Source organism: Streptomyces griseosporeus, from assembly GCF_014656055.1.
Classification (GTDB): Bacteria; Actinomycetota; Actinomycetes; order Streptomycetales; family Streptomycetaceae; genus Streptomyces; species Streptomyces griseosporeus.
In genome coordinates, this window is the sequence record NZ_BNBR01000006.1 from 455,911 (window position 1) to 509,834 (window position 53,924).

The following is a 53,924-nucleotide window of genomic DNA, read 5'->3' on the forward strand; positions in this document are numbered from 1 at the left end:
CGTGCAGGACCACTGCGCGGCCCGCCTGGAGCCGTACAAGGTGCCCCTGATCGTGCAGGTCTCGCAGGCCGACCAGCACTCCGACCGCTTCAAGAAGCTCAGGAGCGCGGCGTGAGCGACACGACGGCCGGTGTCGCCCTCGTCAGCGGCGGCAGCCGGGGCCTCGGGCAGACCCTGGTGACGCGGCTGCTGGCGGAGGGCTGGCAGGTCGCCACCTTCAGCCGCACCGCCGGCGACTTCGTCGAGCAGACCCTGAAGGCCGAGCCCGACCGGTTCTTCTGGACCGAGGCCGACCTGCTGCGGCCCGAGACCGTGCGGGCGGCGGGCAAGGCCGCGATCGACCGGTTCGGCCGGATCGACCTGCTCGTCAACAACGCGGGCGTGCTGGAGCAGGGCCTGTTCGTGACGATGCCGCCGCGGCGGGCGGAGGACCTCGTCACCGCCAACCTGACCTCGCCGGTGGTGCTGGCGCAGGTGGCCGCCCGGTCCATGGTGGCCTCCGGCGGCGGCCAGATCATCAACATCTCCTCGGTCAACGCCGTGCGCGGCTACCGGGGTGTGGCCGCCTACAGCGCGGCCAAGGCGGGCCTGGACGGGCTGACCCACAGCCTCGCCCGCGAACTGGGCCCGGCCGGCATCCGCGTCAACACGGTCGTGCCCGGCTTCTTCGACTCGGACATGACCGAGGGCGTCGGCCCGGAGTACCGCGAGCGCATCCAGCGCCGCACCCCCCTCGGCCGGCTGGGCGACCGGGCCGAGGTCGCCGACGCCGTGCTGTTCCTGGCTTCTCCGCGGGCCGGTTTCGTCACCGGTCAGCGGCTCGTCATCGACGGAGGAATCACATGCTGAGCAACACGCTGACCGACACGCGGACCACCGACGTGCAGGCCACGGTCGTCCAGGAGATCGTCGCGATCCTCGACGAGGACACCGTCGACGAGCTGGGCGAGCTGACCGCCGACACCGAGCTGAGCGCGCTCGGCCTCAACTCCCTCGCCTTCGCCCGGCTCATCATCAAGCTGGAGCGCGCCCTCGGCGTCGACCCGTTCAGCCAGGGCGGCGACTTCGTCGCGCTGCGCACCGTGGGCGCCCTGGCCGGGGCGTACGAGCAGGCGCTGAGCGCCCGTACGGAGGCCTGAGCCATGTCCACGGCGACGACGACCCTGCTGCACCTGCCCTCGGTCGACGACTACCTCGGCCCGTCCGCCACCCGCTTCTTCTCCGCCGGCTACCGGCGCGCCGAACACACCGTCGACGACTTACGGATATCCACCGGCACCGCCACCGGCGACCGTCCGGGCGTGAGCGCCCGCGTCTCGCTCGCCTACCCGCGCGACTGGTCGAAGAAGAAGGCCTCCACCGACCTGTTCCCGCACGTCAGCACCGTCGACATGCTGGTGATCGGCATCCAGCTGTGCGAGGCGTACCTCGCCCACGTGCACCGGCTGGGCGCCGCCGACCGTCGCCGGGCCCGCGTCCGCAAGATCACGCTGAAGGCGGGGACCACCCCGCAGGAGGAGCTGACCGGCCTCACCGCGGGCGCCGAACTGCGCCGCACCCACCAGGACCCGGCGGCCGCCGGCGGGCACGTGTCGACGTTCACCGCGCACGTCGGGGTGATGACGGCCCGGTACGAGATCGAGCACGCCGTCGCGGACGAGCCGCGCGGGGAGGGGACGTACGCCTCCCTCGACGACGTCCTCGGCCCGGCCGCCGCCCGCTACTACGGCGACGGCTTCAAGCTCCGCAGCCACACGGTCACCGACGTACGCGCCGACGTGGCCGAACTGACCGCCACCGCGACCGTCGCCGCGCACGACCTGCCGGGATACGCCGACGCCGTCACCGCCGGTCTCGACGGCGAGCGCCTGGCCGGCGAACTGACCCCGGTCGACTGCTTCGTGACGAACCTGCAGCTCATCCAGGTCCTGATGTACGAGCTGGACGGCATCCGCCGCCAGGACAGCAACACCCTGTGGATGCAGCAGACCGTGCTGACCGCCACCGGCCCCGCCCACCCGGCGGACCGGCCGGCCACCGCCGAGGCCGCCCTCACCGGCAGCTGGCTGGTCCCGCTGCGCGGCGGCCTGTGGCGGGACGTCGCGATCAGCGCCCGCCTGGGCGGCTACGAGATGCAGTGCTCCTTCGCCCACGAACTCCCGCCGTTCGCCGCCGCCGCGGCCGCCGCCGACCCGACCCCGAGGGCCTGACATGAAGATCTCCGTATCCGGTACCTACTCCGCGGGCAAGACCTCCACGGTCATGGCCCTCTCCCACTACCTGGGCCTGCCCCGCACCCTCGCCAAGACCATCCGCGAGATCCTGCCGGAGGCCGTCCCCGGCAAGGCGCTCGCCGAGGTCACCCCCGCCGAGTTCCTGCACCTGATGCTGCGCCGGCACTGCGGCCGCGCGGTCGCCGAGGCCCGGCTCGGCGACTCGTTCCTCTCCGACGGCTCCTCCCTGCAGGAGTGGCTGTACGGCGCCGCCCGCGTCCGCCACGGCATGAACCCCAACGCCACCGCCGCCAACGACGGCGGCCTCGCCCCCGAGGTCACCCCCGAGATGCGGTTCTTCGGCGAGGTCGTCGACGAGTACGGCAAGGCGTTCCGCCGGCACGTGCAGGAGACGTACGACGTCTTCATCCACCTGGAGCACGAGCTGGAGATCACCTCGGACGGCCACCGCCCGATGAACAAGGGCTTCCGCGACACCATCGACCGCATGCTCCTGGACACCGTGCGGGAGCTGGGCATCCCGCTGCACCGGATCAGCGGCACGATGCCCGAGCGCATGGAGAAGATCACCGCGGTGCTCGGCCTGACCCCCGTGATGAGCATCGAGGAGGCCCTCGCCCTCGGCAAGCGCGAGTACGACGCCCAGGACTTCCGCCTGGAGACGGAACGGGCGGCAGCGGCATGAACGCTCTCAACCGCAGACGCCTCCTCGTCTCCACCGCGGCACTCACGGCCGGCCTCGGCCTGCCCCTGGAGGCCCACGCCGCGTACGGCGCGGACGCGGCGACCTCGTCGGCGTACAGCGAGCGCTCCCGCACCGGCCGCAAGCTGCGCCAGCGGGCCGCCGAGCGGGACTACCCGGCCACGCTGCCCGACCACCCGGTCAACGGCGAGGAGTCCCTCCCCTCCAAGATCGCCAGCTACTCGAAGGGCCTGCCGCACAACGACCTCGGCGAGGTCGACGTCACCGCGTACGCCCGGCTGATCCACGCCCTCACGACCGGCAACCCCGCCGACTTCGAGGCGATCCCCTCGGCGGGCGAGCGCAAGCAGCTCGGCCCGCAGGGCGGGCTCGCCTACGACCTCGCCGGACCCGACCCGTTCAAGCTGGTCGTGCCGCCCGCCCCGCGCATGGACAGCGCGCAGGGCGCCGCCGAGATGGCCGAGCTGTACTGGCTGGCGATGCTGCGGGACGTGAAGTTCACCGACTTCGAGGACTCACCGCTCGCCGCCGCTGCGGCCGCCGACCTGTCCACGTACTCCGACATCCACGCGCCCAAGCAGGGCGGCGGGATCACCCCGCAGACCCTGTTCCGCGGGAACACCCCGGCCGATCTGACCGGCCCGTTCGTCTCGCAGTTCCTGCTGCGGACCGTCCAGTACGGCACCCTGCGCGTCCCGCAGCTGCACGACACCGTCGCTCCCGGCGTCGACCACGGCACCGACTTCGCGGAGTGGCTCGCCCTCCAGCGCGGCGCGGCCCGCTCCACCCAGCGGGACTTCGCCGGCACCCGCTACCTCCAGACGCCCCGCGACCTGGCCCACTACACCCACTTCGACGTCCTGTACCAGGCCTACCTGAACGCCGCGCTGATCCTGCTGGCGCTGCCGCAGGCCGCCGTACAGGACCGGGGCAACCCCTACCTGACGTCGAAGAACCAGATGGGCTTCCCGACGTACGGCACCCCGCACCTGGTGTCACTGCTGGCCGAGGCGGCGATCCGGGCCATCAAGCACACCGAGTACCAGCAGTTCTACGTCCACCGGCGGGCCCGCCCGGAGGCCTTCGGCGGCCGTATCGAGGTGCACCTGCGGCGCAGCCCCGGCCGCTACACCGGCCTGCTCCACGAGGAGATCCTGCGCTCGGAGGTGCTGGAGCGGACGCGCGCGGCGACCGGCTCGTACCTGCTGCCGCTGTCCTTCCCGGAGGGCTCCCCGATGAGCCCGTCGTACCAGAGCGGGCACGCGACGGTCGCGGGCGCGTGCACGACCGTCCTCAAGGCCTGGTTCGACGAGTCGTACGTCCTCACCGACCCGGTCGTGCCGAGCGCCGACGGCAAGTCCCTGGTGCCGTACACGGGCGCCGGCCAGGACTCCCTGACCATCGGCGGCGAGCTGAACAAGCTCGCGGCCAACATCGGCGCGGGCCGGGCCGCCTCGGGCGTCCACTACCGCACCGACAACACGGCGGCGTACACGCTCGGCGAGACGATCGCCCTGGAGCTGCTGCGCGAGCAGAAGCCGCTGTTCAACGAGGGTGGCGGCTTCTCCGTCACCTGCTTCGACGGCACGGCCGTCACCATCTGATCCCCGCTCACGCTGTTCACGCCGAAGGAAGCAGAGAAAAGACGATGCGGAAGACGCAACTGGGAACGCAGGGCCTCGAGGTCTCGGCGGTCGGCCTCGGCTGCATGGGCATGACGTTCGGGTACGGCTCGGTCGAGGAGTCGCGGTCGATCGCCACGATCGAGCGGGCGCTGGAGCTGGGGGTCGACTTCCTCGACTCCTCCGACCACTACGGCCCCGAGACCAACGAGACGCTGATCGGGCGGGCCATCGCCGGCCGCCGCGACGAGGTGATCGTCGCGACCAAGTTCGGCAGCTACTCCACCGAGACGCCGCCGCGGATCCCCGACGGCCGCCCGGAGACCGTGCGCTGGGCCGTCGAGGGCTCGCTGAAGCGGCTCGGCACCGACTACATCGACCTTTACTACCAGCACCGGGTCGACCCGCGCGTGCCGGTCGAGGAGACCGTCGGCGTGATGGCCGAGCTGGTCGCCGAGGGCAAGGTGCGCTACCTCGGCCTGTGCGAGGCGTCGGCGCAGACGATCCGGCGGGCGCACGCCGTCCACCCGATCACGGCCGTGCAGAGCGAGTACTCGCTGTGGACGCGGGACGCCGAGGAGGAGGTGCTGCCGACGCTGAAGGAGCTGGGCATCGGCTTCGTGGCGTACAGCCCGCTCGGCCGCGGCTTCCTCACCGGCACGATCTCCTCGCTGGACAGCCTCGCGGAGAACGACTTCCGGCGGATCGCGCCGCGCTTCCAGGGCGACAACCTCGACGCCAACCGGGGCCTGCTGCGCCGGCTGCAGGAGATCGCCGGGGAGCGGGGCGTGACGCCCGCGCAGGTCGCGCTGGCGTGGGTGCTGCGCCCGGCCGAGGGCATCGTGCCGATCCCCGGCACGACGCGCCCGCAGCGGGTGGACGAGAACAGCGCGGCGCTGGACATCGCGCTGACCGACACGGAGATCGCGGAGCTGTCGGCGGTGTTCGCGCCCGGTTCGGCGGTGGGCGACCGCTACCCGGCGCCGATGATGGCGACGCTGAACGGCTGAGCGGTGGTGTGAGGGACGGCGAGGGGTGCCCCTGGTACGACGGGGGCACCCTTCTCTGTGCCTACAGGTGGGCGGCGTTGAGGATGCCGCGGGTGTCCACGCCGGTCTCCTGCTCGGGCCGCGGGTTGTAGAGGACGATCAGCAGGTCGGGGAACTGCGGGATGCGCATCCTGGTGACGTCGAAGTGCAGCACCCCCAGCTCGGGATGGTCGACGACCTTGACGTTGACCCCTTCGGCCCGCACGTCGTGCCGGGCCCACAGTTCGGCGAACTCCGGGCTCTTCTTGGTCAGTTCACCGACGACGATCTCGAACCCGAGGTCACCGGGCCGGGTGGTCATCCCGTACCGGTACTGGGCGACGATCCAGGGCGCGAGTTCGGCCCAGTTGAGGACGCGGGAGCGCACCAGGGGGCTGGTGAAGAAGGTGACGAGCGAGTTCCGGTCGGTTTTCCGGTACCCGAGCAGGTCGTACGTCGCCTGGTTGGCGGTGACCAGGTTCCAGTACGGGTCGACGACGAACGCCGGGTACGGCAGGTTGTTCTCGGTAAGACGCGCCAGCATGACATCCACTTCGAGCGGCTCAGAACTGAGAGGCAGCGGCGGATTCAGACCGGCCAGCACATACAGGTAGGTGCGCTCGGCCTGGTCGAGCCGGAGCACCTTGGTGATGGCGTCGAGCACCTGCGGGGACACGGAGATGTTCCGGCCCTGTTCCAGCCACTGGTACCAGGAGGCGCTGACTCCGGCCAGGAAGGCGACTTCCTCGCGCCGCAGCCCGGGCGTCCTCCGGCGTCCGTAGTGCGGGATCCCGACGTCGCCGGGCGTCAGCCGGCCGCGCCGGTTGACCAGGAAGTCCCGCAGTTCCTTGCGGCGACGGGCCTCGGAGGACGAGGACCTGCCGCTGCCGGTCCCGACCGCCCCGGCGGCCGGCTTCGCAGCCGCCGCCCCCTCTTCCGGTACCTCTCCCGCTCCGCGCGGCGGGGCCTTGGCCTCCGCCGACTTTCCGGTGATCGCGTACACGATCTGCACCCCCCATTCCGGCCGCGCTTCCCCAGCGGCGGCCTGTGTTCTACGTGATCCGGAGCGCGTGCACAGCGAACGGGAACGCCCCTCGCAGCGAAGCCCCCTTGCTTGCGTGCGACCGAGCCGACACTGCACAGCGCGCTGCCGAAGGCACAGACGAAGCTTCCCCTCGGGCATGTACAACTCAGGCCGAAAAGACCAAGGTTTGACCGTGATGTTGCCCACGTTTCGGACACGGGGGGCGCGGGCGTGGCCGGAGCCGGAGTTCTTGCGGGGGTGAGGGCCACGGTGTCAGGTGTCAGGTGTCAGGTGCAGTCCACGGGATCAGTTACTCAGGCGTGGCGGTGACACGCCACAAGGGAGGTTCATACTGCTCCGGGCGGCTGTCGATGACCAGGCGTCGCAGCGCCTCGCGCTGGGAACCGGGGAGATTCAAGGCCTCCGTAAGCCGCCGAAATGTCGTATGGGTGACGCCACGGCGCCGCGCTTCCGCCTCGAACCGGTCGAGCTGCGCCGACACCACGTCGGCGTCGATCTCCACGGGCGGCTGCTCGCTCAACCGGGCGGCCTTCTCCCGTTCGTGGTCGATCTCGGAGATCCCGCAGATTTCGCGGGCGTACGCCTCGACCTCGTCCAAGGCGGCGGTGGTCATGATGGCGCGGGCGAGGCGGTTCCGGTTCACCGCTTCGTCCAGGTCGACAGCGTGAACCCTCGGTCCCTCGTCCGTGAGCGCCACGGCCGGCCCGGCATCGCGCACCTCACAGCTGCCCCGAACCCCTCGGGCGGTGGCGGCGAGCATGGCGGCCACCTCGGAGGGATGCCACTCCAGAACGCTGCTCACCGGCTCGACGTCCGTCGCCGTGAAGGTGTGGACGACAGGCCCGAGGAGTGGCCGCAGCGCATCCGGCGGAAGCTCGCCATCCAGCCCCGGCCCGGCCACCAGCAACCGCACGGACGCATTGACCTGGCACGCGGCGGCCAGGGTAAGGGCATCGGCGAGCGGACTCTTCAGCGTCGGCTCGCCGCCCTGCGCGAGAATGTCCCCACCGACGTCGAGGAGATCGATCGACTCGGGCTCCAATTGGCGCACGACTTCCTCCAGCTGCCGCGTAACACCCTCAACGCCCCGCTGCGGATCGAGCAGCGCGAAGGTGTGCGGAAGCTCCGCCGCCAGACGCGGCAGCGTGGACCGGGTGGGCGCAACGGGCCGAGCACTCGCGGGCACGGTCCGCACGGCGGAGGTCAGGGGGGCAAGCCCCTCAAAGTCGCTCGTGCTACGCGGCCCGGGCACAGGATCGACGACCAGCCGGTCCCAGGCATAGGTGAGGATCACGGCCGGTTCCTCGCCGCCGTACAGGGCGGCGTGCAGCATGGCGGCGGCAACGGCATCGCCTCCACCGCCGGCCGCGACGATCAGCCTCGTCATGACGCCAGCGTAGGAGGCAAAGAGATACATTTACGCGCCACACACGCTGCGCTCCCCGCTTTCCCTTCGCATTGAGCGTGTGGCGGTCGGCCACGCGGGACGCCTGGCCCGAGTCCTCAACGCCCTGTGACCACCACGAGCAACTGGCGCAGACACGCCGGCGCAAGGAGCCGGGAGACGATCCCCGGTGAGCTGTTCACTCCGAATGTGCCGGGCGGCCTGCGGCGAGCCGATCACCGGCCCGGACGACGTCATCTACACGCTGACAGGTCCCCTGGCCTGCGCAGCAGGGGATCCTCCGCAAAGCTCCCGCCACGGGCAAGCGGGGCCGTTTCGTCGCCGTCTCGACTTGGGCCGGATATCCGGCAGAGGCTGCGGGTACCCGCCCCACAGCATGGCCCATGGCCGAGTCCGGTACGCGGTGACAGCAACGGAGAACCAGATGAAGGCCCGCCAAACAGCAGCCCCGCCGACGCCGACGCTGGTCCCAGCGGAGGAGCAGCCCGGCGAACTCCTTTCCGGCCGCTACCGTTTGGGCGCCAGAATCGGCTCGGGAGGCATGGCCGACGTGTACGAGGGCGTCGACACGCGCCTTCGGCGGTCCGTGGCCGTCAAGGTGTTCCGGCCCGGCCCGGACCCGCAGACGGAGGACCGTCTCACCGCGGAGGCCGTCCTTCTGGCCCGCCTGCAGCACCCAGGACTGGTCACCGTCTACGACGCCGGCCGCCACGACGACCGCACCTACCTGGTCATGCAACTGATCGAAGGCCCCACGCTGCGCGGCATTCTGGCGTCCGGAGCGCTGCCCGAGCGGCGTGTGGTGGAGGTGGGCGCCGCCCTCGCCCGGGTGCTGGCGTATGTCCACCAGTCCGGCGTCGTGCACCGGGACATCAAACCGTCGAATATCCTCCTCGACACGGCCGGCGCTCCTCACCTCGCCGACTTCGGCATCGCGCGCCTGGCCAACGCCACCCGCCACACGGCACCGGACGTACTGATAGGGACCGCCGCCTACCTGGCACCAGAGCAGGTCAAGGGCCGGCAGATCGGGCCGGCCGCCGACGTCTACGCGCTCGGCCTGGTCCTGCTGGAGTGCCTGAAAGGGGAACTGGAGTACCAGGGCACCCCCTTGGAGGCGACCGTCGCCCGCCTGCACCGCCCACCCGACGTCCCCGCCTGGCTCCCCCCGGAACTCGCGGCCCTGCTGCGGGCCATGACCGCCCAGGACCCCGAGGCCCGCCCGGACGCCGAGCAGTGCGCACAAGCCCTCGCCTCCCGGCACACCGGGCCTGCCCCCTACCCCCTGCCGCTCCCGGCGCCCTCCGGGTCGGCCCTTCCGACGCCGCCGGCCACTCCCCCCGGGACGAAGGAGCACATACGCTCCCAGGATGCGGTCGTCACCCGGCGCGGCCTCCCCGGCGGCACGCGCCACGGCCGTCGTCTGGCGGCGGGCACGGCCCTGGCCCTCTCCGTGGCCCTGGGCGCGACTCTTGCCGCCACATCGAGCACCAGCGAAAGCGCCGACCGGAACGCAGGGACACCCGCCACAACCCCCGCACACCCGCCCTCCGGTACCGCGACAGCGAAGAGCGGACCCGGCGCCCCTCCCCCCACCCGGTCTCACGGCACTCAGCCCCCTTCCGGGACATCCGGTGCGTCCGATCCCGCGGCCGCGACGACCGGCTCCCACGCCCAGCCCGCTTCCAGGACACTCGGCGCCCCTGATCCGGCGGCCGCCCCGGGTTCGAGCCGCGGCGCCTCCGCACCGCACACGAGTCACCGGCCGCCCGGATCGGCGTCACCATCCACGCCGACCGCGACCGGCGCCACCGGCCCGACCCAGACGACACCTGCGGCATCGCCGACCACCGGCACGGCGCCCGCGTCACCGCGGCCCTCGAAGGGCAAGGCCACCGGCGCACCCCCCAAGCCGAGCCCGACGCGGTAGAGGCCGACCCGCCCGGGGCACACCCGCGTCAGGAGCCCGCCCCGGAGCGACGGCCTACAGACAGCGAAAAGCCCCCTCCGCGGAGAACCCGCAGGCAGGGGGCCAATGACATGGGCGTCTACTTCTTCTTACCCTGGGTCTTGCCGGGGATCTTGATGAGCTGCGTTTCTGCTGGTTAGCGCCGTATTAGAACGCGGCTGCGGAGTCACTCTTTGTCGTTGTTGGCTGCTGTCGAGCAGCCTCGGACGGCCCCAGGACGGCCCAGAGCCGGGCTCAGTGTTCAGACACAGAGTGCCCAGGCCACGCAAAGCATCACGTCGTACAGGGATAGGCCTCGTATCTATGCAACAAGGTCGAGGGAGCCATACGCGACGTCGGCGAAGCTATCCCGGACTGCCTGAAAACGCTCCAGCAGTGGGTCTCGGACGAAGCCACCGATCATCTCGTCCCAGAACGCAACACAGTTGGCCACTTCCATTACGTGCTTGACCTGTTCCGCATCCAAGGCGTGACTCTCCTGCAAGGTGAACTCCAAGAGGTCGAGCTTCTCCCACCGCTCCTCATCCTCCAGACGCCCCCACTCGCATAAGAGCCCCCAGGCCACGTGCGCGGAGTTGTGGTGTGGGTCCTGGCACCACTCGGCGTTGCGAGGGCACCAAGCGTCCTCCAGGGCACTGATCGCCGATCTCAGCACAGCTCTGCGAAGTGCCAACTTCTCCAATTGGGCGCACTGCTCGGCCACCCTCTCCGCTTGACTGAGAACTGGCGGCGGCCCCAGAACGGCAACGCCAGCCCGGGCCTGCACCACGGCGGTCGCCTTCTGATCGAGCAGTTCTCGCCGTGAAGCGCGAGGCATGTCTGGTAGCGCGGTGACGATCCGGACGAAGACGTCTACCGCACTCAGGAAGTCGGCATAGGCCGAGCGACGTGCACTCTCCAAGGACTCCTCCCGTAACGCACGCTCCTGGAGTTGGGCAGCCGCCACTGTGGCCTGAGATTGATCAAGGCCTGCCGCCACCGTCGCATTAGCGGCCTTGTCTGCGCTACGTCTGGTCCAGTGGGCAGCGAGCAGAGTGGCAGGCACCGTGATGAGGGTGGTTAGAGCGCTCGTTGCCGCTACAGCTTGTTCTAGTTGCACGAGACGCATAGTGGTGTCAGAGCCTGTCAGCCGCGGTAAAAAGGTGAATCAGCCGAGGATGACCGTCGCGCCATGCTAGGTCCCTCATGGGGAGAAGCGCCCCATCTTGCCTGACCGCCGCCCCTGGGGGGAAACCCGTATGGTTCCGGCCCTCTGACCTGGCCTTTCGCCGCAGACGGCCGCGACACACCTGTCACTGCCGGTCGCCGTTGGTCGACCTCGGGCACCCTCGCACGGCCCAGGGACGGCCCAGGGCTGAGCCGAGCCGGGAGCGGGGATCAAAAGCTGCTGCGCCGCACCGACACCGGTCACTCAAGTGGCAAGGGAGCGACTGGGAGCTGTTCCTTGTGGAGCCACCTGAAGGTCCGGTCCGGTTCGAGGTGGGCCTCTCCCCAGTGAATGACGTGGATGCCGTTCTCCGCGTCGGCCGTGAAGAACACGCAGACGAGCCTCGTGGAGGCCCCCAGCTCCTCGAATGCCTCGTGCAGGCCCAGGTACTCCTCCGTCGCCAGGCCAGCATCGACCTCGAACAGCCCGTCTGGAGCCTGCGGCCCGTGGGCCCGGAACAGCCGCTGCCGGGTGGGGGACGCGTTGGCAGGCAACCGCGCACGATCCAGGGGCCGCGGCTTGTCTGCGTACCTGAAGGGGAAGAGCGCGTGCTCGTTGATCACGGCGTACTCGTACCCCCGGACATCCCGCACGGACTCCCCCAGCTCCCGCGCCGCGTCCGCCAGGCCCTCACGCACAGCCCCGGCAAGGGCGACACCGTAGGGGCTCCGCTTCTTCAGCCCTGCCGCTATGTGCGCCGCATGAGCCTTGGCGTGCGCCCTGGCCAGTTGTAGCGGAACAGCAGCGGCGAGCGCGCCGGCATGCCGCCCGAACCGCTCAACCGCCCAGTCCGACGGTCCTACCGGCTCACGACCCCGCACAGACATGAAGCGCCCCCCCTCGCCCGATCACCCGCCTTTCAACTGTGTGACACGTACACGAACGGCACACAAGGGAGCGATCTAGCCACGGCATCGCGCAGACAACGCTGCTGGGAGAGCGCGCACCCTATCTTCGCCTGTATGTTCGCGAACAGGTAGTCATCACAACGGGCGCAACACAGGCCTAGTTCTCGGCGTAAGCAGCCGAAGGGGCTCAGTTCGGATATGCTCGGGATGTGAATTTTGGAACCTTTGCCAGTGACACCCTGGCCGGCGCACTGGGGGCAATTGCATTTGCGGCAATCACTGCCCTATGCGCATATCTAATCAAAAGACACCAGAACCCTCTAAAAATAAAAGCCCGAAAGGTCCTCACCGACCATTGGCGCGTGGCGCTGCGGTCAACAATTTTCCGCAACGAGCCCGTTCCCCCGAGCATGCGTGAGCTGAGCTCCGGAAATCGAAGCAGACAACTCCCACCATACGTTGCATGCACTCTACCGATGGCTGGAGAAGTTCGGGTCCTATGATCAAGAGCACTCCATCGTGGAAGTCACGGTCGAGAACACTTCAAAGGGCACACCCTTCCAAATCAAAGGCATCGATCTACAGAAGACCGACGAAGGAGAGCCAGTCTCAGAGGCAGGCGTGACCTACCCAACGGCTGGTACAAATTCAATCATTGCCCTCCATGTGGACCTCGACGCCCCTCAGTGCGTCGCTAGACAAATCGTTTACGGCGATGGCCATAATTCCATAGAACCATCACCGTACTTCGAAAGGAATGTTATCGACGTCGCTCCGGGCGAGTTGGTGACCCTTCGCATTATGGGCGTCGCGAAAGAGCGGGCGTACAGTTGGACACCGCTGCTACTGGTTGACACGCCTTCTTGGAAACGTGCACGATCGATACCTGTACCCATTGAGATACAGCGGACGTCAGCAGTTCCGCGAGAGGGATACGCAACTGAACTTATCTGGAATTGGTTCGCGGGCCCCCGAGACGCAGACTTCACACCTCCCATGACCTAAGCCCCGCAGATACCCCTCACTCGCCCTCGGACCGAAACTCAGGGCGGGGGGTCATCTCATAATTCCGCATCCAAATCCTACTGCAACAAACAATACCTTCGAGAGGCATTACTTCCGCACCAAACGACCTTCCCTGGGCGTCTCGAAAGTTGAAAGCATATTTCGCCGCTTGGGCATCAACATCGGAACCTACCAACGTCAAGTCATCGAGAGCAACGTCATAATGCGAATTGATTTTCATACGCGCCACATTTTGCGCCTCCTCCTCGGTCGCAAGATTCTCCCATGAATCACGGGCAGCCCTCTTCCGGATTTTTTCAAAGGTTGATTTGATGGCTGCTTGTACTGCCACCACACCAAGTCCACCACCCATGCCGCTGCTCAATTGGAGAACAAATTCACCAAACGACCCGGAAGCGCCCCAGGAGTGATGCCCATGTTGACCACGCAAAACAAAGTGTGCGGGATATTCGCCGCCCTCGGCCCACGCTATTTTAGAAAGCTCATCAAGAATTTCCTCAGTCGACATGCTGATGTGCTCAAGATTGACTTCCCACACTTCTTCCGGGTAAGCCGTCGGATGCGAAACGATCTGGACCGTAACGCGGGATTCCTGTGCCTGCATTGCGCCTCCTGATGCTGCTAGTGCGGTGAGGCTACCCGACTTGCGGGCACTTTTGTGCCGATTTCGCCAATCCGGGTTCTCGCCATCGCGATAGGTCAGTGGAGCGGCTTTGGGCTGGAGCTGATTTGGCGCGAGTTATCATGGCCCATTACGCTAGCCAGCGGATCGGGCAGGTTTGTGAGCCTGCCCGTTAGTGCCCGATCTTGGGCCATGATCTTCGAGGCTCGCGCCAAATTGGCTGCCTAAAGCCGCGGAGCCGACCGCCCCAGCCACAGAGGGTTTCCCTACGACATGCCCGCAGCCGCCGAGCGCGCCGCCGGGCGCGGCCAGCCGGGGCGAAGACAGGAGGCAGGCCGCGCCGCAGAGGCGGCGCGCGCCCGCGCCGTGCGCGGGCCTTGATGTAGTAGAGAAAGTCTTATCCCGCTGGGATCAGGCGCTTCCCGTCGTGGCTCCGCACGTGGGAGCCATGGCCGTGCAGCGCGTCCTAGAGCCTGATCACGTAGACCTCGACCGTGCGCTCGCTGACCTCGTCCGTTCGCTGAGCCAGGAGGGCGAGATGTCCGACGAAGAGTCCACCGAGTACTACACGCTGCTCTGCGACGACCCGTCCCACGAGGTGGTGCTCATCGACTGCGGACCCTGCGAGAGGGAGGTGATCCTGGCAGTCCGCATGGTGACCGGGCAGAGCCTGTGGCGCAGCTGGGACCTGGCGCGCCAAGCGCCCGTCGCCCTCCTCGGGGGTCTGTCTGCGTACAGGGCCCAATCCGCTGTCGCCGTGCTTCAGAGCGCCGGTGCCATAGCGGAGTGGAGACAGGAGCTGGAGCCCGGAGAGCGCACGGCTACATCACCCTGACGGCCCAGAGACGGCCCAGCGACAGCGAAAAGCCCCCTCCCCGCGGAGAACCCGCAGGCAGGGGGCCGATCACATGGGCGTCTACTTCTTCTTGCCCTGGTTCTTCACGGCCTCGATCGCCGCCGCTGCCGCCTCCGGGTCCAGGTACTTGCCGCCCGGGACGACCGGCTTGAAGTCGGCGTCCAGTTCGTAGGCCAACGGGATGCCCGTCGGGATGTTCAGGCCCGCGATGTCCTCGTCGGAGATGCCGTCCAGGTGCTTGACCAGGGCGCGCAGGCTGTTGCCGTGGGCCGCGATCAGGACCGTGCGGCCGGCCAGGAGGTCGGGGACGATGCCGTCGTACCAGTACGGGAGCATGCGCTCGACGACGTCCTTCAGGCACTCCGTGTTCGGGCGCAGCTCCGGCGGGATCGTCGCGTAGCGGGCGTCGTTGGCCTGGGAGTACTCGGCGTCGTCGGCGAGCGGGGGCGGCGGGGTGTCGTAGGAGCGGCGCCACAGCATGAACTGCTCCTCGCCGAACTCGGCGAGGGTCTGGGCCTTGTCCTTGCCCTGCAGGGCGCCGTAGTGGCGCTCGTTCAGGCGCCACGAGCGGTGGACCGGGATCCAGTGGCGGTCGGCGGCCTCCAGCGCGAGCTGGGCGGTGCGGATCGCGCGCTTCTGGAGGGACGTGTGGACGACGTCGGGGAGCAGGCCGGCGTCCTTGAGCAGCTCGCCGCCGCGCGTCGCCTCCTTCTCGCCCTTCGCGGTCAGGTTGACGTCCACCCAGCCGGTGAACAGGTTCTTCTCGTTCCACTCGCTCTCGCCGTGGCGGAGGAGGATCAGCTTGTACGGTGCGTCGGCCATGCGTATGAGCGTAATCCAAGCCCTCCGTCGCCGGTGTCCCCTGCCCGATGGGCGGACGCCCCCACGTCCCTCCCCGACGGTTGACGCCATTTGTTAAACGAGTGGCCCCCGCCGAGCCCGGTTTCGTAAGGTCTGCTTGCTACTCGCGCTCATTACCTACGGGGGTTCCTGCCATGCCGTCCGCCGTCTCCCTCAGACGCGCCGCCCGCGAGACCGTCTCGGGGCTTCCCCGTGAGTTCTGGTGGCTGTGGACCAGCACCCTCGTCAACCGGCTGGGCGCCTTCGTCGCCACCTTCATGGTGCTGTGGATCACGCTCGATCTGGGGGGCTCCGCCTTCTACGCCGGGCTCGTGGTCTCCCTCCACGGGCTCGGGGGCGTGCTTTCCTCGCTCGGTGGTGGTGTGATGGCCGACCGGGTCGGGCGGCGGCCGACCATGCTGCTCGCGCAGCTGTCCACCGCCGCCTCCGTGGCGGTGCTCGCGTTCATGCGGGACCCGGTGGCCATCGCCGCCGTCGCCTTCGTCGTCGGCATGGCGTCCAACGCCTCGCGGCCCGCCGTGCAGGCGATGATGGCCGACATCGTGCCCGAGAAGGACCGGGTCCGGGCGTTCTCGCTGAACTACTGGGCCATCAACCTGGGCTTCGCCGTCTCCTCCACCGCCGCCGGTTTCGTCGCCGAGGTCAGCTACCGCGCCGGTTTCCTCGTCGAGGCCGGGATGACCCTCGTCTGCGCCCTCGTCGTCTTCCTCAAGGTCCCCGAGTCCCGGCCGCCGAGCGCGGGCAAGGACGGGGACGGGGCCGCCGACTCCGTGGGCCTCGGCACCGTCCTGCGCGACCGGCGCTTCATGAGCCTCGTCGGGCTGTCCTTCCTCGTCGCGCTGATCTTCCAGCAGGGCTTCGTCGGCCTGCCCGTCGCCATGGGCGAGGCCGGGTTCACCCCCGCCGACTACGGCCTCGCCGTCGCCCTCAACGGCGTCCTCATCGTCGCCCTGCAGATCCCGGTCACCCGGTTCATCGAGCACTGGGACCCCAAGCGGCTGCTGGTGATCTCCTCGCTGCTCGCCGGGTACGGCTTCGGGCTCACCGCCTTCGCCGGGTCCGTCGGCGTCTTCGCGCTGACCGTCTGCGTGTGGACGCTCGCCGAGATCGTCAACGCGCCCACCCAGACCGGTCTCGTCGTACGCCTCTCCCCCGCCCAGGGCCGCGGCCGCTACCAGGGCATGTACACCATGTCCTGGTCCGTCGCCGCCCTCGTCGCGCCGCTGATGTCCGGGTTCGTCATCGACCGGTACGGCGCTGACTGGCTGTGGGGGCTGTGCGCCGTGGTCGGCACCGCCGCCGGCCTCGGGTACGGCGCCCTCATGCGACGGCTGCCGGAAGAGGAGCCGGTCCCGGCGGACGTGGCGCGGCAGGCCGGCCCGGCCGACGAGGGGGCGACCCCGTCCGACCTGCCCCGGCAGGCCGCGCCCGGCGACACCCCGGCAGATCGACGGAACCCCTCCGTCCACTGATCACCGCCGGTTAGCTTCGGCCCATGGACAACAACGAGCGCACCACCGAGAACACGGAGCACCAGGAGAGAACCCACCTCATATCGGCAGCCCGTACCCGCCGCGCCGGGCGGCTGACGGCCACCGTCGCGGGGGCGGCGGCCCTCGTCGCCCTCAGCGTCGGCGCCGCCCTCGCCGCCGGCTCCGCGGACGAGCCCACCCCGCAGCCGTCGCCGACGGCCACCTACGGCGACCCGGCGCCCGACGGCGGTACGACCGACAGCGGCGGCACCTCCGGCGGGGACAACGGCGGCGCGTCCACCGACGGGGGCACCACCGACGGAGGCCCCTCGACCGACGGCGGCACGACGACCGCCGGGGGCGTCTCCGGCGGCACCTCCGGCGGCGGCGACGAGTCCCCCAACCCCACCTACACCCCGCCCCCGCCCATCGACTGGCCCACCGACAACCCCACCGAGGTACCGCCCTCCCCCGCCCCGACCGACCTGGCGGAGCTGAACCGGCGCATCGCCGAGCTGGAGAACAAGGTCGACCAGCTGCCCACCAAGCAGGAGCTGGCCGACGCCCTGCGCGCGATGGCCGACAAGCTCGACCCGCAGGAGCGGTAGGCGCCACGCGGCACCGGAGGCCGCACGCTCACGGGTGCATCCGAGAGCCCTTCAGCACCTTGTCCACCGCGTTGCGCGGGCCGTACACCGCCAGCCCGACCAGGTCCAGGTCGGCGGTGGGTACGGCCCGCACCGCCGCCCGGTTGTCGCGGTCGTTGCCGGTCGTGAACAGGTCCGAGGTGAAGACGGCCCGGGGCAGCGCGCGGGACAGCGCCCGGCCGTGGGCCGCGGTCAGGGTCTCCTTGGTGCCCTCGAAGACCAGCACCGGCTGCCGGAACATCGGCAGGTAACCGACGCCGCCGGCGTCCTCGTACGGCTCCCCGATCACCTCAGGGACCGCCGTACCGAGGCCGCTGACCAGGAACGCGGTCACGTTCAGCCGCTGCCAGGGCTCCAGGTCGTCGCGCAGCAGGACGGCGATCTTCGTGTCGAAGCGGACGGGTTCCTCACCCGCGGTGGTGTGCGTGCTCATACGGCGAGACTGCCGACCGCCGTACGACCCCGTCTTGTACGTTCTTTGCATGGCCGCCCGGCAGGAAGCCACCACCCAGGACGTCACCACCCAGAAAGCCACCACCCGGGACGTCACCACCCAGGAAGTCACCGCCTGGCGCCCCGCCGTCCCGGGCGTCGTGGAGGTCTTCCACGCCCACTTCACCGGGTACGCCTACCCGATGCACGTCCACGAGGCGTGGACGCTGCTGATCGTGGACGACGGGGCCGTACGGTACGACCTCGACCGGCACGAGCACGGCACCCCGCACGACACGGTCAGCCTGCTGCCGCCGCACGTCCCGCACAACGGCTCCGCCGCCACCCCGGACGGCTTCCGCAAGCGGGTGCTGTACCTGGACACCCGGCATCTGCCGGGCGAGCTGATCGGGGCCGCCGTCGACGCGCCCGACCTGCGCGATCCGCTGCTGCGGCGGCGCGTAGGGCAGGTGCACGCCGCGCTCGCCCGGCCGGGGGAGGAGCTGGAGGCGGAGAGCAGGCTGACGCTCGTCGGCGAACGGCTGCGCGCACACCTGCGGCCCCCCGCCGCCGCACGGCCGCCCCACCGCGACCCGGCCCTCGCCCGGCGGCTGCGCGACCTGCTCGACGCGCGCGTCGCCGAGGGCGTCACGCTGGAGGAGGCGGCGCGAGTGCTCCAGGCCCATCCGGCCCATCTGGTACGGGCGTTCAGCGGGGCGTACGGCATCGCCCCGCACCAGTACCTGACGTCCCGGCGCGTGGACCGGGCCCGGCGGCTGCTGCTGGACGGAATGCCACCGGGCGAGACGGCCGCCGCGACCGGCTTCTACGACCAGGCCCACCTCACCCGGCACTTCCGCAGACTGGTGGGGGTGACACCGGGCCGCTACCGGGGCGGCGGGCGCTGAGCGCCGTAGGACGTCAGTCGGCCTGCCGCTCGGTCAGATGCCGGAAGGCGTCGAGGTTCCGTGTCGACTCCCCGCGCGAGACCCGCCAGGCGTACTCCTTGCGGATCGCGGAGGCGAAGCCCAGTTCCAGCAGGGTGTTGAAGGCGCCGTCGCAGGCTTCGAGGACCTGGCCGAGGAGGCGGTCGATCTCGTCGGCGGTGACGGAGGCGAGCGCCAGGCGGGCGGTGACGTAGATGTCGCCGAGCGGGTCGACGGCGTAACTGATGCCGTACAGCTTGAGGTTGCGCTCCAGCAGCCAGCGGTGGACGCCCGCCTCGTTCTCGTCGGGGTGGCGGATGACGAAGGCGTTCAGGGAGAGCGAGTGGCGGCCGACGATCAGCTGCACGGTCGTGGACAGCTTGCGGGTGCCGGGCAGTTTCACCACGTACGTGCCGGGCTTGGGGCTCTCCCACTCCAGCTCGGCGTCCTTCAGGGCGTCCTCGACGACCTGCGCGGCCTGCTGTGCGTTGTGTCCGTCAGCCATGGTGGGAGCGTACGCGACGGCGGTGGGCGTGCATGGCGGCCGTGTACACGTCGGCGGTGGCGGCGGCGGCGGTGTCCCAGCCGAACGACATGGCGTGCCGGGCGGCGGCCGCGCCCAGGCGCGGGGTGAGCTGCGGGTCGTCGGCGAAGCGGGCCAGCACGCGCGCGTACGCCGCCGGATCGTGCCCCTGGACGAGGAAGCCGGTCTCGCCGTCGCGGACCGCGACCGGCAGGCCGCCGACCGCGGCGGCCAGCACCGGGGTGCCGGTGGCCTGCGCCTCTATGGCGACCAGGCCGAACGACTCGCTGTAGGACGGGACGACGAGGACGGACGCGGCGCGGAACCAGTCCGCGAGCCGGTCCTGGTCGACGGGCGGCCGGAAGTGGACCACGTCGGCGATGCCGAGCCGGGCGGCGAGCTTCTGCAGGCCCTCCGGCTTGGCGAGGCCGCTGCCGCTGGGGCCGCCGACGACGGGCACGACGAGGCGGGAGCGCAGCTCGGGGCGCTGGTCCAGCAGCACGGCGATCGCCCGCAGCAGCACGTCCGGAGCCTTCAGCGGCTGGATGCGGCCGGCGAACAGCGGGATCACCGCGTCCTGCGGCAGGCCGAGGCGGGCCCGGGCGGCGGCACGGCCGTCGGCGGGGCGGAACCGGCCGAGGTTGACGCCCGGGTGGACGACGGCGACCTTGGCCCGGTCGGCGGCGTAGTGCCGTACCAGTTCCTCGGCCTCCTCGGCGGTGTTCGCGATCAGCCGGTCGGCGGCGGCGACGATCTGGGTCTCGCCGATGACGCGGGCGGCGGGCTCGGGGGTGTCGCCGTCGGCCAGGTTGGCGTTCTTGACCTTGGCCATGGTGTGCATGGCGTGCACGAGCGGGACGCCCCAGCGCTGGGCGGCGAGCCAGCCGACGTGGCCGGAGAGCCAGTAGTGGGAGTGGACGAGGTCGTAGTAGCCGGGGCGGTGGCCGGCCCAGGCCTGCATCACGCCGTGGGTGAAGGCGCACAGCTGGGCGGGCAGGTCCTCCTTGGCCAGGCCCTCGTAGGGGCCGGCGTCGACATGCCGGACGAGGACGCCGGGCGCGAGTTCCACGGCCGGCGGGAGGGCCGCGGTGGTGGCCCGGGTGAAGATCTCGACCTCGATGTTGATCGCGGCGAGGCGCTGCGCCAGCTCCACGATGTAGACGTTCATGCCGCCGGCGTCGCCGGTGCCCGGCTGGTGCAGGGGGGAGGTGTGCACCGAGAGCATGGCGATGCGGCGGGGGCGCCGGTGGAGCCGGAGCCGGCCGGGTGCCGACGGGGAGCGACGCCCGAGCCTGCTGACGTAGTGGCTCACGTGGCGTTCCTCCTTGCTGCGGGCATGCCGGGCGGAGGGTGCTGGGCGCCCTCCACGGGTGGGAACAGCGGAGCGAGGCATTCCCATTCCTGCGCGGCCTCCGGGCGGGGGGCTTTTTGCCGAGGTGTTATCGAGATCGCTCAACCGTTCGATGAGTGGATGCGTCTGCCGGGCGCCTGCGCCGGTGCCGCTCCCCTCCCTGAGCGGATGCGTCCGGGTACCCGCCCGCTCCGGCCGCATACCCGCGGCCGCATACCCTCGTATCCATGACCTCCCGCGCCCCCGCCCGCCGCCCCGTGGGCACGGTCACGCGCGGGACGACCAATCCGAACCGGCTGCGCCGCATGGACCGCTGGATCGCCGCCGCGCACGGCGCCGAGCTGCGCCGGGCCGCCGACCCGGTCGCCGTCGACCTCGGGTACGGTGCCGCGCCCTGGACCGCCGTGGAGCTGCTGGGCCGGCTGCGGACCGTCGCGCCCCGCACCCGGGTCGTCGGCATCGAGATCGAACCGGCGCGGGTCGCGGCGGCCCGGCCGTACGAGCGCGAGGGGCTGGTCTTCCGGCACGGCGGCTTCGAGGTGCCGGTGCCCGGCCGGCCGCAGCTGATCCGGGCGGCGAACGTGCTGCGCCAGTACGACGAGGAGCAGGTCGCCGCCGTCTGGCAGGGGCTGTGCGCCCGGCTGGCCCCGGCCGGCGACGGCTCGCGCGGCGGGCTGCTGGTGGAGGGCACGTGCGACGAGATCGGGCGGCGGCACGTGTGGGTGGCGCTCGGCCCGGAGGGTCCGCGCACGGTCACCTTCGCCACCCGGCTCGGCTCGCTGGACCGGCCCTCGGACCTCGCCGAGCGGCTGCCGAAGGCGCTCATCCACCGCAACGTGCCGGGCGAACCCGTCCACGCCTTCCTGCGCGACTTCGACCGCGCCTGGGCCGCCGCCGCGCCGTACGCCTCCTACGGCGCCCGGCAGCGCTGGATCCGCACGGTGCGCGACCTCGCCGCCGACTGGCCGGTGACGGACGGGCCGGTGCGCTGGCGGCAGGGCGAAGTGACCGTGACCTGGGCGGCCTTGGCGCCACGGCCGCGCCCCTGACGGACGGAACGATCTCCGCGGGTCGTTCGTCACAGTGACCGGGGGGCGGCGGGGGAGGCCGGTAGAGGGGGTTCTGTACCCGGGCATGGCCTCTGTTGCTTTCCGCGCGGACATGGCACGATCCCCCCGACGCCAGGAAGTTACTGACGGTTAATCAGCTTGGGGGACACGTATGGGTACGGCGGGCAAGCGCGGCCTGATCACGGCCGCCGTGACCGTGGTCTGCGGGATCACCGTGCTGGCGGCACCGGGCACGGCCTTCGCGAGCCCCACGCCCACACCCACGCCGACCTCGTCCACCTCGTCAACCTCGTCCACGCCGGCCTCGCCCACGCCGACCTCGTCCACGGCACCGGTCGTGCCGCCGCTTCCGCCCAACAAGGACCTCGAAGCCGTACGCGAGAAGCTGGAGTCGCTGTACCACGACGCGGCCGTCGCCACCGACGCCTACAACGCCGCCGAGGAGAAGGCGCAGAAGCAGTCAGCGCAGCTCGTCCAGCTGGCGAAGAAGATCGTCGAGGGGCAGCGGCGGCTCGACGCGCTGAAGGACCGGGCCGGCGCCGCCGCCCGCCAGCAGTACCGCTCCGGCGGACTCCCGCCCGAGGCGCACCTGATGCTCAGCGACGACCCGGGGCAGTTCCTCGACGGAGCGGGCCGGGTGCTCCAGGGCCAGCGCGCCACCAAGGCGATGCTGGACGAAATGACCCGCACCCAGCAGGACTTGAAGCAGTACGCCGCGGACGCCGCCGCCCACTGGCGCGAACTGGAGGCCAACCGCAAGGCGAAGGAAGCCGCGCGCAAGAAGGTCCAGAAGCAGATCGCCGAGGCCGAGAAGCTGGAGTCCCGGCTGGAGAAGCAGGAGAAGGAGCGGCTCGCCGAACTGGAGCGGCAGGCGGCGCAGAAGGCGCAGACCGCGTGGCTGGACACCGGCGTCCTCAAGGACATCCAGGGCAAGGCCTCCGAGCAGGGCGCGAAGGCCGTGAGCTACGCCACCGCGCAGATGGGCAAGCCGTACGAATGGGGCGCCGAGGGGCCGAGAACCTTCGACTGCTCGGGGCTGACCTCGCAGGCCTGGGCGCACGCCGGGCGGCCGATCCCGCGGACCTCCCAGGAGCAGTGGCGGCAGCTGCGGCACGTGGACGTGAAGGACATGCGCCCCGGTGACCTGGTCATCTACTTCGGCGACGCCAGCCATGTCGGGATGTACATCGGCGACGGCACGATCGTCCACGCCCCGCGCCCCGGGCGGACGGTGACCGTCGCTGGGGCGGGTTCGATGCCGATCCTGGGGGTCGTCCGGCCGGACGCGTGACCGGCGGCACACCGCCAACTGTCCCCGGGTGACCGGCGGCACACCCCGATCGGCCCCCCGGTGACCCCGGCCACGTGACCCACCGCACGCCGAACTTCGCACGGACGTGACGTTCGTCATCCCCGTTCCGGCGGCGACCTGTCCAACTGCGGTACGGAACGCGGCATATGACAGGGGCCGGTGGCCGGACGGGGTGGCCCACACCATTCCTCTACGGCACCGCCACCCGCTATGGTCCCCGTCGGTGGACCGAGGTCCCTCGGCTCCGCCATGCCCTCGGGGGGAGGGAAGGAACCCAAGACAATGCCCGTACCCGTACCGCGGCCCAGGGCGATCCCGGCCGTGGAGAGTGGTCAGGCGCCGGCCGCACCCATCGGCGGCCCCTCGAAGGAAGAGACCCCGCGCAAGGAAGCCACGGTCGTCGACAACGCCGCCACCACCACCAACCTGACGCTGCTGCTGATCGAGGACGATCCCGGCGGCTCGCCGATCGTGCCCGACCTGCTCGACTCGGCGGGCAAGCCGATCCGCATCCGCACCGCCCGCAACCTCACCGAGGCCGAGCGGCTGCTCACCGACGACGTCCACTGCATCCTGCTGGACCTCGCGCTGTCCGCGCCCGGCCGGGCCCAGGGCGACGAGGACGAGCTGGCCGTGCTGCGGCACGTGCTGGAGCTGGCGCCCCGGCACGCCGTGCTGGCGCTGACCGCCTCCGGTGACGCCGAGCGCGGCGCCGAGGCCGTGCGCGTCGGCGCCCAGGACTACCTCTTCCGGGACGAACTGGACGGACGGCTGCTGAGCCGGGCCATCCGGTACGCCGTCGAGCGGAAACGATCCGACACGGCCGAGCGGAAGCTGGCCGAGGGCCGGCTGCGCGCCCAGGAGAACCGCCGACTGGAGCGGGGCCTGCTGCCCACGCCCCTGCTGGACGGCTCCTCGCTGCGCTTCGCCGCCCGCTACCGCCCCGGCCGCTCCCGCGCGCTGCTCGGCGGTGACTTCTACGACACCGTCCGCACCCCGGACGGCACGGTGCACGCCATGATCGGCGACGTCTGCGGGCACGGCCCGGACGAGGCCGCGCTCGGCGTGGAGCTGCGGATCGCCTGGCGGGCGCTGACGCTGGCCGGGCTGTGCGGCGACGAGCTGCTGAACACGCTCCAGCAGGTGCTGGAGCACGAGCGCGGCGACGACGAGATCTTCGCGACGCTGTGCACGGTGGACATCGCGCCGGACGGCCGGCGCGCCGGCCTGTGCCTGGCCGGCCACCCGTCCCCGCTGGTGGCCCGCCCCGGCCAGCGGCCGCGGCTGCTGCCGTACGACAACAACGGCCCCGCCCTCGGCCTGCTGCCGGGCGCGCGCTGGCCGCGGATGCAGGTGGAGCTGGGCTCGGAGTGGAGCCTGATGCTCTACACCGACGGTCTGATCGAGGGCCGGGTCGGCGACGGCGGGGAGCGCCTCGGCCAGGACGGCATGGTGGAGATGGTCGGCCGCCAGCTGGCGCAGGGCCTGCGCGGCGAGGAGCTGCTCCAGGCCGCCGTCAACGAGGTCCGCGAACTGAACGGCGGCGAGCTGACGGACGACGTGGCGGTGGTCCTGCTGGACCGGGTGCCGTAGGGACGCCCCTGGGGCATCTGTGAGTCCGGGTGGTTCAGCGGCCGCCGTTCCACGGGCCGTACGGTCCGTCGCTGCTGGAGCCGCGGCGGCGGCCCCAGCCGCTGCCGCCGGACAGGCCGCGCAGGGCCGGGCGGACGTCGACCATGTACACGATGGTCGCGACGAGGCCGATGATCAGCAGGAACCACATGCTGGCCAGCGTCACGTTCGCCACGTTCACCAGGAAGGACAGGCCGAGGACGATCAACCAGAACGGCTTGGTCTGCTTGTCCGCCGCCCGGTAGGCGTCCTCACGGCGGATCGCGGCGTCAATTAGCGCGAACCCGCTGAACACCACCAGCGCCAAGCTCAGCAGGAACATCACCCAGCTGAAACCCGCGATCAGCATCGCCCTCCACCGCCCGTCTCTCCAACTGCCCTGCTCGTGGCCTGTCGCCGCCACCGTACCCAGAGAACGGGCCGGGCACCCGGAACGTGCCCGGCCCGTGACCGCCGCCTGGTGAACCGGCCGGTTACTCGGCGGCCGGCGTGGTCTTCTTCGCCGTGGTCTTGCGCGGCGTCGTCGTCCGCTTGGCGGCGGGCTTCTTCTCCGCGGCCGGTTCGGCGGTGGCCGCGGCCGGCTTCGGCTCCTCCTTGGGCTTGGCCGGCTCGTTCGGCTCGACGGCGACGGCCAGGTCCTCGATGCCCTCGGCGGCCTCGCCGCGCCAGGTCTTCACGGCCTGCTCGCCGTGCTCGGCGACCTTCTCGTAGGTCTCGCGGGCCTTCACGGCGTACTCGGCGGCGACGCCGACGCCGCGCAGGGCGAGGTCCTGGGCGGTCTCGCCGAGCTTCTTCAGGTCGCCGTCGAGGGCGGAGAACAGCTCGGTGACCTTGGCCTGGAGGGTCTCCTGCGTCTCGCGGACGCGGGCGGTGGCCTTCTCCTGCACCGCCTTGGGGTCGGTGCCGCGGACCGCCTCGAAGCGGGCCGGGGCCTGCTCACGCAGCTGCTCGACCAGGGCCGGCACCTTCTTGGCCTGCTGGAACGCCAGGTCGGCGGTGCCGGCGGCGAAGTAGAGCGGGGTGGGGTCGCTGAAAGTCTTGCGCAGGTCGTCGGTGATGGCCATGGTGATGGTCCTCCCGGATGGTTTTCGGATGAGGGTCGGTTGATCCGCGGCGGGCGGCCGGTCTTTCCCTGGACCGGTCAACCGGCCGTCCGCCGCGGATCGGCGTCGCTTCCGCCGACCGTGCGGGGGTCGTCCGCGGCGGCGTCGCTCTCGGTCCGCCCGTCGAGGCCGGTCTCGGCCCCGAACGCGGCCTCGGCCTCGGCTTCGGCCTCGGCGCCGAACCCGTTCTCCTTGCGGAACGACTCGTAGATCTGCAGAAGCACCTGCTTCTGCCGCTCGTTGAGCGTCGGGTCGGCGAGGATGACCGCGCGGGTCTCCACCTCGTCCCGGTCCCGCTCGGCGTCGAGGATGCCGGCGCGCACGTACAGCGTCTCGGCGGAGATCCGCAGCGCCTTGGCGACCTGCTGGAGCACCTCCGCGCTGGGCTTGCGCAGCCCGCGCTCGATCTGGCTCAGGTACGGGTTGGACACCCCGGCGGCGTCGGCGAGCTGCCTGAGCGAGAGCTGGGCGTTGCGCCGCTGCTCGCGCAGATAGTCACCGAGATTGCCGACGTTGAGCGATGCCATGCCTCCACCTTGCCGCACCGCGCTAACTATTGCAAGCATCCTGCTTGCAAGGGTTATCGGCGGCGCCGCTCCCACTCCTCGCGGGTGAGTCCGTACTCGACCTCGCCGTGTTCGGAGCCGGGGATCGGCTCGGGCCAGTCGCCGAAGTACGTCCGTACGAAGACGAGTCCGGACTTCTCCATCACGCGCCGGGAGGCCCGGTTGACGGCCATCGTGTTGGCGGTGACCCGCCGCACGGGCAACGCGGTGAAGCCGTGGTCGATGAGCGCCCGCGCGCCCTCGGTGGCGTATCCGCGGCCCCAGGCGGCCTTGACCAGCCGGTATCCCAGCTCCACGACGGCGGCACTGCGCTCGTCCACGGGCCGGAACTCGAACCACCCGAGGAAGGCGCCGCTGCCCTTCTCCTCCGCGGCCCAGTACCCGCGGGTGCCAAGGCAGGGGTGCTCGTGCAGCAGCCGCGGCAGGACCCTCTCCACGACGGTCTCGCGGCTGGTGGGCCGCCCGCCGTTGAGGAAGCGCATGACGTCGGGGTCGTTGTCGAGGGCATGGAGGTGGTCGGCGTCGTCGGGGGTGAAGGGCCTCAGCACGAGCCGCGCGGTCTCCAGGAAGGCAGGCATGGGGCGATCGTGCCGGGAGGGCGGCCGCCGGGGCACGCACTTTTTTGTGCGTACTAGGCAGGACGGACGCACCGACGGAGGCTGAAGAAGCTGATCGGCACGCCCCATCCCCCTTCCCCCGTACTGGAGTTCCCCCATGCCCACAACCGACCACCCCACCCCCTCTACCGTCACCGTCCTGGGCCTGGGCCCCATGGGCCGTGCCCTCGCTGGGGCGTTCCTGGAGGCGGGTGCGTCCGTCACCGTCTGGAACCGCACGCCCGGCCGCGACGCCGAACTCCTCGCCCGCGGGGCACGAGGGACGGCCACGGCGGCGGAGGCGGTGTCGGCGAGTGACCTGACCGTGGTGTGCGTGGTGGACTACGACGCCGCCGACGCCGTCCTGCGCGGCGAGGACGTCACGGCCGCGCTGAAGGGCCGTACGGTCCTCAACCTGACCGCCGACACGCCGGCCCGGGCCCGGGACACCGGGGCGTGGGCCGCCGCGCACGGCATCCGCTACCTGGACGGCGCGATCATGACGCCTGCCCCGAGCATCGGCACGCCGGACGCGGTGTTCCTGCACAGCGGGCCGCTGGACGTGTACGAGGAGCACCGGCCCGTGCTGGCCGCGCTCGGCGGCACGCACACCCACCTCGGCGAGGAGATCGGCCGGGCCGCCGCGCACGACCTGGCGCTGCTCGACGTGTTCTGGACGGCGATGGCGGGCTACGCCCACGCCCTGGCGATGGCCCGCGCGGAGGGCGTCACGGCGCGGGAGCTGGCGCCGTTCGCGGCGGGCATCGCGGCCATCCTGCCGCCGCTGTTCGAGGAGTTCGCGGGGGACGTGGACGCCGGCACGTACTCCGGCGCGATCAACCCGATCACCTCGGCCGCCGCGTCCATGTCCCACATCGTCGCCGCCTCCGAGTCCCACGGCATCGACGCGACCCTGATGCGCACGGTGGAGGGCCAGGCCCGCCGCGTCATCGCCCGCGGCCACGGCAAGGACGGCTTCATCAGGGTGACGGAACTGCTGTCCTCGCGCTGACGGCCGACGACGCGTCGACGCACCCAAGGGGCGCGGGGAACTGCGCGACCGGCCACGGACGGCCCGCAGCCCCGAAGACCACCGTCGGGGCGGGGTGGGGCCGCAGGCCCGTGTGGAGCACCTGCCCGACTCCCCGGAGCCGACGGTGCGTCGACGCACCCAGGGGCGCGGGGAACTGCGCGAGCGGCCACGGACGGCCCGCAGATGGAAGGTCACCGTCAGGGCCCGCTGGGTCGCAGGGTCAGAACGGCAGGGGGTGGGTGTGGAGGATCGTCAGGTGGGAGACCGCGCGGGTCAGGGTCACGTACAGGCGGTGCAGGCCGCGGGGCTCCGCGTCGGCGATCGTGGCGGGCTCGACCGCCACCACGTGGTCGTACTCCAGGCCCTTGACCAGCGTGGCCGGGACGACCGTCACGCGCGTGGCCAGGTCCTCCGGGCCGCCGTGGGCGATGCCTGCGCCGGTCAGGGCACGCCGTACCGCCGGGACGTCGCCGTCGGCCGCGACCACGCCGACCGAGCCCTCCCCGGCGAGGGCGTCCCGCACCGCGGTGACCAGCGCGCCCGCCAGGTCGGCTCCCGCGTCGACGATCCGCAGCTCGCCGTCCCGGCGCAGCGACCGCGCCTCGGGTACGGCGACGTCGAGCCGGGCCAGCAGCCGATTGGCGAGGCCGAGGACGGCGGCGGGGACGCGGTAGCCGGTCGTCAGCGGGACGATGGTCGCGTCCGGTTTGCCCAGGTGCCGCAGCAGGCCGGCCCAGTCGCGGGCCGCCCACGGCGTGGTGCCCTGCGCGAGGTCGCCGAGGACGGTGAGCGAGCCGAAGGCGGAGCGGCGGGCGACGGCCCGGGCCTCCATCGGGGACAGGTCCTGGGCCTCGTCGACGACGACATGGCCGTACCCCTCGGGGTGTTCGATCAGCCCGGCGACCTCGTCGAGCAGGACCAGATCGGCGGCCGACCAGCGCGCGGACTTCCACGAGCGCGGCGGCCTCGCCCACAGCAGCGTCTTCCGCTCGGCCGGGGAGAGGAGTCCGTCGGCGGCCCGGGCCAGCGCGTCGGGGCTGGTGAGGAGGTCCGCCACCACCTCCTCCGGGCGCGCCTTCGGCCACACCGCGTCCAGGCACGCCGTCACCACCCGAGCCCGCTCGATCCGCCGTACCCAGGACAGCGGCTGCGGCCCGGCCCGCCGTTCGGCCTGCTCCTGCAGCCGCCGCACGATCCTGCTGCGCACCCGTTCCCGGCCGATCGCGTACGGCGGCCGCTCCTCCAGCACGCCCCCGACGATCCGCGCCAGTTCGCCCGCGCCGACGCGCCAGCGGTAGGAGCCGTCCACCACGGCGAGGTCGTCGGCGCCGTCGGCGGTCACGCGCGCGTACAGCGCCCGGCGCAGCACCTCCGCCATGCGGGCGTCGTGCTTGAGGCAGGCGGCGGCCTCGTCGTCGTACCCGGTGACCGGGCGGGACGCGGCGACCTCCTCCGTCAGGGTCGACTGCCGTACGCCCGTCTCGCCGAGCGCGGGCAGCACCTCGGCGATGTAGGAGAGGAAGGTGCGGTTGGGGCCGAGGACGAGCAGACCGCCGCGGCGGATGCGCTGCGGGTGGGTGTAGAGGAGGTACGCGGCGCGGTGCAGGCCGACCGCGGTCTTGCCGGTGCCGGGGGCGCCCTGCACGCAGACGGAGACGGGCAGGTCCGCGCGGACCAGGTCGTCCTGTTCGGGCTGGATGGTGGCCGCGATGTCGCGCATGGGCCCGACCCGGGGCCGTTCGATCTCGCGGGCGACGATGGCGCTCGACCGGTCCTCGCCGCGCCCGAGGTGCTCGTCCTCCAGGCCGGTCAGATCGGCGGAGTCGCCGCGGCTGCCCGGCGCCCAGCCGTAGCGCCGCCGTACCGCGACGCCCTGCGGGGCGCGGGCGCTCGCCTGGTAGAAGGCGCGGGAGACGGGGGCGCGCCAGTCGACGACGAGGGGTGGGGCGGCCGGGTCCTCGGTGATCCGCAGCCGGCCGATGTGGTAGCGCTGCCCGGCGTGGTCGGCGGCGTCGGGCGCGAAGTCCAGCCGGCCGAAGAACAAGGGTCCCTCGGGCAGTTCGCGCAGTTCCTTGGCCTGGCTGCGCAGGCGGTACCCGAGGACTTCGGCGTCGGCACCCGAGGCGGAGACGTCCTCGCCGATGACGACCTGCTCGTCGGCGCCGTCGATCATCGCGGCGAGGGCGGCACGGCAGGTGTCGTGGTAGGCGCGGGCCCGGGTCAGGTCGTTACTGAGGGCGGGGTCGGGTGACGTCATGCACCGACCCTAGCCCAAAATTCGTTACCGAGTTAAATTCATTACCCGATCTCACTTGCGGTCGGCATCCAAGGCCGGCCCGACCGCCCGCAGCCCCGGCAGCCCCGCCTCCAGCCGCCCGAACGCCCGCTCCGCCGCCGCCTCCGCCTCCGCCCGCAGCGCCACCGCCCGCTCCCCCGCGGCGATCCGCCGCCAGTTCTCCAGCGCGAGCACCCGCTGTACGGCGACGATCTGCGCCGCGGCCAGTCGCGCGTCGAGATCCCCGCCGAGCACCTCGGCGAGCGCGGCCTCGGACCGCTCCTGGTACGCCATGACCCGGGCCGCGAGCGAGGGGGTGCCGTAGAGCAGGGAGTGGAAGGCGAGCACCTCGGGCGCGTCGTTCAGCCCGGTCACCGGGTCGTACCGGCGCAGCCCGTCCAGGAAGTGCCGCCGCAGCGCGTCGAGCGGCGGCACGTCGGCCCCGGCGACGATCCGCGCCGCCTCGCCCTCGTGATCGGCGATCCGGTACAGGACCAGGTCCTCCTTGGCCGGGAAGTACCGGAACAGCGTCGGCTTGGACACCTCGGCCGCCGCGGCCACCTCGGCGACCGGCACCGCGTCGAACCCCCGCTCCAGGAACAGCCGGATCGCGATGTCCGACAGCTCCTGGAACATCCGCTGCCTCTTGCGCTCACGCAGCCCGATTTCGCTCATGCAGCGAGCCTACGGGCGCGGCACCGGGGGCCGGCATGTTGCCGCTCAGCGCCAGGTCACCGCTGGGTTCCGGCCGTGGTCGGCGACCCAGCCCATCAGGGCGGCTCCGATCTGCCGATGGCCCGGAACCGAGTCCATCCCCAGGGGCCCGGCCGCAGCCGCGAGGATCCGGTGGATCTTCCGTCGCGCTCCCGCGAGCCGGTGGCCGAGAGGGTCGGGGCCGGTGTCCAGCGACAGGGCCACGCGGATCACATCGGTGAAGACGGACTGGGCCTTCTTGTAGGCGATGAGGCGGTTCAGGTCGCGCTGCCAGCCGTTGGCGCTCCCGGCACGCACCCGCTCCACGGCCGCCGCCCATCTCCGCGCCATGTGGTGGGCCTGCCGGGCCGCGTAGCGCATCAGATACAGGTGGGTGGCCAGGTCGTACAACGGGTCGCCGAAGAGGGCGAGTTCCCAGTCGATCGTCCAGAGCCGGCCGTTCCGGTCGACTACGAAGTTCTCCCGGTGCAGGTCGGCGTGGAGCAGGCAGAAAGGGCGCTCGCTGAGGCCCGACACCTGTTTCCGGAGATGCCGGAAGCAGTCACCGTCCAGTCCGAGTGCGGCGAAGAGCCCCCCGAAACGGTCCCGGTTCCCCCAGTAGACGCGCTCCTCGGTGAAGGCGACTAGCCGTTCCAGGAACCCGTCGGTGTCGCCGTTCTCCGGCCGGTCCGCGGCCCGGCACCGCCTTTCGACCGGGAGTGTCTCGGGCGTCACCTCGGCCATCTCGCCGAAAAGGCGCACGATCTGCCGGCACAGCGCGTCCGGAACGGGCAGGCCGGAAGCCCACAGGGCGCCGAGCGTCCGGCCCTCAACGAAGCGCTGCAAGCGGAGACCGTCGGCCTCGATGATCTCCGGAATGCCGGAGATCCTTCCGCGGAGCGAGGCGAGCAGTTGCTCCTCCGAGGCGAAGCACCGCCGGTCGAACCACAGCAGTCCGCCGCGCGGCTCCCGGCACTTCCAGCGGACGGCCTGCCCGCCGCCCGCCGTTCCGGGCAGGGGGAACACGTACGTCTCGTGGTGGTAGCCGGACAGCGGGCCCTCGACCACGCTCTCGTCACCGCTCATCTCGACCGCGCGCCGCCGAGTGAGGGAAGCCGCTTCGGGGGACATCGCCCGTTTTTCTTTCGCCTTCGACGCTTCCGAGGGTGCGGAAGTGAAAGTACGTTACTGCACCGGCCGCCGGGGATCGCGCACAACGCCGTTCCCGGGGAAACCGGTCCCACGGGACGGCGATCGGGCGGGCAGGTGTACGGGAGTCAGGCCTGGGCTCTCAGGGCCTTCAGGACCGTTTCGAGCGAGGACACGATCGTCGTGGCGCCGGCCTGCCGGAGGTGGTGGCCCTTGCTCTCGTCGCGTGCGTAACCCAGGAAGGGCACTCCCGCCGCCCGGGCGGCGAGGTAGTCCGAAGGGGTGTCGCCGATCATCAGGGCCGACGTCGGGGCGCAGCCCATGGCGCGCAGGGCGCGGTTGAGGCAGTGCGGGTCGGGCTTGAGCAGGTGGAGGTCCTGGGTGCGGCCGTAGATGTGGGGGGCGAAGCAGGCGGTGAGCCCGCGACCGGCCAGATAGTGCTCGACGACGCGCGGGGAGTTGTTGGTGGTGATCGCCAGCCGGGCGCCCACGGCGGTCCAGGTGCGTATCAGCGGGTCGGCCCACGCCGTGGGCATCGCCGACACCGCGGCGCGCAGCTCCTGCTGGGTGAGGCGTTCCTCCAGTTCCGCGATGAGGTCGCTGCCCGGACGGCGGCGGTCCAGGGCGCGCAGCACGGCATGCGGATCGAGCGAGTCGCGTTCGCCCTCGGTCAGCAGGCCGTGCAGGCCCTGGAACCCCAGCCACTCCACCAGGTCCTGCGCCACCTTCTCGGCGCGGTGGACGGCGAACAGCCGGCAGATGGGGCCGTCGAAGTCCCACAGGACGACCTGTGCCCTGCTGATCAGATCGCGCAGCAACTCGGTCCGCTCTGCCGCCACTTCGCTCTGCGTCGTATCAGAAGTCACTAAGAGAGTGTCAGGTCCGTGGTGATGGTTTCCCAGAGGGCGTTGAACCACTTCTGGGATTCCTCCACGAACGCCGCGTCCCGGCCCACCGCCTGGCGCTGGAAGGAGAACAGCAGTGACGTGGCTCCGAGGGCGTCGTACATGTCCAGGGTCTGCCCCGCGTGTTCCTCCTCCCGCCGGGCCACCACGTAGTAGCCGATCAGCGCCTCCGCCCCGTTGAGCAGGTAGAGCTTGACCGGCGGTGTGAAGGTCAGGGCGCGGAAGGTGACGTGGACGTCGATGTTGTGGGTGGAGCGCAGGGCGAGCAGGTTGTGGCGCAGGACCTGGCTCTGGGCGTTGCGCATCGCCAGCCAGCGCTCGTGGACGGTGTCGTCGTCGCCCTCGACCGGCACCGGGAAGGCGAGGTTGATGTCCCGGGAGGGCAGCAGGATGCGGACGTCGATCGACTCGGGGCGCAGCATGCCCTCGTGGATGTGGCGCAGCGGCTCGCCGAGGGCCAGCAGCAGTGTCTCCGCGGTGTGGCAGACGACGTCCACCTGGACGCGCCGGGCGGTGAAGGCCTCCACCAGGCGGGGCGCGAGTCCGACCATCGTCGGCTGCGGCGCGCCGGACGCGGGTGCGGGCTCGGCGATGCGCGGTGGGCTGCCCTTGCTGACGTTGGTGAGGAGGCCGTCCTCCTGGAGCACGCGCAGGGCCTGGCGGACGGTGCCGCGTTCCACCCCGAACTCCTCGGCCAGCTCGGCCTGGGTGGGCAGGCGGTCGCCGGCCTTGAGTGCGCCGGCGCGGATACGGTCGCGCAGGGTCTCGGCGATCTCCTGGGGCGTACGCCTTCTGCTGCCGTTCACTGCCACGTTCTCCTGGGTCACGACCAAACGCTACAACTCTGACCTATCTCCGTGGAGTTGTTTGAAACTTGTTTGAGGGGACCGACCAAGTGGGGACAACCTAGTCAGAGATAGCACGACTTGGCTGCCAACTTCGCCGAGTTGGCAGCCAGAAGGAGGACCACCACCGCCCAACCTGAAGGGGGAACCTCATGCCCGCGCTCGCCCTCCTCTCCGCCGTTCTCGTCGTCACCTTCGAGCAGCTCGTCCAGTGGAAGTACGGCCCCATGGGCATCATCGGACTGCTGCTCCTCACCATCGGCCTCAAGGCCAAGAGCCCGGCCGTCAGCTCCCTGGGAGCCGTCGTGCTCGCCCTGCTGGTCACCGGCCCCGCGCTCTAGGCACCGGACACGGCGCCGGGCACGGCAGCGCTACGACAGCTGCAGGTCCGAGCTGATCGTCTGCCACAGCCCGTCGAACCACAGCTGCGACTGCTCCACGAACGTGGTGTCCCGTGGGCTCGGGCCCTGCTCGAAGGCGAAGAGCATGGACCGGGTGCCCACGGCGTCGTACGTCTGGAGCTTCTCGTCGCCGATCTCCGTCTGCCGCTGCGACAGCGTGTAGTACGCGAACAGCGCCTCCCTGCCGTTGAGCAGGTACAGCTTCACCGGCGGGGTGAACGGCACCGCGCGGAAGGTCACCCGGACGTCGATCCCGTGCGTGGCCCGCAGCGCCAGCAGGTTGTGCCGCAGCACCTGGCCCTGGGCGTTGCGCTGGGCGAGCCAGCGGTCGTGCAGCCGGCCGTCGGAGGTCGGTGCGACCGGGGCCGGGAAGGCCAGGTCGATCTCCCGCGACGGCAGCAGCACCCGGACGTCGACCTTGGCCGGTTTCAGCTCCCCCGCGTGGATCCGGCGCAGCGGCTCGCCGATCGCGAGCGTGAGGGAGACCGCGGTCAGGCACACGGCGTCGATCTCCACGTGCGGCGCCGCGAAGGCCTCGGCGATCCGCGGGGCCAGGGCCACCATCGTGGGCTGGGGCGGGGCGTAGGGGCCGGCCGGAACCCGGCCGGAGCCCGCCTCCGGGGCGACGGTCGCCGGAGCGCCCTTGGAAACGTTGGTCAGCAGGTGCTCCGACTGAAGGATGCGCAGCGCCTGGCGTACGACACCCCGCTCCACGCCGAACTCGTCCGCCAGCCTGGCCTGCGTGGGCATGCGCTGCCCCGGCCGCAGCACTCCCGAGACGATCCGGGCGCGCAGCTCCGCCGCGACCTCGTGATGGGTCGGCGGTGACGGGCGTGACCTCTGGGGCCTGTTCCGTCCATTGACGGAGGCGTGTTCCGGGTCCACGACCAAACACTACAACTTCCCGCCATCTTACGGCAGTTCAGAGAAAGGTGGTTATGAGCCGCTTCCAAGCGGAGATAAGTACAGTGAAGTTGGTCGCCAACTTCACACAACATGGTCGAGCCGGTGGAGGGTTGGCCGGGCTCCCTTCCGGAGGGGAGCCGGGAGTCCGGCCAGTCAGCACGGCCCGCACAGCACAGCCACAACTCAAGACGGATCAGCACAGCCACAACTCAAGACGCGATCAGCACAGCCACAACCGAACACAGCGGCACAGTCACAACTGAAGACGCAGCTACGGATGAACACCGCACCCGCCACCGGCGAGAGGAGAACCGTCAGAACATGTCCGGGCACCACGGGCGCCTGGACGTACGCAGCAGGGCGTCGGCCACCCGGGCGGCGCCCGCTCGTTCTTCCCGCACCCGGCCCAGCGTCACCAGCCGCTGAGCCGACTCGTCGCCGAGCCACAGCCGGGCCAGCTCCCCGATCTCCAGCGTGAGGTCGGCGGTGCGCGTGGTGGACGTGCAGGACGCCCCGTCCGGGGTCGCGTCCAGCAGGTAGCGCCCACCGGCGAAGCCCGCCGCGTCCACGACCTCCAGCACCAGCTCACCGGCGGTGGCGTAGGTGCGCGCCTCCAACGCGCGTACGACGTCCAGCAGCCGTACCCACAGCCAGTCCGCCTGCGTCGTGATCCGCGCCGCCCGCGGGTCGGGCAGCAGCAGCGGCAGGACGTCGTCCGGGGAGCGCCAGCCGCTCTTGACCGTCTGGACCCAGTCGATCGAGCACAGGTAGTGCCACAGGGCGCGCTCGGCCCCCGGCGTCGCCGCGATCAGCCAGTTCACCTCGGCCGTGTTCAGCGGCTGCTTGGCGTCGCCCCACTTGTCGTCGCACTCGTACGACACCATGCCCTCGACCTCGCCGGCCGCCGAGCGGTACACGGCGTAGAACGGCTCGGTCCACTTCGAGAAGAAGGGCACGGCACCGGTGTTCACCTGCCACCACAGCTCCCCGCGGCTGACCGCGCCGGGCTGGGCGCGGCGCACCCGGTCGTGGAGGTCGGGGCCGAGCTTGCGGACGTCCTCGGGGTCCACGAGGTCGATCCGGCCGCCGTCGTCGGGAACCGCGGGCCGGTTCGGGCCGAACCCGGCGCGCGGCACGTCGATCACCCACTCGGTCATGGTGGTCGCCGGCCCGAAGCCGAACCGGCCGTAGATGCCGTACTCGGCGGCGATCAGGGTCGAGACGACGTCCCCGCGCTCCTTCGCCGTGGCGAGGTCGGCGCCCATCATGCGGCTCAGCACGCCGCGCCGGCGGTGGGTCGCGGTGACGGTGACGTTGGAGACGGCGTCCGCGGCGACGGCCGTACCCCCGACGGCGGTCACCTCCTGCGCGAACGACCGGTACGTCGCCACACAGCGCCCGTTGTCGAAGGCTCCCAGCAGCCGCCCCGGCACGAACTGCGGCCGCCGGGCCTCCACCACCTCCGCGGAGACCACCGGCTCCCGCAGGAACCCGGCGTTCAGAGCCCGCAGCCACTCGGCGAACTCGGCCTCTTCGATGGGACGGACGTCGATACCGGGGGCGTCGGGGTCACTCATACAGGGCACGGTAGGTGCCGCGCCCCCTGACTGTCGCCCGCTTTTCGCCTCACACCAGCAGATCGTCGACCTGCGCCTCCCCCTCCCGGTACCGCCGCGCGATCTCCGCGCTGCAGTCGTCGGCCGTGCGCTGCAGCCGCTGGCGCCGCCGGGACACCTGCTGCTCGTAGCGCACGAGCCGCCCCATCGCCTCGTGCAGCTCCCCGTCGGTCCGCGCGCCCAGGTCGGACAGCTCGACGTCGGCGAGCATCTCCGCGGCCAGCCGCCGGTACTCCTCGCTGTGCGGCGTGGCCAGGGTGACGTGCCGGGCGGAGGAGCGGTACCGGGCCGGGGGGTCGGCGAGGATCTCCGGCAGCCGCTCGACGACGGAGTTGCCCGGCGCCACCGTCACCACGGCCGCCTCCCCGACCGCGACCACGGACGTCGGCCCGCGCCGCGCCAGCTCCGCCCGCAGGATGTCGATACGTCCCTGCAGCAGCCGGCGCACATAGCTCAGGTCGGCCTCGTCCCGCTGCGCGTCCCGGCGCACGGTGCGCAGCTCGGGCAGGCTCAGCGCGGCCAGATCGGGCTCGGCCGGCTCGGCCGGCATCCGCGGACTGTCGGTGCGCTGCGCGGGCGGCCGGAGGTCAGCCCGGTGCCCGGTACTCGGTGTGCTCATGTGCCTCTACCGTCCCCTCGACCGGTTAGGGCAGCAATCGTGCCACCCCAAGTGGCCGCTATGTGACCGAGTGCCCCCGAACGGCCCTAGTTGGGGGGTTGGTCTTCGAAAAGAGGCGCGTCAACGGGCCGCCCCCGGCGCCCTGCATGATGGTCCTATGCGTGCAGTGGTGCAGAGGGTGGACGGCGCGAGCGTCGTCGTGGACGGGGAGACCGTCGGGGAGATCAAGGGCGAGGGGCTGTGCGTCCTCGTGGGGGTGACCCACGAGGACACCCCGGAGAAGGCGGCGCAGCTCGCCCGCAAGCTGTGGTCGGTCCGGATGCTGGCGGACGAGAAGTCGTGCAGCGACATCGACGCGCCGCTCCTCGTCATCAGCCAGTTCACGCTGTACGGCGACGCCCGCAAGGGCCGCCGCCCCACCTGGAACGCCGCCGCCCCGGGCGAGGTGGCGGAGCCGCTGGTCGACGAGGTGGTCGCGCGGCTGCGCGCGCTGGGCGCGACGGTGGAGACGGGCCGGTTCGGCGCGCAGATGCGGGTGTCGCTGACGAACGACGGCCCGTTCACCGTCCTGCTGGAGATCTGAGGCCGCTTACGGCTCGACGACGACTTCCTGGGCCGCGGCGGTCGTACCGGCGACCAGCGGGGCGTCGACGGGCACGTTCCGCTTGACCAGGGCGAGGGCGACCGGGCCCAGCTCGTGGTGGCGTACGGACGTCGTCACGAAGCCGATCTTGCGGCCGTCGGGCCCCTCGTCGGCGAGGCGCAGCTCGGTGCCGGCCCCCGGCAGGTGGACCTCGCTGCCGTCGAGGTGCAGGAAGACCAGGCGGCGCGGGGGCTTGCCCAGGTTCTGCACGCGGGCGACGGTCTCCTGGCCGCGGTAGCAGCCCTTCTGCAGATGGACCGCGCTGCCGATCCAGCCCAGCTCGTGCGGGATGGTCCGGTGGTCGGTCTCGAAGCCGAGGCGGGGCCGGTGCCGCTCGACGCGCAGCGCCTCGTGGGCGAGGATCCCGGCGGGCGGCCCGGCCTTCCCGGCGTACGACTCCAGGTCGGCGCGGGGCAGGAAGAGATCACGGCCGTACGGCGTCTCGCGGACGACGACGCCCTCGGGGACCTCGGCGATGGACCCGGCGGGCAGGTGGACGACCGCGTACTCGGCGGTGCGGTCGGCGACCTCGACGCGGTAGAAGAACTTCATCGACTCCAGGTACGCGATCAGGGCGTCCTGGGTGCCGGGCTCGACATGGGCCCAGACGGTCTCGCCGTCGTCCACGAGGTACAGGGCGTGCTCGATGTGGCCGTGCGCGGACAGGATCAGCGCCTCGGTGGCCTCGCCCGCGGGCAGCTCGCTGACGTGCTGGGTGAGCAGCAGGTGCAGCCAGCCGAGCCGGTCGTCACCGGTGACGGTGACCACCCCGCGGTGGGAGAGGTCGACGAAACCGGTGCCGTCGGCCAGGGCGCGCTGTTCGCGGAACAGGTCGCCGTAGTGGGCGGCGACGCCTTCGTCCGCGCCTTCGGCGGGGACGGCGCCGGGCAGGGACAGCAGGGGGCTCTTCATGGCCACAAGCCTACGACCCGTTACTTGAATCCTTGAGCTGCTGTCCGGCCTGGCAGTCCTTGCACCGGCCGAAGATCGCGAAGTGCTTCATGTCGGTGTCGAAGCCGAACTGCTCGCGCAGCTTGGCGGTGAACTCGGCGGCCACCGACACATCGGCCTCGATCACGTTGGTGCAGTCCCGGCACACCAGGTGGATGTGGTGGTGCCGGTCGGCGAGGTGGTAGGTCGGCGCGCCGTGCCCCAGGTGGGCGTGGGAGACCAGCCCCAGCTCCTCCAGCAGCTCCAGCGTCCGGTAGACGGTGGAGATGTTGACCCCCGACGCCGTCTTCCTCACCTCGCTGAGGATGTCGTCGGGGGTCGCGTGCTCAAGGGTGTCCACGGCTTCGAGCACAAGCTGCCGCTGCGGGGTCAGCCGGTAGCCGCGCTGCCGCAGGTCCGTCTTCCAGTCGGTGCTCACCACACCCACGAGTCTAGGACCACAGGCGGCGCGTCTCCTCGGCTCCGCCTACTTGAAGAAGGCGATGCCGTCGTCCGGGAGGTCGTCCGGCAGGGCCTTCGCCCAGCGCTCGACGTCCTCGGGGGTGACGACCTTCTTCAGCTGGGCCGACATGTACGGCCGCAGGCTGGTCTCGGGGGTCTGCTTCTCGCCGACCCACATCAGGTCGCCCTTGACGTAGCCGTACAGCCGCTTGCCGCCGCTGTAGGGCGCCGAGGCGGCGGTGCGGGCCACGGCGTCCGTGGCCAGGTCGATCTGCGGCTTCTGGTGGGCCAGCTCGCCGTACCACACCTCGACCACGCCGTCCTGGCGGACCATGACGACCTCTAGCTTGCGGGCGGCGTCGATGCGCCAGTAGCCGTGTTCGGACTCCAGCGGGCGGACCTTGTTGCCGTCCTTGTCGAGCACCCAGCTGTGCGACTGGTACTCGAGGAAGTCCCGGCCGTCGTGCGTGAAGGAGACCTCCTGCCCGAAGTTGCACTTCTCGGAGCCGGGGAAGTCGTGCACACCCGCGCCCGCCCAGTTGCCGAGCAGGAAGGCGAGGGGGACGAGGTCCTTGTGGAGGTCGGACGGGATCTCGATCATGAGTGAGGTTCCTGGAGAGGGGTCAGCGCTGGCCCTGGTACAGCTTCTTCACGGTCAGTCCGGCGAAGGCGAGGACGCCGACGCAGACCAGGACCAGCAGGGTTTCGAAGAAGATCTCCACGGGGTGCTCCTTGCGGTGAGCGACAGGTGCGGTACGTACACAGAACCGGGCCCCAGCTTACGCGTCCGGGACCCGGCCCTCCTTGTGAGGTACGCCCTCGGGGAACGGCCCCCGCTCAGCCCAGCAGCTGGCTCTGCAGGGTGACCGTCTGCTGGAAGGGCACGGCGGGGGCGGTGCCCTTGCGGGACTGGAGGATCACGGCCATCACGTCACCGGCGCCGACGTAGGCCTCACGGGCCTGCACCGGGCCGTACGGCTTCGCCTCGACGAACACGGACCGCTGGACGCCCGACACCTGCGCGGCCTCGGGGTAGTCCTCGTCGAACACGGCGACGTCGGCCTCGCGCACCGCGTACGCCGGGCTGCTGTACGAGAACACGTCGCCGAAGCCGCTCTCCACCACGGCCGCGGTGTTGAACTGGAGGAGGTAGATCCGGGTCCGGGTGCCGTCCTCGGTGGTCCAGCCGCGTGCCGCGATGTGCCGCAGGCCCGCGTCGAGCAGCTTCTGCCCGAAGTCCTCCTGGTCCCAGCCGTCCTTGTACTCGGCGAGGAAGGTCTTCGTCGGCAGCCAGCCGTCCGTGCCGCGCAGCGCCTTGTCCTCCACGGCCCCCTTCGGGGCGGGCAGCAGCAGGGCGCGCAGGTCGGCGTAGTGGGCGCCGGCCTTGTTCTCCTCGGCGAAGGGCCCGGGGCTGCCGGCGGGCAGCGGCGGCTTGACCAGCGTCGGGTACTCCCAGCGCCCGTCCGGCTCGGTCGCGAGACCGGGTACGTCCGTGCGCTCCATCCGCGTGATGCCGTACGCCGTCCCGGCCCCGACGGCCGCGAAGACGACGACGGCGGCGGTCCAGCGCAGGACGGCCCGCAGGACCCGGCGGTCCTTCTTCGGCGCCGCCGGCTGCGGCTCGGCCCCGACGTCCGCGGCCGGCGGGGGCGGCGGTTCCTCCAGGGTCGTCGGCGACGTCGCCGGCGTCGTCTGCTGCTGCTCGCTCATACGGCCTCCCCCGTGTCCTGGATGCGGTCGAGCTGCCGGCGGAGCAGTTCGGCGGCTCCCTTCGTGTCGAGCGGCTTCGGCCCGTCCGCGGTCGCGGTGACCAGGACGTCGCCGACGTACGCCGTGCACACCATCGTGTCGAGCTCGCTGTCGTCGTCCTTGGGCGGCAGGAAGCAGCTGGCGTTCTTGTGGCCCTCGATCTTCGGCCCGGCGCGGAAGATCTCCAGCGCGTCGAGGAACGCGCTCTGGGACCTCGCCGTGTTCCGTACGGCCGTCTTGCTGTCCATCCGGGCGAGCACGAGGCGCATGGTGAAGACGCCGTCCTCGTTGTAGAGGCTCGCCTCGCCGCTGACGTAGCTGCGCATCGCCATGCCGGTGATGCGCTGCCGGTCGATCTCCTTCTCCAGCCGCTTGCGCAGGGTCCGCGGCAGGTCCTTCAGGGACTGCTTGCGCAGGGCGGTGGCCTGGGCGCCGCTGAGCTGGGCGTCCGCGCCGAACTCGCCGAGGTCGGGCCCGCGGAGCCAGCCGTCGGTGCCGTACGGCACGAGCATCCCGGCGAGGCCCTGCGCGGCCGGTGCCTTCTGCTCGGTGGCCTTGCTCTTGGGGAACTGCCAGCGCGGGGCGCCCGCGTCGCGGTCGGCGTCCCGCACGGTCACGACGGTGAACCCGACACCGGCGACGACGGCCCCGGCCAGCAGCACCGCCCCGGCCGCCTTGGCGATCCGTCCGCGCCGACGGGGCTTGTCCGCACCGGCCTCGGGGGCCGGGCCGGTCCCGGGCTCGGGCACGGCCGGCTGCTCCGGGGCCGTCGTCGGCTCCCTCTCCGTCTCGCTCACAGCCGCTCCATCTGCCGCACCGCCAGGTCCATGATCGTCTTCTTGCTGATCGGCTTGAGACTCGTCACGAAGATCGACAGGACGATGTCCCCGCGATGCGCGATCGCCCGGGCCTCGTAGTAGGGCTCGTAGCCCGGTTCGCTCTCGGGCCGGTTGTGGACGAGCACCGTGCCCTTGGCAGTGCCGGGGAGCGGCCAGCTGTCGGTGTCCTCCTGGCTGTCCGCCCAGTACCGGCTGTCGTCGGTTTCCTCGGCTGCCTTGTACTCCTCCTCCTGCCGGAACTGGACCAGCCGGATCTCCACCGTCTGGTCGCCGGTGTCCCAGGCTGTGACGGCGGCCCTGCGGTACTCGCCCGCGACGAGGTCGCCGAACGCGTCGGCGGGCTTCTCGTACACCTCCGCGTACTCCGCGAGGTCCATCCAGCCGTCGTCGCCCGGCTCCCAGTCGGCGTCCTTGGCCCCCGCCGGCTTCCTCAGCAGCAGCTTGCGCAGGTCGCCGTCCGTCCTGACCTTGCGGTCCTGCGCGGCGGACAGGGGCTCGGGTCCCTTGCCCGTGGACTGGTTCAGCACCGGCTGGGACAGCGGCGGCAGCTTCGTCGGCGTGCGGTCGGCCTGGATCAGGTAGCCCGTGCAGGTGCCGGCCACCAGGCCGAGGACCGCGGCGGTGCGAATCAGCAGGGCCGTGCGGCCACGGCGACGGGCAGGACGCAGGGTGGGCTCGGGTATCGGCTCCGGCTGCCCTTCCCGCTCTTCGCGTTCTTCAACGACTTCTTCCACGACGGCGAGACCCGCCGGGGAGGCCGGGAGTTGTAGGGAAGTTGATTACGATTCGAACATGGCGAAGAAGCTCGTGATCAAGGTGACCGCGGGGGCCGATGCCCCCGAACGCTGCTCGCAGGCGTTCACCGTGGCGGCGGTGGCCGTGGCCAGCGGCGTCGAGGTGTCGCTGTGGCTGACCGGGGAGTCGTCCTGGTTCGCGCTGCCGGGCCGCGCGGCCGAGTTCGAGCTGCCGCACGCCGCCCCGCTGCCGGACCTGATCGACTCGCTGCTCGCGGGCGGCCGTATCACCCTGTGCACGCAGTGCGCGGCCCGCCGGGAGATCACCGAGAAGGACGTGATCGAGGGCGTGCGGATCGCCGGGGCGCAGGTCTTCGTCCAGGAGGCCCTGGCCGACGACACGCAGGCGCTCGTCTACTGACGGCCCGGCTCCCGACTACCGCGGGTGCTTCTTGCCGTCCAGCTCGTCCCACCACTCGTCCGACTTCGGGTCGCCGGACGGATCGTCCCACCAGCGGTCCTCCGGGCCCCGCCGGTTGGCGACGATCGCGGCGAGCGGGGGGATGACCATGGCGACGACGCACATGGCGACGGCGGCGGGCAGGGACCACAGGCGCACGACCCCCCACGCCAGGACGAACAGCGCCAGACAGCTGCCCATCATGGCGAAGTACACGTGACGTCGCCGTGCGTACATGCCTCCAGCGTACGGCGAAGGGCCGCACCCCAGGCGTCCAACCCGTGGGGTGCGGCCCTCCAGCCGTCGTGGGCCCGTCACCGGCCCTGATCCGGGAGGCTCACGCCTCTCAGACCGCGATCGCGACCTCTGCCAGACCGCCCTGCTGGGCGACGACCGTGCGGTCGGCGGTACCGCCGGGGACGAGGGCGCGGACGGTCCAGGTGCCCTCGGCCGCGTAGAAGCGGAACTGTCCGGTGGCGGAGGTGGGGACCTCCGCGGTGAACTCACCGGTCGAGTCGAGCAGGCGCACATAGCCCTGCACCGGCTCGCCGTCGCGGGTCACCTGGCCCTGGATGGTGGTCTCACCGGGCTTGATCGTCGAGGCGTCGGGGCCGCCGGCCTTCGCTCCGCACATGTTGAACTCCTTGAGGGGTAAAGGTCGGGGAGGTCTTACTTGTTGGCGCCGAGCTCGATCGGCACGCCGACGAGGGAGCCGTACTCGGTCCAGGAGCCGTCGTAGTTCTTGACGTTCTCCACGCCGAGCAGCTCGTGCAGCACGAACCAGGTCAGGGCCGAGCGCTCACCGATGCGGCAGTAGGCGATCGTGTCCTTGGCGAGGTCCACCTGCTCCTCGGCGTAGAGGGCCTTCAGCTCCTCGTCCGACTTGAAGGTGCCGTCGTCGTTGGCGTTCTTCGACCACGGGATGTTGCGCGCGGTCGGCACGTGGCCGGGGCGCTGCGACTGCTCCTGCGGCAGGTGGGCCGGGGCGAGCAGCTTGCCGGAGAACTCGTCGGGGGAACGGACGTCGACGAGGTTCTGCGAGCCGATCGCCTTGACGACGTCGTCGCGGAAGGCGCGGATCGAGGTGTCCTGCGGCTTGGCCTTGTACTCGGTCTTCGGGCGCTCGGGCACCTCGTCGCCGGCGACCAGCTCGCGGGCGTCCAGCTCCCACTTCTTGCGGCCGCCGTCGAGCAGCTTGACGTTCTCGTGGCCGTAGAGCTTGAAGTACCAGTAGGCGTACGACGCGAACCAGTTGTTGTTGCCGCCGTAGAGGACCACGGTGTGGTCGTTGGCGATGCCCTTCTCCGACAGGAGCTTCTCGAAGCCCTCCTGGTCGACGAAGTCACGGCGGACCGGGTCCTGGAGGTCCTTGGTCCAGTCGATCCGGATCGCGTTCTTGATGTGGTTCTTCTCGTAGGCGGTGGTGTCCTCGTCGACCTCGACGATGGCGATCGACGGGTCGTCCAGGTGCTCCTGAAGCCAGTCGGCGTCGACCAGGACGTCGCTGCGGCTCATGCTCGTTCTCCTCCGGGGCAGTCGCGGCGGGGGTGTGCAGGTGAGAGGGGGTGCGCGCCCAGCGGTGAGCGGCGCACGGAGGCCCTGGTGCAGGGCGGGGGGATGCGGAAGGGATGCCTTGCGGCCGCCTTCCGGTCAGAAGGGGCGACAGAGCATGGCGGCAACGCGGCACAGGTCCACTGCCCGCCGCTTCGTGAGATCCGCCTGTCGCTTCATGCCGTCGATCGTAGGGACGTCCGGGCGGGCGTGTCACCGGCGTGTCGGATGGTGAGACGCGATCGTCCGCACTGCGAGATCAGAGGCGATGGCGTGCCGCCTGCGCACCCCCCGCGGGTGAGCGGCCGCGCCGCCCTATCTACGCTGCGGACGGCCCCGTCTCGCCAGTCGGACAACCGGCCCGCCGCGGGCCCCGCGTGTCCGCTCCGGGGTCGTCCCTACCCGGCGAGCCGTACGTCCGAACCCCGCACGCTGATCTCCAGGCCGTCCCGCGCGGCCCGCACCGAGTCCAGCCGGACGTTGCCCGGCAGCTGCTCGATCGTCTGCTGGAAGTCGGTGACGGAACGGACGGTGTTCTCGGCGAGTTCGATGCCGAGGTCGGGCAGCGAGTCCGCGTGCACCCGCACCGTGTCGCCCTGGACGGTGACCGAGCTGAGCACCGACACCGGGCGCGGCAGATGGATGCCGAGGACCGTCGCGTCGACCTGGATCCGGATCTTGCCGTTGCCGCCGTCGGAGAGGCCGATCACCCTGGCGGTGACGCCCCGGGTGACCCGGGTGGGCTCGGACTTGGCGGCCTTCAGCAGCTCGTCGTAGCCGATGGTCGCGGTGCCCGTGGCGGTCTTCGCGGTGGCGGAGCTGTAGTCCCCGGAGAACGTGACGCCCTTCATGTGGGCCTCTATGTCGTCGATGCGGATCGTGCGCCCGTCGTCGCCGGTGGGCGCCTGGTAGTCCTTGATGCCGACCTCGACGTCGTCCAGCTCGCCGCTCGCGACCTGGGTGAGGAAGGGGAACCCGTGGATCGACACGTCGGGCGTGGCGGCCAGGCCCTCGCTGCTGCGCACCTGGTCCGCGGCCTCGTTCTCGGCGAAGTGCACGGCGACCCGGTCCGCGATCACGAACAGCACGCCGAGGATCGCTACGACGACGAGCAGTATTCGCAGTGCGCGCATGGCCAAGGTCCCCCTACTGGACGGTCACGTCCGACCACCGTAGCCCCGCCCCGCACGCGGACCGGCCGGCCCCCCGGTCACTGTCGATCATCTGTGACACGGCGGGCCGGCGGTACGTGTCCGCCGCGGGTCAGCCCAGGGTGCGGCCGAGCACGTAGACGACGGGTGCCGCGGCCGTCAGGGGCAGGGCCACGCCCGCCGTGAAGTGGACGAAGCGGGACGGGTAGTCGTAGCTCGCGACGCGGTGGCCGATCAGGGCGCAGGCCGCCGCCGCGGCACCGAGCAGGGCGCCCTTCGCGCCGAGGCCGGCCATGCCGCCGACCGCCACGCCCGCGCCGGCCGCGGCCAGCAGCGACACGACCACGGAGGCGGGCGTCGGCAGCGGCAGTGCCCGCGCCACCAGCGCCACCGCGACGGCCGCCGCGCCGACCGTCACCGCGTCCGGGCCGGCCGCGAGGTACCCGGCCGCGACGACCGACAGGGCGGCCGAGACGACCGTCGCCATCAGGCCGTACATCCGCTCGTCCGGGTCGGCGTGCGAGCGCAGCTGGAGGACGAGGCAGAGCAGCACCCACACGCCGAGCGTGCCGAGGATCGCCGCCGGCCCGTGCTCCCGCCCGGCCGTGAGGACGGCCGCGTCGGCGGCCAGCGCGCCGAGGAAGGCCAGCGCGATGCCCTGCCGGGCCGGCCACATGCCGTTCAGCCGGAACCAGCCGGCCGCGGTGACGCCCTGGAGGACGACGAGGGGGACGAGCAGCGCGTACGTCCCGAGGGCCGCCGTACCCGACAGCAGCAGCCCGAGCAGCGCGGTGAGCGCGGCCGGCTGCATGCCGGGCTCTATGACCGGCGACCGTCCTTCGAGCCGGGCGCGCTGGGCGTCGGTGATGCGGGCGTTGCCGGCGAGGGTGGCGGGGCCGTAGGAGGGCTCCTCCTCCTCGCCGCCGGCGGGGGCCGACGCCTCGGGGTGCGGCTGCGGCTGCGGCTGCGGCTGTGGTGCCTGGTACGCGTAGGGGTCCGGCTGGGGGGCGGCGTACTCGTGCGGCGGCAGGTACGCCGTCTCGGTCACGCCGGCCGCCGCGACCGGCGCCTGCATCTGGGTCTCCCAGGTCTGCCCCTGCCACTGCTGGGTGTTCTGCTGAGGGTCGTCGTAGGGCTGCTGGTACGGCTGGTGCGCCGCCCACCCCTGCTGCTGCCCGTACGCGTCCTGCCCCGCGTACTGCTGCGGAGAGGACTGCGCATACCCCTGCGGTTCCTGCTGCTGCGGCTGCTGCGGCTGCTGGTACGGGTGGGGCTGATACGGATGGGGCTGCTGATACGGCTGCTCGGTCATCGCCGGCTCACCCTCCTGCGAACGGCGGGAGCACCTCGACCGTGCCGCCCTCGGTCAGCCGTACCGTCTCGTGCCCGCGCGTCCCCACGGGGTCGCCGTCGATGAGGAACGAACAGCGCTGCAGCACCCGCGTGAGTTCGCCGGGGTGCTTCGCGCGTACGGCGGACAGCGCGTCGGCGAGGGTGTCCGCGTCGTACGGCTCCTCGGCGACCCCGGCCGCGGCCTTGGCGGCGGCCCAGTAGCGCACCGTGACCTTTGCCATCTCGTCCCTCTGGTCGGTTCGGCGGTGAGCCGGTCGGTCGGCTGTGAACACCGAAAGGCTAGCTCCCCTGCGCGACGGCCCAGCGCGCGATCCGCTCCAGCAACTCGTCGGCGGCGGCGTTCTCGGCGTGGCCCATGCCCCGCTCCAGCCACAGTTCCCCGTGGTCACCGGCGGCGTCGGCGAGCATGCGCGGGTGGTCGAGGGGGAAGTAGCCGTCGCGGTCGCCGTGGACGATCAGGAGGGGTGTGGGCGCGATGCGCGGGACCGCCTCGACGGGGGAGAGCGGCACCGGGTCCCACTCGCGGTGGTGGATCCGGGTGCGGAAGCCGTAGCGGCCGACGAGCCGGCCCGCCGGCCGGGTCACCAGCCAGTGCAGCCGCCGCATGGGCGCCGTACCGCGGTAGTACCACCGGGCGGGCGCGCTGACCGACACGACCGCGTCCGTGCGCCCCCCGTGCTCCCGTGCACCCGAACGGCCGTACAGCCGCTCACCGTCGCCGGAACGGCCGTACAGCGCCGCGTGCCGCAGGACCACCGAGCCGCCCATGGAGAAGCCGACGGTGACCACGCGCGCGTGGCCGAGACCGCGCGCCCACTCCACCGCGGCCAGCAGGTCCAGCACCTCGCGGTCGCCCACCGTGGAGCGCCCGCCGGACGCCCCATGACCGCGGAAGGAGAAGGTCACCACGGCGCCGTACCGTGCGAACGCCGCCGCGACCCGCCGGACGTGCGGCCGGTCGGCGTCACCGGTGAACCCGTGGGCGATCACGAACACCGGGGCACCGGAAGGTGACGCGGAGGCGTCGTCCACGGTCGCTCCCGGGTCGTACACGGCTTCGATCCGCACCCCGTCGGCGGTCCGCAGAAACGTCCGCGCCGGCACCCCACGGCCCGTCTCACCCTTCGGACGATCGGTGGAACGTGCCACATCTCCTGCCGGACCAGAGCTCATGTGGGCTATTCTGCTGGGCAGAGGATCCGGGCAACGTAGCCCCCGGGTCCTTTTGTGCTTTCGGAAGCGTTGTATACGAAGCGGGACACCTCCTGCGACGCTCGCTCGTGTATGGGGCCTTTCGGGAACGCAGAGCAGTGCTGTGGCCGAAAACGTCCTCGCAGGGACCGAGGAGGAACCAGACGTATGAGTTCTCTGCTGCTCCTGACCAACGCCCTCCAGCCGTCGACGGAGGTGCTGCCCGCGCTCGGCCTGCTCCTGCACAACGTGCGGGTCGCCCCGGCGGAGGGCCCCGCCCTGGTCGACACCCCCGGTGCCGACGTGATCCTGGTCGACGGCCGGCGCGACCTCCCGCAGGTGCGCAGCCTGTGCCAGCTGCTGCGCTCCACGGGCCCCGGCTGTCCGCTCGTCCTGGTGGTCACCGAGGGCGGCCTCGCCGCCGTCACCGCCGACTGGGGCATCGACGACGTCCTGCTCGACACCGCGGGTCCCGCCGAGGTGGAGGCGCGGCTGCGGCTGGCGATGGGCCGGCAGCAGATCGTCAACGACGACTCCCCGATGGAGATCCGCAACGGCGACCTGTCGGTGGACGAGGCGACCTACTCGGCCAAGCTGAAGGGCCGGGTCCTCGACCTCACCTTCAAGGAGTTCGAGCTCCTCAAATACCTCGCCCAGCACCCGGGCCGCGTCTTCACCCGCGCCCAGCTCCTCCAGGAGGTCTGGGGCTACGACTACTTCGGCGGCACCCGGACGGTCGACGTGCACGTACGGCGGCTGCGGGCCAAGCTCGGCCCCGAGCACGAGTCGCTGATCGGCACCGTCCGGAACGTCGGTTATCGATTCGTTACGCCTGAAAAGGGCGACCGGAGCGGCGACGACACCAAGGCCAAGGCGGACCGGGCAAAGAAGGAGGATGCGGACACTACGCCGTCCGTGAGCGCCTCCGAGGTCACCGCGGACGCCTGACGGCCGCCGGAGCCGGGCCTCGCGAACGGTTGCGGACGCACATCCCCGCCGCATCCACGCTCTGATACGCCCTGCCCAGAGCGGGTCTCTCCGCGTAGACTCCGCGCGTGGCCAAGGTGACTCGGGATGACGTGGCGCGACTGGCGGGGACTTCCACCGCCGTGGTCAGCTACGTCATCAACAACGGACCCCGGCCGGTCGCCCCGGCCACGCGCGAGCGTGTCCTCGCCGCGATCAAGGAGCTGGGGTACCGGCCCGACCGGGTCGCCCAGGCGATGGCGTCGCGGCGCACCGACCTCATAGGCCTGATCATCCCCGACGCCCGCCAGCCCTTCTTCGGCGAGATGGCACACGCCGTGGAGTGGGCCGCCGCCGAGCGCGGGAAGATGGTGCTGGTCGGCAACACCGACTACGTCGCCGAGCGCGAGGTGCACTACCTGCGCGCCTTCCTCGGCATGCGGGTCTCCGGCCTGATCCTCGTCTCCCACGCGCTGAACGACCTGGCCGCCGCCGAGATCGAGGCCTGGGACGCCCGCGTGGTGCTGATGCACGAGCGGCCCGAGGCCATCGACGACGTCGCCGTCGTCACCGACGACCTCGGCGGCGCCCGGCTCGCCGTGAGCCACCTGCTGGAACACGGCTACGAGTACGTGGCCTGTATGGGCGGCACCGCTGACACCCCCGCGGTCGGCGACCCGGTCTCCGACCACGTCGAGGGCTGGCGGCGCGCGATGGACGAGGCCGGGATATCCACCGAGGGCCGGCTCTTCGAGGCCCCGTACAACCGCTACGACGCCTACAAGGTCGCCCTGGACATCCTCTCCGGGCCCGACCGTCCCCCGGCGATCTTCTGCTCCACCGACGACCAGGCGATCGGCCTGCTGCGGGCGGCGCGCGAGCTGCGGATCGACGTGCCCGGGCAGCTGGCGGTGGCGGGCTTCGACGACATCAAGGAGGCGGCGCTGGCGGACCCGCCGCTGACGACGGTCGCCTCGGACCGCTCGGCGATGGCCCGCTCCGCGGTCGACCTCGTCCTCGACGACGGGCTGCGGGTGGCGGGCTCGCGCCGGGAGCGGCTGAAGGTGTTCCCGTCGCGGCTGGTGCTGCGGCGGTCGTGCGGGTGTGCGTGACGCTCTGAGACGCTGACGGACGCGCCCTTATTTCGGGCATACGAGGTTCTGTCGGGCTTCTCAGGCGGGTCTCAGGAAGCTCTCATGGTCGGCGGCGAAGCTCATGAACATGACCGAGAGCGAGAGCTTCCAGCAGCAGACCCCGGTGAACCCCGAGTGGCCGCCCCCGCCGGCGTACGCCCCGGCGCCGAGCGCGGCTCCGGTTCCGGGCACGGGCACGGTTCCGGCCCCGGCGCACAAGAAGCGCACCCGTGGCCCCCTCGCCCTGCTCGCCGCCGTGGCGATCGTGGCCGCGGCGATCGGCGGCGGCACGGCCTACGGCATCCAGGAGCTCACCGGCGCGCACGACACCGCCGCGAGCGCCACCGCGACCAGCGTCGTACCGGCCGCCAAGAAGGGCGACATCGCGGCGATCGCCGCGGCCGTCAGCCCGAGCATCGTCGAGATCAAGGCGAGCCTGGCGAACGGCTCCTCCACCGGCTCCGGCGTGATCATCACCTCCGACGGCGAGATCCTCACCAACAACCACGTCGTCGCCGGCGCCACCGAGATCAAGGTGTCGACCAGCGACGGCAAGGAGTACACCGCGAAGGTCGTCGGCACCGACAGCAAGAAGGACCTCGCCCTGGTCAAGCTGGAGGGCGCCTCCGGACTGAAGGCGGCGAGCCTGGGCGACTCCTCGAACGTCCAGGTCGGCGACACGGTCGTGGCGATCGGCTCGCCCGAGGGCCTGACCGGCACCGTGACCAGCGGCATCGTCTCCGCGCTCGACCGTGACGTGACCGTCTCCACGGACGAGGGCCAGGGGCAGCAGGGCGGCGGCGACGGCGGCTGGCCGTTCGAGTTCGGCGGCCGGCAGTTCAACGGCGACACCGGCTCGTCCACGACGACGTACAAGGCGATCCAGACCGACGCCTCGCTCAACCCGGGCAACTCCGGCGGCGCGCTGATCGACATGAACGGCAACATCATCGGCATCAACTCCGCGATGTACTCCGCCTCCGGCTCCGGCTCGTCCTCCGCGGACGCCGGCAGCGTGGGCCTGGGCTTCGCCATCCCGGTCAACACGGTCAAGGCCGACCTGGCGAATCTTCGCTCAGGCGCGCAGAACTGACCTCTCGGAACCGAGGAGAGTCCCATGATCCAGCAGGTCGCCCACACCGTCCCCGGCACCGGCCCGGCCGCGCTGACCCTGGCTCTGCAGGTGGCGTACGAGCTGCACGCCCCGAAGGCCCCGGCGCTGCCTCCGGTCCGCCCCGCCGAGATCGCCGCACCCCTGCCGACCGGCCTGCGTGCCGGTCACCCGCACCGCCGCAAGGTGCCGCTGGGACGGCTGACGGCGGTCCACGGCTGACGCGGCGCTGGGGCCGTACCCCCGGCGGCGAGGGCCGCCGCGTCCATGGCCGTACGCCTGCCCGGCATGCGACGCTGAGACCGGCCGCATGGAAGGGCCCCGCGGTCGCACGACCACCCACCGCACCCGAGGACACCGCCACCGATGAGCCCCGCCGAAGGCGACCGTGACACCCAGCGCATCCTGATCGTCGACGACGAGCCCGCGGTGCGCGAGGCCCTCCAGCGCAGCCTCGCCTTCGAGGGATACGGCACCGAGGTCGCCGTCGACGGCGCCGACGCGCTGGAGAAGGCGTCGGCCTGCCGGCCCGACCTGATCGTCCTCGACATCCAGATGCCCCGCATGGACGGCCTGACCGCCGCCCGCCGCATCCGCGGCGCCGGAGACACCACCCCCATCCTGATGCTGACCGCCCGCGACACCGTCGGCGACCGGGTCACCGGCCTGGACGCGGGCGCCGACGACTACCTGGTCAAGCCGTTCGAGCTGGACGAGCTGTTCGCCCGGATCCGCGCCCTGCTGCGCCGCAGCTCCTATGCCGCCGCGGTGGCCGCCGCGGCCGAGGACGACGACGTGCTCGCCTTCGCCGACCTGCGGATGAACCTCGCGACCCGCGAGGTCACCCGGGGCGGGCGGACGGTGGAGCTGACCCGGACCGAGTTCACCCTGCTGGAGATGTTCATGGCGCACCCGCGCCAGGTCCTCACCCGCGAGCAGATCCTGAAGGCGGTGTGGGGCTTCGACTTCGAGCCCAGCTCCAACTCCCTGGACGTGTACGTCATGTACCTGCGCCGCAAGACCGAGGCGGGCGGCGAGCCGCGCCTGGTGCACACCGTGCGGGGCGTCGGATACGTCCTGCGGCAGGGCGGCGCGGAGTGAACACGGTCGTCCGGCAGTTCCGCGCGCTGCCGATCCGCTCCCGGCTGGCGCTGCTGGTGGCGGCGGCGGTGGCGTTCGCGGTCGCGGCGGTGTCGGTGACGTGCTGGTTCATCGTCAAGGGCAAGCTGTACGACGAACTGGACAGCGACCTGCGCTCGGCGGCCAACCGCCCGGTGCAGCAGACGCTGTTCCTGGAGGCGATCGGCAGCTGCTCCGCGTCGCCGTCGAACTCGCTGCCGTTCGGCCCCCGGGTGCGCGGCTACTCGCAGATCGTGAAGGCCGACGGCACCGTCTGTGTCTTCCCCGGCGCCAACGGCACGGTGAAGGTGACCGCCGCCGACCGGGCCGTGGCCGAGCATCCCGACCCGCGCGAGCCGAGCATCCGCAACGGCACCGACACCGACGGCAACCCGGTGCGGGTGCTGACGACGGCGCTGGTCGTCGACGCGCAGTCGGAGCGGTACTCCGCGCAGAACGCCGCGCTGCTCATCGCCGTACCGCTGCGCAGCACCGAGGCCACGCTCAACGAACTGGCGCTGCTGCTGCTCCTCGTCTCCGGCATAGGGGTGCTCGGCGCGGGCGCCGCCGGCCTCGCCGTGGCCCGCGCGGGCCTGCGCCCCGTCGACAAGCTGACGGAGGCCGTGGAACACGTGGCGCGCACCGAGGACCTGTCCATCCGCATCCCCGTGGACGACGACAGCGAGGACGAGGTGGCCCGGCTGTCCCGCTCCTTCAACTCCATGACGTCGGCCCTGGCCAGCAGCCGCGACCTGCAGCAGCAGCTGATCGCCGACGCGGGCCACGAACTGCGGACGCCCCTGACGTCCCTGCGCACCAACATCGAGCTCCTCTCCCGCAGCGAGGAGACGGGCCGCCCGATCCCCCCGGCCGACCGCAAGGCGCTCCTGGCCTCGGTGAAGGCCCAGATGACGGAACTTGCCGCGCTCATCGGCGACCTCCAGGAACTCTCCCGTTCGGAGGGCCAGCGCGGCGAACGCGTCCAGGTGGTCTCGCTGGAGGACACGGTGGAGTCGGCCCTGCGCCGCGCCCGC

Annotated in this window: 60 protein-coding genes (2 of these 60 only partly in view); 25 read left to right on the plus strand and 35 right to left on the minus strand. The window is 71.4% G+C overall.

The window, feature by feature from the left end; genetic code table 11:
* The 7 genes in view from IE308_RS28665 to IE308_RS28695 are tightly spaced (at most 44 nt apart) and all read left to right on the plus strand, a layout consistent with a single transcriptional unit that may run on beyond the window.
* Positions 1-115: the 3' portion of a class I adenylate-forming enzyme family protein gene (locus IE308_RS28665; RefSeq protein ID WP_190220131.1), read on the plus strand. The gene continues 1,229 nt to the left of window position 1, outside the view; only the last 115 of its 1,344 coding nucleotides appear in the window; the start codon falls outside the window, past its left edge; it ends in the stop codon at positions 113-115.
* A complete protein-coding gene (locus IE308_RS28670) occupies positions 112-849 on the plus strand; it encodes an SDR family NAD(P)-dependent oxidoreductase (RefSeq protein ID WP_110628916.1) in 738 nt (245 codons plus the stop codon). Before IE308_RS28665 ends, IE308_RS28670 begins: the two co-directional genes overlap by 4 nt.
* Positions 843-1,139, plus strand: a complete 297-nt coding sequence (locus IE308_RS28675; protein WP_190220132.1) for an acyl carrier protein — start codon at positions 843-845, stop codon at positions 1,137-1,139. The genes IE308_RS28670 and IE308_RS28675 overlap by 7 nt, the downstream gene beginning before the upstream one ends.
* 3 nt (positions 1,140-1,142) lie before the next feature.
* On the plus strand, positions 1,143-2,210 hold the full coding sequence (locus tag IE308_RS28680; RefSeq protein WP_190220133.1) for an AvrD family protein: 1,068 nt from the start codon (positions 1,143-1,145) through the stop codon (positions 2,208-2,210).
* A 1-nt stretch (position 2,211) separates the two neighbouring features.
* A complete protein-coding gene (locus tag IE308_RS28685) occupies positions 2,212-2,919 on the plus strand; it encodes an AAA family ATPase (RefSeq protein WP_110628919.1) in 708 nt (235 codons plus the stop codon).
* On the plus strand, positions 2,916-4,541 hold the full coding sequence (locus IE308_RS28690) for a vanadium-dependent haloperoxidase (protein ID WP_229909203.1): 1,626 nt from the start codon (positions 2,916-2,918) through the stop codon (positions 4,539-4,541). The genes IE308_RS28685 and IE308_RS28690 overlap by 4 nt, the downstream gene beginning before the upstream one ends.
* A gap of 44 nt (positions 4,542-4,585) precedes the next feature.
* Positions 4,586-5,569 carry an aldo/keto reductase gene (locus tag IE308_RS28695; RefSeq protein WP_190220134.1) on the plus strand — a complete coding sequence of 328 codons (984 nt, stop codon included), beginning with the start codon at positions 4,586-4,588 and terminating at the stop codon, positions 5,567-5,569.
* Positions 5,570-5,630: 61 nt separating this feature from the next.
* Here the strand turns inward: IE308_RS28695 and IE308_RS28700 are convergent, their stop codons facing one another.
* A complete protein-coding gene (locus IE308_RS28700) occupies positions 5,631-6,599 on the minus strand; it encodes a helix-turn-helix transcriptional regulator (protein WP_190220135.1) in 969 nt (322 codons plus the stop codon).
* Between the two features lie 322 nt (positions 6,600-6,921).
* Positions 6,922-8,019, minus strand: coding sequence for a DUF1152 domain-containing protein (locus IE308_RS28705; RefSeq protein WP_190220136.1), 1,098 nt, complete (start codon positions 8,017-8,019; stop codon positions 6,922-6,924).
* Positions 8,020-8,578: 559 nt separating this feature from the next.
* On the opposite strand from IE308_RS28705, the gene IE308_RS28710 reads away from it, so the two are divergent.
* Positions 8,579-9,967: a protein kinase domain-containing protein gene (locus IE308_RS28710; RefSeq protein ID WP_190220137.1), complete on the plus strand. Its 1,389-nt coding sequence runs from the start codon at positions 8,579-8,581 to the stop codon at positions 9,965-9,967.
* Between the two features lie 340 nt (positions 9,968-10,307).
* Here IE308_RS28710 and IE308_RS28715 read toward each other — a convergent pair whose 3' ends face one another.
* From IE308_RS28715 to IE308_RS28725, 3 genes are all read right to left on the minus strand, one after another.
* The gene (locus tag IE308_RS28715) at positions 10,308-10,907 is read right to left on the minus strand and encodes a three-fingered domain-containing protein (RefSeq protein ID WP_190220138.1); all 600 of its coding nucleotides are present in this window, start codon (positions 10,905-10,907) and stop codon (positions 10,308-10,310) included.
* Positions 10,908-11,413: 506 nt separating this feature from the next.
* A complete protein-coding gene (locus IE308_RS28720) occupies positions 11,414-12,040 on the minus strand; it encodes a hypothetical protein (protein WP_190220139.1) in 627 nt (208 codons plus the stop codon).
* A 1,042-nt stretch (positions 12,041-13,082) separates the two neighbouring features.
* Positions 13,083-13,691, minus strand: a complete 609-nt coding sequence (locus IE308_RS28725) for a hypothetical protein (protein WP_190220140.1) — start codon at positions 13,689-13,691, stop codon at positions 13,083-13,085.
* A 466-nt stretch (positions 13,692-14,157) separates the two neighbouring features.
* Between IE308_RS28725 and IE308_RS37510 the strand changes: the two genes are divergently transcribed.
* On the plus strand, positions 14,158-14,544 hold the full coding sequence (locus IE308_RS37510) for a ribosomal protein L7/L12 (RefSeq protein WP_373314618.1): 387 nt from the start codon (positions 14,158-14,160) through the stop codon (positions 14,542-14,544).
* A gap of 81 nt (positions 14,545-14,625) precedes the next feature.
* On the opposite strand, the gene IE308_RS28735 is transcribed toward IE308_RS37510, so the two are convergent.
* Entirely contained in the window at positions 14,626-15,387 is a 762-nt protein-coding gene (locus tag IE308_RS28735; RefSeq protein WP_110628927.1) for a phosphoglyceromutase, read from the minus strand.
* A 173-nt stretch (positions 15,388-15,560) separates the two neighbouring features.
* Here IE308_RS28735 and IE308_RS28740 point away from each other — a divergent pair, with 173 nt between their 5' ends.
* Positions 15,561-16,898: an MDR family MFS transporter gene (locus IE308_RS28740; protein WP_190220141.1), complete on the plus strand. Its 1,338-nt coding sequence runs from the start codon at positions 15,561-15,563 to the stop codon at positions 16,896-16,898.
* 23 nt (positions 16,899-16,921) lie between these two features.
* Positions 16,922-17,506 carry a hypothetical protein gene (locus tag IE308_RS28745; protein WP_229909205.1) on the plus strand — a complete coding sequence of 195 codons (585 nt, stop codon included), beginning with the start codon at positions 16,922-16,924 and terminating at the stop codon, positions 17,504-17,506.
* A gap of 28 nt (positions 17,507-17,534) precedes the next feature.
* Here the strand turns inward: IE308_RS28745 and IE308_RS28750 are convergent, their stop codons facing one another.
* Positions 17,535-17,978 carry a DUF2000 domain-containing protein gene (locus IE308_RS28750; protein WP_110628929.1) on the minus strand — a complete coding sequence of 148 codons (444 nt, stop codon included), beginning with the start codon at positions 17,976-17,978 and terminating at the stop codon, positions 17,535-17,537.
* A gap of 49 nt (positions 17,979-18,027) precedes the next feature.
* Here IE308_RS28750 and IE308_RS28755 point away from each other — a divergent pair, with 49 nt between their 5' ends.
* Positions 18,028-18,885, plus strand: a complete 858-nt coding sequence (locus tag IE308_RS28755) for a helix-turn-helix transcriptional regulator (protein WP_190220143.1) — start codon at positions 18,028-18,030, stop codon at positions 18,883-18,885.
* A gap of 13 nt (positions 18,886-18,898) precedes the next feature.
* Here IE308_RS28755 and IE308_RS28760 read toward each other — a convergent pair whose 3' ends face one another.
* On the minus strand, positions 18,899-19,408 hold the full coding sequence (locus IE308_RS28760) for a type III secretion system chaperone family protein (RefSeq protein ID WP_190220144.1): 510 nt from the start codon (positions 19,406-19,408) through the stop codon (positions 18,899-18,901).
* Positions 19,401-20,738 (minus strand): D-inositol-3-phosphate glycosyltransferase, encoded by a 1,338-nt coding sequence (gene mshA, locus IE308_RS28765; protein ID WP_190220145.1) that lies wholly within the window; start codon positions 20,736-20,738, stop codon positions 19,401-19,403. Before mshA ends, IE308_RS28760 begins: the two co-directional genes overlap by 8 nt.
* Before the next feature lie 266 nt (positions 20,739-21,004).
* Between mshA and IE308_RS28770 the strand changes: the two genes are divergently transcribed.
* The 3 genes from IE308_RS28770 (at position 21,005) to IE308_RS28780 (ending at position 24,752) form a co-directional block, all read left to right on the plus strand.
* On the plus strand, positions 21,005-21,826 hold the full coding sequence (locus IE308_RS28770; protein WP_190220146.1) for a class I SAM-dependent methyltransferase: 822 nt from the start codon (positions 21,005-21,007) through the stop codon (positions 21,824-21,826).
* A gap of 172 nt (positions 21,827-21,998) precedes the next feature.
* Positions 21,999-23,138, plus strand: coding sequence for a C40 family peptidase (locus IE308_RS28775; RefSeq protein ID WP_110628936.1), 1,140 nt, complete (start codon positions 21,999-22,001; stop codon positions 23,136-23,138).
* A gap of 303 nt (positions 23,139-23,441) precedes the next feature.
* Complete coding sequence (locus tag IE308_RS28780; protein WP_110628937.1) at positions 23,442-24,752, plus strand: PP2C family protein-serine/threonine phosphatase; 1,311 nt, start codon at positions 23,442-23,444, stop codon at positions 24,750-24,752.
* 34 nt (positions 24,753-24,786) lie between these two features.
* Here the strand turns inward: IE308_RS28780 and IE308_RS28785 are convergent, their stop codons facing one another.
* The 4 genes from IE308_RS28785 to IE308_RS28800 form a co-directional block, all read right to left on the minus strand.
* On the minus strand, positions 24,787-25,140 hold the full coding sequence (locus IE308_RS28785) for a DUF2516 family protein (RefSeq protein ID WP_110628938.1): 354 nt from the start codon (positions 25,138-25,140) through the stop codon (positions 24,787-24,789).
* Positions 25,141-25,264: 124 nt separating this feature from the next.
* Entirely contained in the window at positions 25,265-25,855 is a 591-nt protein-coding gene (locus tag IE308_RS28790) for a hypothetical protein (protein ID WP_110628939.1), read from the minus strand.
* A gap of 77 nt (positions 25,856-25,932) precedes the next feature.
* Complete coding sequence (locus IE308_RS28795) at positions 25,933-26,421, minus strand: helix-turn-helix domain-containing protein (protein ID WP_110628940.1); 489 nt, start codon at positions 26,419-26,421, stop codon at positions 25,933-25,935.
* A 53-nt stretch (positions 26,422-26,474) separates the two neighbouring features.
* Complete coding sequence (locus IE308_RS28800) at positions 26,475-27,038, minus strand: GNAT family N-acetyltransferase (RefSeq protein ID WP_190220147.1); 564 nt, start codon at positions 27,036-27,038, stop codon at positions 26,475-26,477.
* Between the two features lie 136 nt (positions 27,039-27,174).
* On the opposite strand from IE308_RS28800, the gene IE308_RS28805 reads away from it, so the two are divergent.
* On the plus strand, positions 27,175-28,068 hold the full coding sequence (locus tag IE308_RS28805; RefSeq protein WP_110628942.1) for an NAD(P)-dependent oxidoreductase: 894 nt from the start codon (positions 27,175-27,177) through the stop codon (positions 28,066-28,068).
* Between the two features lie 241 nt (positions 28,069-28,309).
* Here IE308_RS28805 and IE308_RS28810 read toward each other — a convergent pair whose 3' ends face one another.
* The 5 genes from IE308_RS28810 to IE308_RS28830 all read right to left on the minus strand — a co-directional run bounded on the left by IE308_RS28810 (position 28,310) and on the right by IE308_RS28830 (position 33,944).
* Positions 28,310-30,346 carry a HelD family protein gene (locus IE308_RS28810; protein ID WP_190220148.1) on the minus strand — a complete coding sequence of 679 codons (2,037 nt, stop codon included), beginning with the start codon at positions 30,344-30,346 and terminating at the stop codon, positions 28,310-28,312.
* A gap of 51 nt (positions 30,347-30,397) precedes the next feature.
* Positions 30,398-31,039 carry a TetR family transcriptional regulator gene (locus IE308_RS28815; protein WP_190220149.1) on the minus strand — a complete coding sequence of 214 codons (642 nt, stop codon included), beginning with the start codon at positions 31,037-31,039 and terminating at the stop codon, positions 30,398-30,400.
* Between the two features lie 45 nt (positions 31,040-31,084).
* Positions 31,085-32,188 (minus strand): aminoglycoside phosphotransferase family protein, encoded by a 1,104-nt coding sequence (locus IE308_RS28820; RefSeq protein WP_190220150.1) that lies wholly within the window; start codon positions 32,186-32,188, stop codon positions 31,085-31,087.
* 146 nt (positions 32,189-32,334) lie between these two features.
* On the minus strand, positions 32,335-33,072 hold the full coding sequence (locus tag IE308_RS28825; protein ID WP_229909207.1) for an HAD family hydrolase: 738 nt from the start codon (positions 33,070-33,072) through the stop codon (positions 32,335-32,337).
* A complete protein-coding gene (locus IE308_RS28830) occupies positions 33,072-33,944 on the minus strand; it encodes a FadR/GntR family transcriptional regulator (RefSeq protein ID WP_190220152.1) in 873 nt (290 codons plus the stop codon). The genes IE308_RS28825 and IE308_RS28830 overlap by 1 nt, the downstream gene beginning before the upstream one ends.
* A gap of 164 nt (positions 33,945-34,108) precedes the next feature.
* Between IE308_RS28830 and IE308_RS28835 the strand changes: the two genes are divergently transcribed.
* Positions 34,109-34,297: a hypothetical protein gene (locus IE308_RS28835; protein WP_110628949.1), complete on the plus strand. Its 189-nt coding sequence runs from the start codon at positions 34,109-34,111 to the stop codon at positions 34,295-34,297.
* Between the two features lie 30 nt (positions 34,298-34,327).
* Here IE308_RS28835 and IE308_RS28840 read toward each other — a convergent pair whose 3' ends face one another.
* The 3 genes from IE308_RS28840 to IE308_RS28850 all read right to left on the minus strand — a co-directional run bounded on the left by IE308_RS28840 (position 34,328) and on the right by IE308_RS28850 (position 37,498).
* Positions 34,328-35,248: a winged helix-turn-helix domain-containing protein gene (locus tag IE308_RS28840; protein WP_190220153.1), complete on the minus strand. Its 921-nt coding sequence runs from the start codon at positions 35,246-35,248 to the stop codon at positions 34,328-34,330.
* Positions 35,249-35,577: 329 nt separating this feature from the next.
* Complete coding sequence (locus IE308_RS28845; protein WP_190220154.1) at positions 35,578-36,840, minus strand: GNAT family N-acetyltransferase; 1,263 nt, start codon at positions 36,838-36,840, stop codon at positions 35,578-35,580.
* A gap of 49 nt (positions 36,841-36,889) precedes the next feature.
* Complete coding sequence (locus IE308_RS28850; protein WP_110628952.1) at positions 36,890-37,498, minus strand: RsiG family protein; 609 nt, start codon at positions 37,496-37,498, stop codon at positions 36,890-36,892.
* 157 nt (positions 37,499-37,655) lie between these two features.
* Between IE308_RS28850 and dtd the strand changes: the two genes are divergently transcribed.
* The gene (dtd, locus tag IE308_RS28855) at positions 37,656-38,081 is read left to right on the plus strand and encodes a D-aminoacyl-tRNA deacylase (RefSeq protein ID WP_190220155.1); all 426 of its coding nucleotides are present in this window, start codon (positions 37,656-37,658) and stop codon (positions 38,079-38,081) included.
* Between the two features lie 6 nt (positions 38,082-38,087).
* Here dtd and ygfZ read toward each other — a convergent pair whose 3' ends face one another.
* The 6 genes from ygfZ to IE308_RS28885 all read right to left on the minus strand — a co-directional run bounded on the left by ygfZ (position 38,088) and on the right by IE308_RS28885 (position 42,855).
* Complete coding sequence (gene ygfZ / locus IE308_RS28860) at positions 38,088-39,053, minus strand: CAF17-like 4Fe-4S cluster assembly/insertion protein YgfZ (RefSeq protein ID WP_110628954.1); 966 nt, start codon at positions 39,051-39,053, stop codon at positions 38,088-38,090.
* Between the two features lie 10 nt (positions 39,054-39,063).
* Positions 39,064-39,513 (minus strand): Fur family transcriptional regulator, encoded by a 450-nt coding sequence (locus tag IE308_RS28865; protein ID WP_190220156.1) that lies wholly within the window; start codon positions 39,511-39,513, stop codon positions 39,064-39,066.
* A 45-nt stretch (positions 39,514-39,558) separates the two neighbouring features.
* Positions 39,559-40,134, minus strand: coding sequence for a heme-binding beta-barrel domain-containing protein (locus tag IE308_RS28870; RefSeq protein WP_110628956.1), 576 nt, complete (start codon positions 40,132-40,134; stop codon positions 39,559-39,561).
* Positions 40,135-40,370: 236 nt separating this feature from the next.
* The gene (locus tag IE308_RS28875) at positions 40,371-41,243 is read right to left on the minus strand and encodes a hypothetical protein (RefSeq protein ID WP_229909209.1); all 873 of its coding nucleotides are present in this window, start codon (positions 41,241-41,243) and stop codon (positions 40,371-40,373) included.
* Positions 41,240-42,079 carry a hypothetical protein gene (locus IE308_RS28880; RefSeq protein WP_229909211.1) on the minus strand — a complete coding sequence of 280 codons (840 nt, stop codon included), beginning with the start codon at positions 42,077-42,079 and terminating at the stop codon, positions 41,240-41,242. The genes IE308_RS28875 and IE308_RS28880 overlap by 4 nt, the downstream gene beginning before the upstream one ends.
* Positions 42,076-42,855, minus strand: a complete 780-nt coding sequence (locus tag IE308_RS28885; RefSeq protein WP_229909213.1) for a hypothetical protein — start codon at positions 42,853-42,855, stop codon at positions 42,076-42,078. The genes IE308_RS28880 and IE308_RS28885 overlap by 4 nt, the downstream gene beginning before the upstream one ends.
* Positions 42,856-42,913: 58 nt before the next feature.
* Between IE308_RS28885 and IE308_RS28890 the strand changes: the two genes are divergently transcribed.
* Complete coding sequence (locus IE308_RS28890; RefSeq protein ID WP_110628957.1) at positions 42,914-43,276, plus strand: DsrE family protein; 363 nt, start codon at positions 42,914-42,916, stop codon at positions 43,274-43,276.
* A gap of 15 nt (positions 43,277-43,291) precedes the next feature.
* On the opposite strand, the gene IE308_RS28895 is transcribed toward IE308_RS28890, so the two are convergent.
* The 8 genes from IE308_RS28895 to IE308_RS28925 all read right to left on the minus strand — a co-directional run bounded on the left by IE308_RS28895 (position 43,292) and on the right by IE308_RS28925 (position 48,543).
* Positions 43,292-43,552 carry a DUF3099 domain-containing protein gene (locus IE308_RS28895; RefSeq protein WP_110628958.1) on the minus strand — a complete coding sequence of 87 codons (261 nt, stop codon included), beginning with the start codon at positions 43,550-43,552 and terminating at the stop codon, positions 43,292-43,294.
* 109 nt (positions 43,553-43,661) lie between these two features.
* Complete coding sequence (locus IE308_RS28900; RefSeq protein ID WP_110628959.1) at positions 43,662-43,949, minus strand: DUF1416 domain-containing protein; 288 nt, start codon at positions 43,947-43,949, stop codon at positions 43,662-43,664.
* Positions 43,950-43,984: 35 nt separating this feature from the next.
* Positions 43,985-44,830: a sulfurtransferase gene (locus IE308_RS28905; RefSeq protein ID WP_190220157.1), complete on the minus strand. Its 846-nt coding sequence runs from the start codon at positions 44,828-44,830 to the stop codon at positions 43,985-43,987.
* Positions 44,831-44,965: 135 nt separating this feature from the next.
* Positions 44,966-45,046 carry an Ms5788A family Cys-rich leader peptide gene (locus IE308_RS37515; protein WP_350751515.1) on the minus strand — a complete coding sequence of 27 codons (81 nt, stop codon included), beginning with the start codon at positions 45,044-45,046 and terminating at the stop codon, positions 44,966-44,968.
* Between the two features lie 218 nt (positions 45,047-45,264).
* On the minus strand, positions 45,265-45,999 hold the full coding sequence (locus tag IE308_RS28910) for an LmeA family phospholipid-binding protein (protein ID WP_110628961.1): 735 nt from the start codon (positions 45,997-45,999) through the stop codon (positions 45,265-45,267).
* 130 nt (positions 46,000-46,129) lie between these two features.
* Positions 46,130-47,329, minus strand: a complete 1,200-nt coding sequence (locus tag IE308_RS28915) for a hypothetical protein (protein WP_190220158.1) — start codon at positions 47,327-47,329, stop codon at positions 46,130-46,132.
* A 7-nt stretch (positions 47,330-47,336) separates the two neighbouring features.
* Positions 47,337-47,591, minus strand: coding sequence for a MoaD/ThiS family protein (locus IE308_RS28920; RefSeq protein WP_110628963.1), 255 nt, complete (start codon positions 47,589-47,591; stop codon positions 47,337-47,339).
* 58 nt (positions 47,592-47,649) lie between these two features.
* Positions 47,650-48,543 carry an alpha/beta hydrolase gene (locus tag IE308_RS28925; protein ID WP_190220159.1) on the minus strand — a complete coding sequence of 298 codons (894 nt, stop codon included), beginning with the start codon at positions 48,541-48,543 and terminating at the stop codon, positions 47,650-47,652.
* Positions 48,544-48,729: 186 nt separating this feature from the next.
* Here IE308_RS28925 and IE308_RS28930 point away from each other — a divergent pair, with 186 nt between their 5' ends.
* The 6 genes from IE308_RS28930 to IE308_RS28955 all read left to right on the plus strand — a co-directional run.
* A complete protein-coding gene (locus IE308_RS28930; RefSeq protein WP_110628965.1) occupies positions 48,730-49,509 on the plus strand; it encodes a winged helix-turn-helix transcriptional regulator in 780 nt (259 codons plus the stop codon).
* A gap of 107 nt (positions 49,510-49,616) precedes the next feature.
* On the plus strand, positions 49,617-50,639 hold the full coding sequence (locus IE308_RS28935; protein ID WP_110628966.1) for a LacI family DNA-binding transcriptional regulator: 1,023 nt from the start codon (positions 49,617-49,619) through the stop codon (positions 50,637-50,639).
* Between the two features lie 109 nt (positions 50,640-50,748).
* On the plus strand, positions 50,749-51,753 hold the full coding sequence (locus IE308_RS28940; protein ID WP_190220160.1) for a S1C family serine protease: 1,005 nt from the start codon (positions 50,749-50,751) through the stop codon (positions 51,751-51,753).
* Between the two features lie 24 nt (positions 51,754-51,777).
* Positions 51,778-51,993: a hypothetical protein gene (locus IE308_RS28945; protein ID WP_110628967.1), complete on the plus strand. Its 216-nt coding sequence runs from the start codon at positions 51,778-51,780 to the stop codon at positions 51,991-51,993.
* A gap of 144 nt (positions 51,994-52,137) precedes the next feature.
* Entirely contained in the window at positions 52,138-52,872 is a 735-nt protein-coding gene (locus IE308_RS28950) for a response regulator transcription factor (protein ID WP_190220161.1), read from the plus strand.
* On the plus strand, positions 52,869-53,924 hold the 5' portion of the coding sequence (locus tag IE308_RS28955) for a HAMP domain-containing sensor histidine kinase (RefSeq protein WP_110628969.1). It continues 402 nt past the right edge of the window; only the first 1,056 of its 1,458 coding nucleotides appear in the window; the start codon lies at positions 52,869-52,871; its stop codon lies off the right edge, out of view. Before IE308_RS28950 ends, IE308_RS28955 begins: the two co-directional genes overlap by 4 nt.

What these genes read in the sequence shown, in the direction of transcription:
- IE308_RS37510 (WP_373314618.1), top strand. Translation starts at nt 14,158, where the DNA reads ATGGCCGTGCAGCGCGTCCTAGAGCCTGATCACGTAGACCTCGACCGT.
- IE308_RS28800 (WP_190220147.1), bottom strand. Translation starts at nt 27,038, where the DNA reads ATGCCTGCCTTCCTGGAGACCGCGCGGCTCGTGCTGAGGCCCTTCACC.
- IE308_RS28930 (WP_110628965.1), top strand. Translation starts at nt 48,730, where the DNA reads ATGAGTTCTCTGCTGCTCCTGACCAACGCCCTCCAGCCGTCGACGGAG.
- IE308_RS28740 (WP_190220141.1), top strand. Translation starts at nt 15,561, where the DNA reads ATGCCGTCCGCCGTCTCCCTCAGACGCGCCGCCCGCGAGACCGTCTCG.
- IE308_RS28725 (WP_190220140.1), bottom strand. Translation starts at nt 13,691, where the DNA reads ATGCAGGCACAGGAATCCCGCGTTACGGTCCAGATCGTTTCGCATCCG.
- IE308_RS28940 (WP_190220160.1), top strand. Translation starts at nt 50,749, where the DNA reads ATGACCGAGAGCGAGAGCTTCCAGCAGCAGACCCCGGTGAACCCCGAG.
- IE308_RS28705 (WP_190220136.1), bottom strand. Translation starts at nt 8,019, where the DNA reads ATGACGAGGCTGATCGTCGCGGCCGGCGGTGGAGGCGATGCCGTTGCC.
- IE308_RS28685 (WP_110628919.1), top strand. Translation starts at nt 2,212, where the DNA reads ATGAAGATCTCCGTATCCGGTACCTACTCCGCGGGCAAGACCTCCACG.
- IE308_RS28920 (WP_110628963.1), bottom strand. Translation starts at nt 47,591, where the DNA reads ATGGCAAAGGTCACGGTGCGCTACTGGGCCGCCGCCAAGGCCGCGGCC.
- IE308_RS28870 (WP_110628956.1), bottom strand. Translation starts at nt 40,134, where the DNA reads ATGATCGAGATCCCGTCCGACCTCCACAAGGACCTCGTCCCCCTCGCC.
- IE308_RS28810 (WP_190220148.1), bottom strand. Translation starts at nt 30,346, where the DNA reads ATGACGTCACCCGACCCCGCCCTCAGTAACGACCTGACCCGGGCCCGC.
- IE308_RS28890 (WP_110628957.1), top strand. Translation starts at nt 42,914, where the DNA reads ATGGCGAAGAAGCTCGTGATCAAGGTGACCGCGGGGGCCGATGCCCCC.
- IE308_RS28910 (WP_110628961.1), bottom strand. Translation starts at nt 45,999, where the DNA reads ATGCGCGCACTGCGAATACTGCTCGTCGTCGTAGCGATCCTCGGCGTG.
- IE308_RS28695 (WP_190220134.1), top strand. Translation starts at nt 4,586, where the DNA reads ATGCGGAAGACGCAACTGGGAACGCAGGGCCTCGAGGTCTCGGCGGTC.
- IE308_RS28780 (WP_110628937.1), top strand. Translation starts at nt 23,442, where the DNA reads ATGCCCGTACCCGTACCGCGGCCCAGGGCGATCCCGGCCGTGGAGAGT.
- IE308_RS28950 (WP_190220161.1), top strand. Translation starts at nt 52,138, where the DNA reads ATGAGCCCCGCCGAAGGCGACCGTGACACCCAGCGCATCCTGATCGTC.
- IE308_RS28770 (WP_190220146.1), top strand. Translation starts at nt 21,005, where the DNA reads ATGACCTCCCGCGCCCCCGCCCGCCGCCCCGTGGGCACGGTCACGCGC.
- IE308_RS28900 (WP_110628959.1), bottom strand. Translation starts at nt 43,949, where the DNA reads ATGTGCGGAGCGAAGGCCGGCGGCCCCGACGCCTCGACGATCAAGCCC.
- IE308_RS28720 (WP_190220139.1), bottom strand. Translation starts at nt 12,040, where the DNA reads ATGTCTGTGCGGGGTCGTGAGCCGGTAGGACCGTCGGACTGGGCGGTT.
- IE308_RS28690 (WP_229909203.1), top strand. Translation starts at nt 2,916, where the DNA reads ATGAACGCTCTCAACCGCAGACGCCTCCTCGTCTCCACCGCGGCACTC.
- dtd (WP_190220155.1), top strand. Translation starts at nt 37,656, where the DNA reads ATGCGTGCAGTGGTGCAGAGGGTGGACGGCGCGAGCGTCGTCGTGGAC.
- IE308_RS28905 (WP_190220157.1), bottom strand. Translation starts at nt 44,830, where the DNA reads ATGAGCCGCAGCGACGTCCTGGTCGACGCCGACTGGCTTCAGGAGCAC.
- IE308_RS28775 (WP_110628936.1), top strand. Translation starts at nt 21,999, where the DNA reads ATGGGTACGGCGGGCAAGCGCGGCCTGATCACGGCCGCCGTGACCGTG.
- IE308_RS28710 (WP_190220137.1), top strand. Translation starts at nt 8,579, where the DNA reads ATGGCCGACGTGTACGAGGGCGTCGACACGCGCCTTCGGCGGTCCGTG.
- IE308_RS28795 (WP_110628940.1), bottom strand. Translation starts at nt 26,421, where the DNA reads ATGGCATCGCTCAACGTCGGCAATCTCGGTGACTATCTGCGCGAGCAG.
- IE308_RS28850 (WP_110628952.1), bottom strand. Translation starts at nt 37,498, where the DNA reads ATGAGCACACCGAGTACCGGGCACCGGGCTGACCTCCGGCCGCCCGCG.
- IE308_RS28745 (WP_229909205.1), top strand. Translation starts at nt 16,922, where the DNA reads ATGGACAACAACGAGCGCACCACCGAGAACACGGAGCACCAGGAGAGA.
- IE308_RS28675 (WP_190220132.1), top strand. Translation starts at nt 843, where the DNA reads ATGCTGAGCAACACGCTGACCGACACGCGGACCACCGACGTGCAGGCC.
- IE308_RS28845 (WP_190220154.1), bottom strand. Translation starts at nt 36,840, where the DNA reads ATGAGTGACCCCGACGCCCCCGGTATCGACGTCCGTCCCATCGAAGAG.
- IE308_RS28925 (WP_190220159.1), bottom strand. Translation starts at nt 48,543, where the DNA reads ATGAGCTCTGGTCCGGCAGGAGATGTGGCACGTTCCACCGATCGTCCG.
- IE308_RS28945 (WP_110628967.1), top strand. Translation starts at nt 51,778, where the DNA reads ATGATCCAGCAGGTCGCCCACACCGTCCCCGGCACCGGCCCGGCCGCG.
- IE308_RS28915 (WP_190220158.1), bottom strand. Translation starts at nt 47,329, where the DNA reads ATGACCGAGCAGCCGTATCAGCAGCCCCATCCGTATCAGCCCCACCCG.
- IE308_RS37515 (WP_350751515.1), bottom strand. Translation starts at nt 45,046, where the DNA reads ATGAAGCGACAGGCGGATCTCACGAAGCGGCGGGCAGTGGACCTGTGC.
- IE308_RS28820 (WP_190220150.1), bottom strand. Translation starts at nt 32,188, where the DNA reads ATGTCCCCCGAAGCGGCTTCCCTCACTCGGCGGCGCGCGGTCGAGATG.
- IE308_RS28735 (WP_110628927.1), bottom strand. Translation starts at nt 15,387, where the DNA reads ATGGCCGACGCACCGTACAAGCTGATCCTCCTCCGCCACGGCGAGAGC.
- IE308_RS28755 (WP_190220143.1), top strand. Translation starts at nt 18,028, where the DNA reads ATGGCCGCCCGGCAGGAAGCCACCACCCAGGACGTCACCACCCAGAAA.
- IE308_RS28760 (WP_190220144.1), bottom strand. Translation starts at nt 19,408, where the DNA reads ATGGCTGACGGACACAACGCACAGCAGGCCGCGCAGGTCGTCGAGGAC.
- IE308_RS28790 (WP_110628939.1), bottom strand. Translation starts at nt 25,855, where the DNA reads ATGGCCATCACCGACGACCTGCGCAAGACTTTCAGCGACCCCACCCCG.
- IE308_RS28875 (WP_229909209.1), bottom strand. Translation starts at nt 41,243, where the DNA reads ATGAGCGAGCAGCAGCAGACGACGCCGGCGACGTCGCCGACGACCCTG.
- IE308_RS28750 (WP_110628929.1), bottom strand. Translation starts at nt 17,978, where the DNA reads ATGAGCACGCACACCACCGCGGGTGAGGAACCCGTCCGCTTCGACACG.
- ygfZ (WP_110628954.1), bottom strand. Translation starts at nt 39,053, where the DNA reads ATGAAGAGCCCCCTGCTGTCCCTGCCCGGCGCCGTCCCCGCCGAAGGC.
- IE308_RS28835 (WP_110628949.1), top strand. Translation starts at nt 34,109, where the DNA reads ATGCCCGCGCTCGCCCTCCTCTCCGCCGTTCTCGTCGTCACCTTCGAG.
- IE308_RS28680 (WP_190220133.1), top strand. Translation starts at nt 1,143, where the DNA reads ATGTCCACGGCGACGACGACCCTGCTGCACCTGCCCTCGGTCGACGAC.
- IE308_RS28805 (WP_110628942.1), top strand. Translation starts at nt 27,175, where the DNA reads ATGCCCACAACCGACCACCCCACCCCCTCTACCGTCACCGTCCTGGGC.
- IE308_RS28895 (WP_110628958.1), bottom strand. Translation starts at nt 43,552, where the DNA reads ATGTACGCACGGCGACGTCACGTGTACTTCGCCATGATGGGCAGCTGT.
- IE308_RS28785 (WP_110628938.1), bottom strand. Translation starts at nt 25,140, where the DNA reads ATGCTGATCGCGGGTTTCAGCTGGGTGATGTTCCTGCTGAGCTTGGCG.
- IE308_RS28815 (WP_190220149.1), bottom strand. Translation starts at nt 31,039, where the DNA reads ATGAGCGAAATCGGGCTGCGTGAGCGCAAGAGGCAGCGGATGTTCCAG.